We start from the raw sequence: 57671 nt of genomic DNA, 5'->3' as shown, positions 1-57671 counted from the left end.
GTGGGAAATCATCGACAACGCCGTCGACGAAGCCTTGGCGGGCTTCGGCCACGACATCAAGGTGATCCTGCACGCCGACAACTCGGTGGAAATCCATGACGACGGCCGTGGCATCCCCGTGGACGTTGAACCCAAGACCGGCCTGTCCGGCGTCGAGGTCGTCTTCACCAAGCTGCACGCGGGCGGCAAGTTCGGCGGCGGTTCCTATACGGCCTCCGGCGGTCTGCATGGTGTTGGCGCTTCTGTGGTCAATGCGCTGTCCAGCCGTCTGGACGTTCAGGTGGATCGCGGCAGCAAGACTTACCAAATGTCCTTCCGTCGGGGTGAGCCCGGCAGGTTCGTGGATTCGGGTTCCAAGCCTGGCCCCGACGCTCCGTTTGAGCCGTTCGTTGAGAACTCCGTTCTGGACGTAGTGGGCAAGGCGAAGCGCGGCGTGACGGGAACCCGGGTCCGCTACTGGGCGGACCGGCAAATTTTCACGCCTGATGCGAAGTTCTCCTACGATGACCTCGCTGCAAGGGCCCGCCAGACCTCGTTCCTTGTGCCCGGGCTGAAGATTACGGTCCGGGATGAACGCAAGCTCCCCGGAACTCCGGGCGAGAACGGTGCACATGAGGAAGTGTTCCATCATGACGGCGGCATCTCGGAATTCGTCGAGTTCCTGGCTGCAGATGCCGGGGTGACGGATGTTTGGCGACTCCACGGCTCCGGAAAGTTCAAGGAAACCGTCCCCGTGCTGGACGACAAGGGTCACAGCAAGATCGCCGAAGTCGAACGCGATTGTGAGGTCGATATTGCCCTGCGCTGGGGCATCGGCTACGAAACCACCATGCGCAGCTTCGTCAACATCATCGCCACTCCCAAGGGCGGCACCCACCAGTCGGGCTTCGAGGCGGCGCTGCTGAAGACCTTCCGCAAGGTAGTGGAAACGAATGCCCGCAAGCTCAAGGCCGGCAACGACAAAATCGAGAAGGATGACATTCTCGCCGGGCTTACCGCTGTGTTGACTGTCCGGCTGGCGGAGCCGCAGTTCGAGGGTCAGACCAAGGAGATCCTGGGCACGTCGGCTGTACGCGCCATTGTGGCCAAAGTGGTGGAAAAGGAGATCACTGGCCGGTTGAACTCGGCCAACCGCAACGACAAGGCTCAGTCGGCGCTGCTTCTGGAAAAGATGGTCAGCGAGATGAAGTCGCGCATCTCGGCGCGTGTTCATAAGGAAACGCAGCGTCGCAAGAATGCGTTGGAAACCTCCTCGATGCCCACCAAGCTGGCCGATTGCCGCACGGACGATGTTGCCCGTTCCGAGCTGTTCATCGTTGAAGGTGACTCTGCCCTGGGTACAGCCAAGCTCGCCAGGTCTTCCGATTTCCAGGCCCTGCTGCCCATCCGCGGAAAAATCCTGAACGTCCAAAAAGCTTCTGTGGGCGACATGCTCTCCAACGCCGAGTGCGCGGCGCTTATTCAGGTGGTAGGGGCCGGCTCGGGTCGCAGCTTCGATATTGAGGCAGCCCGTTACGGCAAGGTCATTCTCATGACGGACGCCGACGTGGACGGCGCGCATATCCGGACCTTGCTGCTGACCCTGTTCTTCCGCTACATGCGCCCCATGGTGGAAGCGGGCCGCGTGTTTGCGGCAGTTCCGCCACTTCACCGGGTGGAAGTGATCAACCCCGGCCAGAAGGCCAACGAGATGATCTACACCTACTCTGAGGCGGAGCTTCATGTCCTCCTGGCGAACCTCGCCAAGGAAGGCAAACGCTACAAAGAGCCCATCCAGCGATACAAGGGCCTGGGCGAAATGGACGCCCAGCAACTGGCAGAGACCACCATGGATCCACGGCACCGGACCTTGCGGAAGGTTGGCATCGACAGCGCCCAGCGCGCGGAAGAGGTCTTTGACCTTCTCATGGGCTCGGATGTAGCGCCCCGCAAGGAGTTCATCATCGCCGGCGCCGCCACACTGGACCGGGAACGCATCGACGCTTAGCCGCTGGTGGGCGGAGCCGATGTTTCCTTGGTTCCAGGCGCGGCGAATGCTGTCAGCCCCACCAGCAGTGCCAAGGCTCCCAAGCCCCAGGGAAGTCCGACCGCCACGGCGATGCCGCCCACCAGCAATGGACCCCCGGCATCTCCGAGTTCGCGTCCCAGCTCGGCTGATCCCATGGTTCTGCCCAGCCGTTCGGAGGGGGTCGAGTCTGCCAGGTGCGCAAAAGCCAAGGGGGTGGACATGCCTATCCCTGCGCCGATCAGGACGGCGGCGAAGTAGATCCAAGCCGCTCCGGGGAGAAGCCCTGCCATCAGTGTGCCCCCCGCGATGCAGAGCAAGCCTGCCACCATGCCTGGCTTGTCGGCGAGGAGGCCTTGGTCCCGCAGCCAGCCGATACGTGGTTGTATCAGCGACGACGCCAGGGCCAAGACTGTAACAACTGCCACGCTTCCTGCCGTTCCCAGGCCTTCGCGTGCCGCCATGGCAGGAAGGAAGCCGACGGCTGCGCCCAGGGCTCCGGTGGCCGCAGCAAGGACCAGTGTGGGTCCCAGGAATGATCTCTCGGTGCTCTGGCGCCATACATCCACAATGGTGTATAGGGGGCGGGGCAGGGGAGCCAACCGTGGCACCGCAACCGCAGCCCACGCGGCAACAATGAGGCCGAGGGCGGACAGTATCCCAAACAGGAGCGTAAACCCGCCACTGATGATGGCAACAGCCCCCAGGAGAGGTCCTATCGCGTAGCCGAGCCCCTTCCAGGAACCGTATCGTCCGAAGTACCGTCCGGTGTTACTTCCCGCGAGGCGGGCCACGCCGGCCGATGATGCCGGTGAGAAAGCCGAGGCCGCCATGCCTTGCCCCAGTCGTGCCGCGGCGAGCATGGCAGGCTGCTCGGCCCACAATCCGATCAGTGAGGCTGCGGAGAAGGCCAAGAGCCCGCCCACGATGACCGGTTTTGGCCCGATGCGGTCACTCAACGCGCCAAACACCGGCTTCAGGAACACTTCGGCGATGTCGTACAAGGCCAGCAGGATGCCCAGGGCCAACAGGCTTAATCCAATGTCCGCGCTTTCGGCCCCCAGTCCGGCAGCCACAGCGTGCGCGCCAAAGGCAGTGGTGAATCCCGCAGCGTAGAGCGGCCAACGCTGTGTAGTTTGGTGGGGGAAGGGGGCGGTGTCACTGGGATTCACGCTTCACAATGTAACAGCTGCTACATTCATCTTTGTGATTGAAGATCGATGGTTACTCATTTTGGTCCAGCTTCCTTCCCAGCCATCCCGTCACCGTGTGGCTGTCTGGCGGGAGCTGCGGCGCATGGGGGCCGTTCCCTTGTCGCCCGGGACCTGGGTGCTCCCCGCCCACCCGGCCTTTGACGAAGGTTTGAAGAAGACCGGGGCGCTGGTGGCCAAGGGAGGTGGGTCGTGGACCTTGGTGGACGCTGCGCCGCGCGAGGGCGGCGCAGCGACTTTCCGCAGCGCTTTCGAAGCTGCCCGGCTGGAGGGATGGGCGGAATTTACCGCTGATTGTGGCAAGTTTGAGCAGGAGATAGCCAAGGAAATTTCGCGGCGCAAATTCACGTTCGCCGAACTTGAGGAAGAGGAGCAAAGCCTAGAGCGCTTACGGCGCTGGTACCGGGAGTTGAAGTCGCGTGATGTCTTGCACCTGCCGCAGGCCGGGGAAGCTGCCGCCCGCCTGGCTCGCTGCGCGGAAGCGCTGGAAGGCTACGCATCCCTGGTGTACGAGGCCACGCTGCCGGAGTAGCCTCCGCGTTCGCCGCCTGGCCCGTTGTGCCGTTCAGCCCAAGAGTCCGGGCACAATCAACAGCGCGGTCGGCACTGCCAGCAGCAAGGCCGATACCACCAGGACAAGGATGCGCAGGCCCTTGGTGAGTGGAGGCTGGGGTGAGAGGAGGCGGCTGACGCGTGACGCCGTCGTGCGTGGTGAGTCCGCACCCCCGGTGGCGCTGACGGCATTGCCTTCCACCACGGCGCCGCCGGCGTTGAGTGCCCCGGTACCGATGGCGGGTTGGGAGGTTCCGCTGGCGACGATCGCGATGGCCTTGATCAGGGTGCCTTTGCTTTCGGTCCGCAAAGCGACGTCATCCGCCAGCATCTCGATCAGGGAGTTCACCGCCGTCTGGGCCAGTCGTGTAGTGGGGAACCACGGCAGGGCTTGGCGCCAGGCTGCGAAGGCCCACAGCAGGAGATCGTGGCGCTGGGACAGGTGGGCGTTCTCGTGAATGAGGACGGCCCTGAGTTCAGCCGGCTCCAGGGCTGCCATCAGGCCATCGGAGAGCACTGTGACGGAGCGGGCGCCGCCGGGGAGGCAGTACGCCACGGGGGAGTCGTGGTTGATGACTACGGTGCCGGGACCGTCGTCGGACGGTGAGGCGAGCAAAGCCAGCAGTTCGCGGTGCCGCCGCCGCTGGCGCTCAATTTTGTAATAGGTCAGCAGCAGGGTGAAAACCAGGTGCGCGGTCAACAGCGCCGCCGCGGACAGTGCGAAGAGGTGCCAAAAGCCCAACGCTGTGGTGGGCTCGTTGTTGAAGACCATGCCGGCCAGGCTCTTGAGACCGGCTATGAGGTTGTCTCCGATGGGCTCCAGCCCGTAGACCAGCATGGCGCCGATCATGGACAGTCCACCAGCAAGGGCGATCGCCTGCCACAGGACCATGGCCGTGAACGGCGAGCGTGCCGGCCACTGGGCGCGGGACAGCAGGACGGGCACCGGCCATGCCAAAATCAATGCCAGGACCGCAAGCAGGTATGAGGTCCAGAACATAGTGGCTAATTGTAGCCGAGCAGTTTGCGCAGGGTAGCGGCTTCACTTTCGGTGACGGAACCAATGAAGCGGGCCAGAACGGCCTCGCGGTCCGGAGCGGAGCCCAGGACTTCGTGCATCAGTTCGGCGGTGTGGTCAGCGCGGCTGGAAACAGCTTGGTAGCGGTGCGGACGGGTACCGCGCTCACGCTCCACCAGCCCCTTCTTTTCCAGGCGTGACAGCACGGTCAGCACCGTGGTTACAGCCAGATCCTTGCCTTGATGTCCCGCAGTGCCGTCTCCGGCCTCGGAGTCCTGCGCCAGGAGATCGCGCAGGGTATTGGCAGTTGCAGCCTCCTGGCCTGCCCAGAGCAGATCCATGACTGCCCGTTCCAGTTCCCCAAGACTTGCCATCTATACGTCCCTACCTTCCGCTTCCCGGTGCAGGGTGACTGCTGTCGGGAGCGATGATCCAACATTCCACCATAAATCTACCGCTTTTCAGCTCTTCATTCTACGTGAGGTAGAACTATCGGCGCGCCGCGGCCGCCGGGGAGCCCTTGCGCGTGGGTTACGCCACTTGAAGAATGGGTTTCGTCGCCCGCCATTTGTTCTACACTGTGTAGAAGAGAAGTTTTCTACGCTACGTAGAAGTAACGTCATCGTACTTCGGTCCGCCGTACAAAGGACAGCCATGGACGCCTTGGAAATCGCACGCTGGCAATTCGGTATCACTACCGTCTACCACTTCATGATGGTGCCCCTCACCATCGGTCTGGGGCTGGTGGTGGCCATCATGCAGACCATTTGGTACCGCACGGGCAAGCCCGAATACCTGCGGATGACCAAGTTCTGGGGAAAGCTCTTCCTCATCAACTTCATCATGGGCGTGGCCACGGGCATCGTGCAGGAATTCCAGTTCGGTATGGCATGGAGCGAGTACAGCCGGTTCGTCGGTGATGTGTTCGGCGCGCCGCTGGCACTCGAGGCCCTGCTGGCCTTCTTTGTTGAATCAACGTTCCTGGGGCTGTGGATCTTCGGATGGAAGCAACTCAAGCGCGGCGTGCACCTGGCCTGTCTGTGGATCGCCGTGATTGGTTCGGTCTTCTCCGCCTACTTCATCATCGTGGCGAACTCCTGGATGCAGCACCCTGTCGGGGTGGAGATGGTGGACGGGCGGCCCGTGATGACCGACGCCTGGGCAGTCTTCACCAACAACACGGCCCTGGTGGCTGTACCGCACACGCTGTTCGGTGCGTTGGCTGTTGCCGGCGCGTTCCTCCTGGGCATCGCCTGGTACCACTTGTGGCGTCGCCGGCATGACGGCATTGACGTGGTGGGCAAGGACGGCAAGCTGGTTCCCGGGGAAGCCGCGATCCCGGGCCGGGACACGTCCGACTACACCGTGTGGATGAAGAGCCTCCGGATCGGTGCCGTTGTTGCCATGATTTCCTTCGCCGGCACCGCCATCACGGGCGACCTGCAGGGCAAGCTGATGTTTGAACAACAGCCCATGAAAATGGCTGCCGCTGAAGCCGCCTGCCACGACGGCACGGGCTTCTCGGTCCTGAGCGTCGGTAACCTCGGCGCCACCAACTGCGATGACATCGTTGCCGTGATCGAAGTACCCGGCATCCTCTCCTTCCTGGCCAAGGGGGACTTCACTACCGAAGTGAAGGGTGTCAACAGCCTGCTGGGCGAGTACAAGGAAAAGTACGGAACCCACCTCCCGGACAACCCGCTCTACGGCGACCGTGCCGGGCAGGAAATCCAGTACGTGCCCGTGATGGAGGTGACCTACTGGGGCTTCCGCATGATGATCGGCTTCGGTGGGATCGCAGCTTTTGCCGCCCTGCTGGCTCTCTGGGTCACCCGCAAGGGCGTAGTCCCGCAATCGAAGTGGCTCATGCGCCTCGCCGTCTTCGGCATCCTCGCACCCTTCGGCGCCAACGCCGCGGGCTGGATCTTCACTGAAATGGGCCGGCAGCCGTTCGTGGTGGCGCCCAACCCGGATATGAACGGCATCGACCAAGTGTTTATGTTTACTGCTGCCGCCGTGTCGCCGGGGGTCAGTGCCGGTGAGCTTCTGACCTCGCTGGTGGTCCTCACCGCCATATACGCCATATTGCTGGTGGTCGAAGTGAAGCTCCTGGTCAAGTACATCCGCGGCGGCGTGGCCTCTGCAATGCCGGAGCTGGCCCACCCGGCCAAGGACACGGACGACGACGACAAGAACGGCGTCGGTCCGGACAAGTCCGGCGACGACGTCCTGGCATTCGCCTACTAGAAACAGGGGAAACTGACAATGGAACTGTTGCCAACCATCTGGTTTGTGGCCATCGCGGTGCTGTGGACGGGTTACCTCTTCCTGGAGGGCTTTGACCTGGGCGTCGGCATGCTCATGAAGCTGTTTGCCCGGAACAACACTGACCGCCGTGTGCTGCTCAACACCATCGGCCCCGTGTGGGACGGCAACGAGGTATGGCTGCTCACTGCGGCCGGAGCCACGTTCGCGGCCTTCCCGCTCTGGTACGCCTCGCTGTTCTCCGCCCTCTACCTCCCGCTCCTGGCAGTCCTGGCCGCGCTGATCTTCCGGGCCGTCGCCTTCGAATACCGCGGCAAAGTGGACTCAGAGCGCTGGCGGAACCGCTGGGACTGGGCGATCGCCGTCGGATCCTTCGTCGCAGCCTTCGGCATCGGTGCCGCCCTGGCGCTGACCACCACCGGCCTTCCGTTGAACGCCAACGGAGACCGCAGCGGCGGCCCGATGTCCTGGTTCAGTGGCTATGCGCTGCTGGGCGGTTTCGGTGTGGTGGCCTTCGCTCTGGTCCATGCCCTTGCCTTCCTGGCCCTGAAGACCGACGGCGATGTGCGGCACCGTGCCCGCCGCTGGTTTGTGCGGTTGGTGCCGTTCGCGGTGTCGCCGATGTTCGGCTGGATGGTGTCAGTACAATTCCTCAGCGGTAAGCCGTGGACCTGGGCCTTGGTTGCGGCCGGAGTCGTAGCTGTCGTCCTGGCCTGGACGTTGGCCCGGGCGGGGGCAGAGGGACGCGCCTTCGGCGCCCTGGGTGGGTTCATTGTGTGCGCCACCGCTTCAATCTTCGGGGCAGCCTTCCCCGTAGTGATTCCTTCCACCCTTGATCCAGCGTTCAACCTGACCATTTCCAATGCCTCATCCTCGGACTACACACTGGGGCTGATGAGCATTGTGGCAGCCGTAGGACTGCCTTTGGTGATCGCCTACCAGTCCTGGACCTACTGGGTGTTCCGCCGGCGCGTCAGCGCGGCGCACATCCCTGAAGCGCACGGTTTCCTTCCCGCGATTGCTGCCAAGGTCCTGATCTCCAAGGACAGCCAGTCAGCCGCCAGCACCAAGGAAGGCTAAACGCCCCATGAAGCCCGTCTTCCCCTCCGGCCCGGCCACCCGATCCGCGCTTTATCTCATTGGGCTGCTGTCCGCCCTCAAGGCGCTCTCCCTGGTGCTCATGGCCCAGGCCGTGGCAGGGATGCTGGCAGGGCTCGCCTCCGGGACTGGGGACTGGAACAGCGGACTTGTCTGGGGCGCTGTGGGAGCAGTCCTGCGGTCACTCACCGTCTGGGGCCAGGGCATCGCCTCCAGGCGGGCGGCCCTGGGCGTTAAGGAGGAGTTGCGGGCGCAGCTGCTGCGGCGCTCACTGGCCGGCCGTGTTTCATCCCCGGTAGAAGGAATGAACGACGGCGGCCTGGCGATCCTGGCGACGCGTGGCCTGGATGCGCTGGACGACTACTACACCCAGTACCTGCCCGCCTTGGTCAATTGCGCCACGGTACCGCTGTTGATCGGGGCCAGGATTCTCTTTGCCGACTGGGTCAGCGCGGTAGTGATCGTCCTGACCGTTCCATTGGTGCCGTTGTTCATGGTCCTGATAGGCAGGCACACCGAGGACAACGTCAGGGACGCCCAGACAACCCTCCGGAAGCTCTCCGGCCACATCCTGGAACTGGCCAAGGGACTTCCGGTGCTGGTGGGCCTGGGCCGTGCCACCGAACAACGCGCAGCCTTGGAAGACATTTCGGAGCAGTACCGGAGCCGGACCATGGGAACCCTCCGCACAGCCTTCCTGTCAGCGTTGGCGCTCGAACTCATTGCCACCATCTCCGTTGCCGTTGTTGCTGTGTTCATCGGCGTCAGGCTTGTGGGCGGCGACATGGCCCTGGAAGCCGGACTCCTGGCCCTCATCCTGGCGCCGGACTGCTACCTCCCCCTGCGGGAGCTGGGTACTGCCCACCACGCCAGCGACAACGGCAGGGCCGCCTTGGAAACCACCAATGCTGTACTGGATGCCCCCGCGCACCAAGCGCTGCCGGACCAAGAATGCTCCAACAGCACGCCGTCCGGCGTTGTGGTGGACGGGTTGTCGGTGACCTATCGCGGGAGGTCCACGGCCGCCGTCGGGCCCCTTGGCTTTACCGCCCCGCAGGGCAGCATTACAGCCCTCGACGGCGACAGTGGCGCCGGGAAGAGCACCGTCCTGGGTGTCCTTGCCGGACTGATCGGACCAGGGCCGGGAGCAGTCGTGACGGGAACCGTCATTGGAACCGGGAAGGGTGCCGTGGCATGGGTGCCGCAACACCCCGCCATGGCAACAGAGACCGTCCAGGAAGAGGTGTCCCTGTATCTTGACGGGTACAACGGAGATGCTGCCCAAGCCGTTACACGTGTTCTGTCGAAATCAAAGGCTGCGCACCTGGCTGCGAAGAACCCGGCTGAACTGAGCCCCGGCGAACTGCGCCGTGTTGCGCTCGCCCGCGGACTGGCACGGGTGGAAGCAGGGGCCACCGTCCTGCTGCTCGACGAGCCCACCGCACACTTGGACCCCTACTCAGCCGGCGTGGTCCGCGACGCCATCGAGTCACTGCGAGGCAACGTAACGGTCATCCTGGTGGCCCACGACGCCGCAACCCGTGCGCTCGCGGACCACGTGGTGCCCGTGGGATACAAACGCTTCCATAATGCGCCCATGGTTCCATCCGTGACCTCAGGTGACACTCCGGGAACTGCCGCCGGCGAACTTCGCCAAACATCCATGACCGATGATTGTGCCCAGCGCACCCCAAAGACCGGCAGCCTGAAGCGCCTGATGGGGATCCTCAAGCCCGTGCAGTGGAAGTTCGTCGCAGCCGGCACCGTGGCCGTCCTGGCTGCCCTGTTCGCGGTGGCACTGTCCGGTTTGTCCGGGTGGCTGATCATCAGGGCGAGCGAACAACCGCCCATCCTCTACTTGCTTGGTGCGATTGTGGGCGTCAGATTCTTCGGAATCGGCAGGGCAGTCCTGCGCTACTGTGAGCGGCTCCTGACCCACGACGCCGTCTTCGCCGCCATGACCCGCCTCCGCGGAGCACTGTGGGGGACACTGAGCCGCAGGGCACTGTCATTGAGGCGCCTTCTCCAGGGCGGCAACGTGTTGGGCGCAATCGTGGACGACGTCGACACCCTCCGGGACCTTCTGCCAAGGGTTGCGCTGCCACCCGTCACCGCAGTGGGCGTGGGCGCAGCGGCGATCGCAGCCACCGCCATCGTCCTGCCCGCCGCCTTGCCCGCTGTGGTGCTGGCATCCGTGGTGGGACTTGCCATTGCCCCTCTCCTTGCCGTGCTGGCCGACCGGAACGCTGCCAAGGCAGAACAGCACATGCGCTCCGTGGTACTCCACGGCGTGGCAGCAGCCCTGGACGCCCGGGCAGAACTGACGGCCAACGCAGTAGCCGAGCCGGTCCTCAAGGATCTGCGAACCAAAGACCGCGCCGCCACCGTCTCTGCCCAGCGCTCGGCTTGGGCTGAAGGCCTCGGCCAGGCCGTGATCGTCCTGGCCTGCTCGCTGGCATCCTTGTGGGCAGGCGTCCTCAGCGCTCCTTCGGTTGACAACGGTGCGGTTCCACCTGAACTCGTGGCTGTGATCGTCCTGATGCAGCTGGCTCTGGTGGATGCCTTCGGCGGCATCGTTTCCGCGGTGCGCCAGGCTCCGGCGCTCGCGGCCGTCCTGGGCCGGGTTGCTGCGTCCGGGGCCTTGGACGCTCCTGCCGCCGATCTTTCCGAGGCAACGCGTCTTTCCGAGGCAACGCGCACAGAGCTCGACGGCGGCCCACGGCCACTGCCGGACCGTGACGGTAAAGCGGGGCTTGAATTGAAGGGTGCGGCGGCTGCGTGGCCCGGGGGTCCCGATGCCTTCGCCGGGGTCACCGCAGAAGCCGGACCCGGCCGCTGGCTCGCGGTGACAGGACCCTCGGGCGCCGGAAAGACCACGCTGCTGTCCGTGCTGCTGGGCTTCCTGCCGCTTACCCGGGGAACAGCGAAACTGACGGGCACTGCGGCCTGGTGCCCCCAGGAAGCGCACCTGTTCGACTCCACCATCCGTGGGAACCTCATGCTCAGCCGCCCGGCCGCGGCGAAGCCCAGCGAGGCCGAGATGCACAAGGCACTGGCCGACGTCGGACTTGATGTAGTGGTGGACGCCTTGCCGGACGGTCTTGATGCCAGGATCGGGCCCGGCGGCTCGTTCCTCAGCGGAGGTGAACGGCAGCGGCTGGCCATGGCCAGGACCCTCTTGACCGGAGCGTCGGTACTGCTGCTCGACGAGCCCACTGCCCATCTGGATTCCGGTTCTGCACGGGAAATGATGGCCATTCTTCGCCAAGGCCTCAAGGACGTCACGGTTGTCCTGGTGACGCACAATCCTGACGACATTGATCCGGGAGATGCGCGGCTGGAACTGCCCGCGGCCCAGCCTGCGGCAATTCAACGCACGGGCGCGCCGGAACTGGTGGGAAAGCGTACCCCTCAGTAGCCTGTTGGCATGCCTTTCAACGCCGCAAGCCCTGCCGTGCCCGATGCCGCCATCACCGGCCTGCAGTGGCGGCCCGCCACCATGGAGGACCTCGACAACTGGGCGGCCCTGATAGCCCGGACTGCCGCCGTCGAACATCCCGTCTGGTTCGAGAAGCGCGGCGACCTGGTCCACCTTCTGGATTCCACTAAAAACCCGGCGGAAACGAGCACGCTGCTGGGCGTGGACTCCGACGGCGTGGCCCGTGCCTACGGTCGGATCGCCAAGAATCCCGAGGGCGACAAAGCCACCGGAATGGCGTGCGTTGATCCCGACTGGCAGCAACGCGGGATCGGCTCCGCAGTCCTGGTGTGGCAGGAAGAGCAGGTGCGCAGGCGGTTCGACGCGGATCAGGCTGCCGGGCACACCGACGCGCCGCCGCGGCTCCGCATCCAGACAGAAGAGCAGCACGAACACCAGGCGAGGCTCCTGATGGGGCATGGGTATGCTGCCGTGCGCTGGTTCAATGAGATGCACCGGCCCCTTTCCCAACGATTGCCGGAGGTTGTCCTGGATGCAGGACTTGAGCTCAGGAGCCTGGATCCATCGCTCTTTGAACCCGTACGGCAAGCGCACAACGATGCTTTCAGGGACCACTGGGGGAGCGAACCCAGGGACGAAGAGTCCTGGCGCTTCACCATCGAGGAACCCACGGCGCGGCATGATCTCAGCGCAGTGGTTCTCGACTCAGGGACAGGGGAGGTGGCCGGATACCAGCTGAGCAGCTTCGATCCCGACTCCGCAGCCGACCGCGGTTTCACGGAGGGCTATACGGAGCTGCTGGGCGTACGGCGCGGCTATAGGGGCCGTGGGATTGCACAACTGCTGCTGGCGGATGCCATGCGCCGGTACACCGATGCCGGGATGCAGGTGGCGTCACTGGATGTGGATTCAGCCAACCCCACCGGTGCGCTGGAGCTTTACCTTCGGATGGGCTATGCGCCGGTAAACCGCAGTATGACGTGGGAGAAGATGCTCTAGTTTCTAGCCGTCCACATCGTGAAGATGATGGACCACATCGTGGAGGAAATACTGGGAGAACGTCAGCACGGTAAAGGAGGAGCCATTGCTCCGCGTGCCGGTGCGTGGCCAATCATCCTCGGTGACCCGGGCGAAGGACCCGGCAATCCCGGTACCCTCTGACTCCAGTTCGTCGGCCACCGTCCGCGGGTCCGCGGAACCGTACTCGCCGTCGATCGCGGCCTGGTCCTGGTCCCAATTGTCGAACCGGGCGTCGTCCTCCGCCAGCATCAGGTTCAGACGCTGGTCGAAGAGGCTGAAAACGTCCCGGACGTGGCAGGCATACTCAAGGGTGGACCACGTGTGGTCGTTGGGACGTGTGGCCGCATCCTCCCGTCGAAGCACCGCCCGCCACCGGGGAAGCATGTTCAGTATGGTGCCGGGCACCGTGGAAGGAGTCACGGTCGCGGGGTCGAAACCGCACTCGGGGCAGGGCTTCGAGAGCACCCAGGTCCAGTCTTTTTCATCGGGGATGATCGGCATGCGGCCAGTCTAAGCTCAACCGGCCCATACCCTGGTGCGGCCCATGAAATATGGTGTCGTTTTCCAATTACTTACGGACCCTCCCAAGAGTAAAGTTCGTTCCGGGGGGAGAGCCGGAAAGAGAAAACAATGCTCAAGGATCAGCAGGTTGGTGCCGTCCTACCGGCACAGGACATAGCCCGGGCACGCGCGTACTACAGCGAAAAACTCGGACTGGAACCCGAAAATCCGGACGACGACGACAACCTCCAGTACAGGTGTGGCGACGGAACCGGATTCTTTGTCTATCAAACGTCCAATGCAGGAACTGCGAAGAACACCCAGATGGGCTGGACTGTCAGCGATGTCAGGGCCACGGTGCAGGAATTGCGCGGCAACGGAGTTGAGTTCGAAGACTACGACTTCCCCGGCCTGAAGACAGAAGACGGCATCGCCACGATGCCGGATGGAAGCGCCGCAGCATGGTTCCTCGACAGTGAGGGAAACATACTGAGCATCAACCAAACCGGCTAGCCCACGCGGTGGCTTCACGGCCACCGCAGCACAAAGGCCGGGGGTCTGGACCCCCGGCCTTTGCCATGCTGTTCAACGGTCTTGCTGCAGCGTCCCGCCAAGCTCAGTTATTCTGCGGCGTCAGGCCACGCCATGCTCGGGCCGATGGCTTCCACTGGCTGGGACAGCGGCACGCCGGATCCATCCCTGCGACCATGTTCGTGGGGGAGTGCCCGCGCAACGCCGGCTGCCGAAGACGCCTTGGCCGGGCCATGTCCCGCCCAAGCCAGCAACAGGGTGTCCTCGCCCTTGAGGAAGCGGTGGACCCGCACGCCGCCGGTTGCCCGGCCCTTCGCGGGATACTCCTCGAAAGCCGTCACCTTCGCCGTTCCGGGTGCCGTGCCCGGCAAGGCGCCGTTGGTACCGGCAATGGTAACGACGACGGCGGCGGGATCGTTGGCGCGTACGGTTCCGAAGTGGATCACTTCATCACCGGCGGCCAGCTTGATGCCGGCCATACCGCCCGCCGTGCGGCCCTGCGGCCGGACGATGGAGGCACTGAACCGCAGCAATTGTGCCTGTCGCGTCACGAAGACGAGATCGACGTCGTCCTCCTGTGCCGGTTCCACGGCGAGGACCGAATCCTTGTCCTTCAGCGCGATGATTTCCCAGTCCTCACGGTTCAACGGATAGTCGGGTTGAACCCGCTTGACGATGCCCTGGACGGTGCCGATGGCGAGGATGGCATCCAGGGGAACGAACGCCACCAGCGTCTCGCCCTTGACCAAGGTGATGAAGTCCTTCGCCGGGACGCCGCCGGCAAGGTTGGGAAGACCGGACATCGGGGGGAGGACGGGCATGTCCATGACCTGCAGGCGCAGCATGCGGCCTTGGGATGTCACCGCGCCGATCTCGCCCCGTGCAGTGGTCTTGACCACTGAGCGGAAGACATCGTGCTTGGCCCGCGGCCCAGCTTCGGCCAGCGGCTCCTGGTTGGACGTCCTGGCGATCTGTCCTGAGGTGCTGAGCAGGGCCCAGCAGGGGTCATCAGGAATCTCCAGGGGCAGCGCCGCGGCCTTGCCCTTGGGACCGGGAGTGGAGGCTGCGAGGGCTGCAGCCACGGTGGGGGAGACGGCTTCGGATTCCAGCAACACCGTGCGCCGGGGTGTTCCGTACTTCTCCGCGACTACGGCCAACTCGCCGGAGACCAGGTCGCGGAGCAACTCATCGGAGGCCAAGATGGCCTCAAGTGCCTCAATTTCCCGGCGGAGCTCGTCCTGTTCCTTTTCCAGTTCAAGCCGGGAATACTTGGTCAGCTGCCGCAGGCGCAGTTCCAGGATGTAGTTGGCCTGGATCTCGGTGAGGTCGTAGATGGACATCAACCGCTCGCGGGCGGCAGAGGCCTCGTCGGAGGAACGGATGATCTGGATGACTTCGTCGATGTCAACGATCGCGATCAGCAGGCCCTCCACCAAGTGGAGGCGGTCCTTCTTCTTGCCCAGGCGGAAGGACATACGGCGGCGCACCACCGTCAGCCGGTGCTCGACGTACACCTGCAACAACTGCAGGAGCCCCAGCGTCTGCGGCTGACCGTCCACCAACGTGACGTTGTTGATCCCGAAGGAATCTTCCATGGGTGAGTAGCGGTACAGCTGCTGGAGGACAGCGTTGGGATTAAACCCGTTCTTGAGCTCGATGACCAGGCGAAGGCCGTGGTTGCGGTCCGTCAGATCCACGACATCGCTGATGCCTGTCAGCTTCTTGGCGTTGACGGCATCCTTGATCTTCTCGATCACCTTTTCCGGGCCCACCATGTAGGGCAGTTCAGTGACCACCAGGCCCGTCCGGCGGGCGGACAACTGTTCCACCTCAACCTTGGCGCGGGTCTTGAAGGAACCGCGGCCCGTGGCGTAGGCGTCACGGATTCCGTCCAACCCAACAATCCGGCCTCCTGTGGGAAGGTCGGGACCCGGGATGAACCTCATGATGTCCTCCAGCGTGGCACCCGGGTTGGCGATCAGGTGGCGTGCAGCAGCGATGACCTCGACGAGGTTGTGCGGAGGCATGTTCGTTGCCATGCCCACCGCGATGCCCGTGGTGCCATTAACAAGCAGATTGGGGAAGGCTGCCGGGAGGACATCCGGCTGGGTCAGTTGGTTGTCGTAGTTGGGGACGAAGTCCACTACGTCTTCGTCCAAGTGGTCCGTCATGGTCAGCGCGGCGGCCGCCAAGCGGGCCTCCGTGTACCGCGGTGCTGCCGGTCCGTCGTCGAGCGATCCGAAGTTCCCGTGGCCATCGATCAGTGGCAGGCGGAGGGAAAAGTCCTGCGCCATGCGCACCATGGCGTCGTAGATCGCGGTGTCGCCGTGGGGGTGGAGCTTGCCCATGACTTCGCCCACCACCCGGGCACTCTTAACGTGCCCGCGATCCGGGCGGAGGCCCATGTCGGACATCATGTACAGGATGCGCCGCTGAACGGGCTTCAGTCCGTCGCGGGCGTCCGGGAGCGCTCGCGAATAAATCACTGAGTAGGCGTACTCCAGGAAGGAGCCTTCCATCTCCGAAGTGACGTCGATGTCCACGATGTTCTCGGTGAAATCGCCGAGGGGTTCGGCTGTCCGTGCTGATTTTTGGCTGCGGGCCATGGGGTCGGTGAATCCTTGAAGTTGTACTGCGGATGTTTTAGCTAGGCTAAGCCTATGGTGGATCAGCCCGGCGTCGGCATTTATCCGGAATATTGGGAGGCTGATGTCGTCCTGCGCGACGGCGGAACCGCCCATCTTCGCCCTATCCGGCCCGAGGACGCCGATGCCCTGCAAGCCTTCCATGCGGGCCAATCACAGGCGTCGATCTACATGCGGTTCTTTTCCTTCAAACCCCGGCTCTCCGGCAAGGAAGTGCGGCGGTTCACCGAAGTGGACCATATCAACCGGGTGGCCTTCGTCATTACCATTGGCGGCGAGATCATGGGCATCGGCCGCTACGACCGCCTGGATGACCCCGACGAAGCCGAAGTCGCCTTCAATATCTCCGATGCCCACCAGGGGCGCGGGATCGGCTCCATCCTCCTGGAGCACCTGGCGGTTGCCGCCCGCGAAAACGGCGTCCGGCGTTTCACTGCCGAGGTCCTTCCGGACAACCGGAAGATGCTGATGGTCTTTGCCGACGCCGGCTACGACCTCACCCGGCAATTCGACGACGGCGTCGTGAGCGTCGAGTTCAACATCGACCCCACGGAGAAGTCGCGGGCCGTCATGGAATCCCGTGAGCACCGCGCCGAGGCCCGCAGCGTGCGCGACTTGTTGTCGCCGTCGTCGGTGGCTGTTATTGGCGCCAGCCGCAAGTGGGGGACCATAGGCTACCAATTGCTCGAACACATCATAGAAGGAGGGTTCAAGGGCCCGGTCTACGCCGTGAACCCTGAAGCTTTTGAACTTGCCGGCATGGTCTCCTTCGGGAAGTTGTCCGAAATTCCCGGGCCGGTCCAGTTGGCCATCATCGCTGTTCCGTATGAAGAAGTGCCCAAGGTGGTGGACGACTGCGCCGCTGCGGGCGTCAAGGGGATCGTGGTGGCCACGGCCGGATTTGCCGACGACGGCGAGCGGGGCCTGGCACGCCAGCACGAACTGGTGCGTCGTGCAAGGGCCAACGGGATGCGGGTGATCGGCCCCGAGTCGCTCGGAATACTGAACACCCATCCGGCCGTATCCCTCAACGCGTCCATGGCGCCCACCATGCCGCCCAGGGGAAGTTTGGGCCTGTTCAGCCAATCTGCTGCTGTGGGTGTTGCCGTATACGCCGCTGCCAGCCGTCGCAGGCTCGGGTTGTCCTCCTTCCTCTCGGCGGGAAACCGTGCCGACGTGTCCGGCAACGATGCCATGCAGTACTGGGAGGACGACGCCGACACCTCCGCAGTGGGCCTGTACCTGGAGTCCATCGGCAATCCCCGTAAGTTCTCCCGCTTGGCCCGGCGGTTGTCGCGGAGCAAGCCCGTGATTGTCGCGAAGTCCGACGTGACGGGCCTGAGCCTGCCGCCCGGACACGAAGTGCGGACCACCCAGGCCCCTGCTGCCGCAGTGGACGCCATGATGCGCCAAGCCGGCGTCATCCGCGTGGAAACCATTGAGCAGCTCATGGACATCGCCCAGATCGTGTCATCCCAGGCGCTGCCCCAAGGCCCCGGCGTTGCCGTCTATTCCAATTCGGTGGCCCTGGGCAAAGTGGTTTCCGACAGCGCAGGTCCGCTCGGACTGGAGGTGGACCGGCTGGTCACGGACGTTGACCTCGACGCCGGTATGTCACTTGCGCTCCCGGCACTTAGGGCCAGCCTCATGGAAAGTTTGGCCGCCCCCTCCGTCCACGCCGTGATTGCCGCACTTCTTCCTGCGAGGGGGCTCACGGTGGAGGCGTTGGCCGGTGTTTTGGCAGAATGCGCTGCTGAGGCCGGCAAGCCCGTAGTTGCAGCGTTCACCGGAATCCTGGACCCCTCCGTCCATGTGGAGGGCATGGTGGGTTCCGCAGGGAAGCCCGCTCTTCCGTGCTATTCCAATGCAGGCGCTGCCGTGGCTGCCTTGGCCGCGATTGTTGGTTATGCGCAATGGCGCGACAGGGATCAGGGCTTGTTCGTTGAACCGGAGGGCTGCGACGTGGAGGGCACCCGGGAAACGCTGACGGCGATGCTGGCCGGTGTTACCGGCGAGAAAATCAGGAAGCTCGACGCCGGGGCTGCCGCGGCGCTTCTTGCCGGTTACGGAATCGAAGTGGTGCCCACACTTGGATTCGGTACACCGGACGAAGCCGTGCAGGCGGCTGACGCGCTGGGTTGGCCTGTAGTCCTGAAGACCACCGACCCGGCCCTCCGGCACCGGCTGGACCTGGGTGGCGTGCGGCTGGACATCCAGGACGCGGAATCGCTGCGCCTGAACGTTGCACAGATGCGCCGGGCTTTGGAACCGTATGGATCGCCGTCCCTTGAGGTCCAGGCCATGGCTCCGGTGGGACAGGCCTGCACTTTCCGGGCCATTGAGGATCCGTTGCTGGGGCCAGTGCTGTCCTTTGGGTTGGCGGGCGATGCCGTGAACCTGCTGGACGACTGGGCCCACCGGGTACCGCCGCTCTCGGCTGCGGACCTGCATGACGTCATCCGCTCACCGCGCGCCTCAAGGAAGCTCTTTGGTTATCAGGGACTGCCTGCGGTGGAGGTGGCTTCCCTGGAGGACATAGCGGCCAGGCTTGCCAGGCTGAAGGACGATCACCCGGGAATTGCGCTGGTGGAATTCAACCCCGTCCTGGCCGGCCCCTCGGGTGCCACGATCCTGGGTGCCGACGTCTGGATTGGCAACGCCGCACAGCGGACTGACAGCGCGCGGCGTGCGATGCGAAGTTAGCCACAGGGCGGACCGCGCGGTTAGGAAGTCACCCAGCGATCTGTGAAAATGGGGGAATGAGCACCCAGTCTCCGACGCCTCAATCACGCCCGTCCAACACCGGGCACCACACCGCGCACAACCACAGCTCGCAGGGGCAGAGCCTGGACCAGGCACTGCAGCAGGCGGGGTTTTATCCGCGGCTGGTGGCCGACGTCGTCGATGACGCCCTGGACGGCCGGGAGTGCCTTTCCCATTTGGTGCACTTGGAGACGCACTTTGACCGCGCCGAGGTCCGCAGGCACATCACTGTCCTGGTGCTCACCGAAGACATGCTGGTGATCACACACGTTGACGACCAGCAGCTTGACGAAGCCGGCGAGCAAATTGTTGCGCAGATCTCCACTGAATCCGTCCCAGTGGCCCAAATCCGCTCCGTGGTCCTGAGCTACATGTACTCCCAGCCCCAGGACTACAAGCCATCCGATCCTGTACGGGAGCTCACCGTCTCCATTGCCTGGTCCGGAGGCCAGCGTTTGGACATGGGGCCGGCGAGCTGCGGAGACCCCCAGTGCGAGGCAGATCACGGGTACAGCGGAACCATTGCCCAGGAAGATATTGTGCTGCGCATCAGCGCCGAAGCCGACGGCCTGCAGGCCGTCCAGGATGCCAAGCTCTTTGCCCGCGCACTGCGAGCCGTTAACACTGGAAATCCGGCTCCCGTCCAGCACACGGGCATCCCGGCTCCACGGCCGCGTTCGGGTGTCTTCAGCAACCGCTTGAGCCGCGGACACCAGCGTTGAGGGACGCTGCACAGACCTCGTCTCCGGTAACCCACGACGCATCCGATCTACCCTCCGCCCCGCTGTTCGGGAGCAAATCGATCGCGGAAGTCTTCACGAGTTCTGCAGCTGCACTCGGAGTGCCCGGGTTCACCAACCACTTGCAGGTACCTGCATCCCAGCGCGTCTGCGTTGTCCTTGCCGATGGCTTGGGTCGCAACCTGCTCAAACAGAAGGCCTCCCACACGCCCTTCCTCCGCTCAGTCCTGGCCGAAGGGCAGGGCAACGTCCCGCAGTGGATCGACTCAGCATTCCCCAGCACCACGGCAGCTTCCCTGGCGAGCCTGGGCACCGGCTTGCCCGCCGGACAACATGGCATGGTGGGATACGACGTCCTGGATCCAGCGCAGGACAAGGTAGTGAACCTCCTGGGCAACTGGGATTCAGAGGTGGATCCGGTGGAGTGGCAGCCCCACTCCACGGTCTTTGAACGACTGGCCGGGGAACTGGACGTAGTGACAGTCAGCCTGCCTCAATTCGGCAACTCGCCCATGACGCAGGCAGCACTGCGGGGAAGCCGGTTTGTTGGCGGCACTACGCTGCATGCGCGGACGGCCGCGGCAGCGGAAGCAATGTCCGGTGGCGGACGTTCCCTGATGTACTTCTACCTCAATGAGCTGGACAAAGCCGGCCACCGCTACGGATGCCAGTCCGACCGTTGGGAGCATCAACTCGAAGAACTGGATTCCGCGGTCAAGCGGCTCTCCTCAACGCTCCCGGCAGGTACCACCATCCTGTTGACCGGTGACCACGGCATGGTGGACGTTCCCGAATCCCAGAGACTCGACTACTCCGCAGACGAATCCTTGGTGGCAGGAGTCAGGCACACTGCAGGGGAGCCCCGCATGGTGCACCTGTACCTTGAACCGGACGCCACAGTGGAGCATCGCGATGCCCTGCTCGCAGCCTGGCGGCATCGCTTCGGTGAGCGGATCTGGGCCTTCACACGGAACCAGGCCATGGACGCCGGATTGTTCGGTGCTGTCCGCCCCGAGGTTGCGCCGCGCATCGGTGATGTCATGATCGCAGCCCGCGACACCCTGGCGCTGTATGACACCCGCCGTGCCCGCCCCGCTTCCTTGGAAGTAGTGGGCCAGCATGGTTCGCTGACCAAAGCCGAGCGCGAAGTTCCCTTGGTGTGCTTCGCTGCTGCCGGCAAGAAGGGCAAACGTGGCTGAACTGGTCTTCTTCTCCGGCACCATGGACTGCGGCAAGTCCACCCTTGCCCTCCAGATGGACCACAACCACCGCGCGAGGGGTCGCGGAGGTGTTCGCTTCAGCTGCAACGACCGCGCCGGATACTCCACCATCTCCAGCAGGCTGGGACTCCACATCGACGCCGTCGAGGTTGAAGGTGGCACCGATTTCTGGGACGAAGTGGTGGTCCGCCGCACCAGCGGACTTCGCGTGGACTACCTAATTTGCGATGAAGCGCAGTTCTATACGCCAGCCCAAGTGGAGCAGTTGGCGCGTGTGGTGGATGAGATGGAGGTGGACGTCTTCGCCTTTGGCATCACCTCGGACTTCCGCACCCGGCTGTTCCCTGGTTCACAGCGCCTCATTGAGTTGGCCGATAAGGTCCAAGTGCTGCAAGTGGAAGCATTGTGCTGGTGTGGGCGCCGGGCAACCCAGAATGCCCGGACGGTGAACGGCATCATGGTGGTCGAAGGCGAGCAGGTGATGGTGGGTGACGTGGCACCCTCCACCGGAGGCGACAACCCATCAGGCGGGAACGCCGAGGGCAATCCGGAACCCGGCGTCGTGGGCCGTGAGGCTGTGGTGGGTTACGAGACGTTATGCCGCCGCCACTACATGCGGCGCGTCACGGTGCACGGTGCCAACCTGATGGCAGGGGCGGACCAGCCGCTCCCTTTCGACATTGACGCCTGCCTCTGGCCGGGCGCCGGGGAGCTTCGCCGCAGCTAGCTTGTGGAACTAGTCTCCGCGGGCTCCGAAGACGATCTCGTCCCAGCTGGGAATGCTGGACCGCTTCGGCCGTGACGGCTGGCGTTCTGCCGGGGCATCGGCGTCCTTGCGGACCTCGGCGTTCTCCGGGTTCTTGGAATCATCGGCAGGGGTTTCGCTGTCCCGGTGATCTTCAGGAGATTCCTCGCGCGGAGAGTCCGTGGTGCGGACAGCGCTGTTGCCACCCAGGAGTTCGTCAAGCCCGGCGGGTTTGCGCCCCGGGAGGGAAGTGACGGGACGCAGCGGGCCGGCTACCACCGTGATCTCCCGCGTTTCCGTACTGACGCCCTGGTGGAGCTTCAGCGAATCGTCTTCATCGTCGTCGTGGGGTTCGAAGTGCCGCGGCGCCAGGCTCAGCCGCGAGAGCATGGAGGGGCGGCCGTCTTTGCGTGCAGGTTCCTCCGCGACAGCCGGAGCCGGTTCGGGCTCTGCAGCGTCTTTTTCTTCGAGGTCTTCGTGCTCGCTCCCGGGCCGCGGGTGGGCTGCGGGAACGTTGCTCAGCAGCACCGCCAAGGCGTCGTCTCCGTCTTCGTCCACGCCCAGGCGCTGGCCCCGCCGCGAACGGAGCATTTCCAGGAGGCTGTCCGATTCCTTGGCAGACGCACGGGCGGCTGTCTCGGCATCGGTTTCGAAATCGAAGGGCCGGTCCGAGACGGCAGCGAGCCTGCGGGCCGGGACGGGTCCATCCAGCGGCTCGAGCTCGCTGAGTTGTTGGGCCCAGCGGTTGGCGTTCTGGAGGGACTTGCGCTGCGGGCTGAAGGTCCACATGGCGGGCGGTTCCTCGCCGATGCTGCCGTGGGTGCCCGGTACCGTTTCGAAGCGTGCGACGACGGTCCAGGAGCCGTCCGTACGGCGCCACGAGTCCCATTCCACCGTGGCGGAATCGATGCCGTGGGCAGCGAGCCTGTGGTCCACCATCTCACCCAGCGTCGCCGGGTTGTCACCGAAGGCCGAACGGTAGATATCGTGGCCAGGAGCAGGTGCGGCAACCTCAATGTTGCGTGCTTGCCTGGCAACGTACTCACGCTCCGCGAGGACAGGTCCTTCGTAGCGTTGGACGTTGGCGAGGGGCAGTCCGGACAACTCGGCCACTTCGGCCGCTGTAGCTCCACTGCGGATCCTGGACTGGATGTCGCGCGGGGACATGGCAATGGCTGTGTTGGCGGCACGGGCCGCCACTTGGGCAGGGGTCCGGCTCGCCGCTGCCCTCAAGGCTTCGTCGATCGGAAGCTGGAACATCGCACCGCCGGGGCCGCTCAAAAGCAGATGCCCGCCGTCGTCGTGGACGCCTACCAGTCGTAGATCCTGCATAACACCCTCCACCACATGGCATAACTGACATTCGAAACTCTGCCACCCGCCGGGGTCTTTTCCTACTAGGAGCGAGGGCGTGCCGTGATATTCCGGTGAAACCGGCTTTGATGGGGGAGTTTATTCGGTGCTTCTTTGCTAACGATGGGGGGCTATGGACTTTTACGGGCCGGAGGAGGAAAATCTGGCCGATATCGGGCACAAATCCGAGGCGTGCGGCGTTGCACCCTTACACCGGCGGCGACTACCGCCGGACCGGCGGGAACCCATTGCAGGCAGGGAGGACCAGGAAGGACCATGGCCACCGATTACGATGCCCCTCGAAAGACCGAGGAAGACGCCAGCGAGGATTCCCTGGAAGAGCTCAAGACGCACCAGTCGGGGAAGCAATCTTCCGCCGTGGACGTCGATGAGTCGGACCTTGCCGACGGCTTCGAGCTGCCGGGCGCTGATTTATCCGGCGAAGAACTCCTGATTCAGGTCATGCCACCCCAACCGGACGAGTTCACCTGTTTCAATTGCTTCCTGGTGAAGCATAAGTCCCAAATCGCCACGGAGCGTGGCGGACATCTGTACTGCAAAGAGTGCGAAGGATAGGAACCCCGGAGTCTTGGGTTTTCCTGCAGGGACGTGTCAGTCCCGCGGGGTGGTCAGCGCCGACACCAGTTCGTCAGGCCTGCGGGAAGAGGCAAGCCAGTACGGAGTACGGTCGGCGGGGTCCGTGATCTCAATCTTGACCACGGGGTCGATCCAGCCACGGAAGCACATGTAGGCGAGTCCGTTGAGCCGGGGACCCCGCTCGGCGGTGGCTTCGCCTTTGGTGAAAGCCTCGACGGATCCCACGAATTTCCGGTCGATGCTCGCCCGGCCAACCCGGACCGTGGTGGGGGTGACCGTAATAGTGGGTGTTGAGAGCACCAACATGATGGTCATGATGGCCAGCAGGACCAAAGCCGCGATGATGCCAGTAGCTGCGCTGATGGGGCCGAACATCAGGACGCCGGCGCCGGACAGGCCCACCACCACAACCCAGATCCACACTGACGGCCACAGTTTCTCGGTGTAGAGGACCTCCGAAGACGTCGGAGTGTTCGGGGCAGGCGCGGGGGAGGACTGGTCAGGCGTAGGCATACCTTCAGCTTATCCGGCGATGCGCTGCCGCTGCGTCCACCATCAGGGGTCAGCAGCCGGCAGGCCGGGTGCGCAGGTTCCGGCTCCCAGTAGAATGGACCACTGTGAGCAATGAGACCGCAGTATTCAGCACAGACACCGCCCCCGGAACCGCCAACGGCAGTGAAACCCCCGCGACCTACGGGGCCCCTACCTTGGAAGTCCAGCTGAAAATGCTCGACGCCGGGTTGGAAGCGCCGTCCTACGCGCACCCGGGAGATGCCGGAGCCGACCTCCGGGCCCGCGAAGACGTACACCTCGCCCCCGGTGAGCGGAAACTTGTTCCCACGGGCGTTTCGATAGCGCTGCCGAATGGATTCGTGGCTCTTATCCACCCGCGGTCGGGACTTGCCACCAAGCATGGACTGACCGTCGTCAACGCTCCAGGCACTGTGGACGCAGGCTACCGGGGCGAGATCGCGGTGACGCTCCTGAACACCGACCAAAACCACGCCATCGTTCTCAAGCGCGGCGATAGAATTGCACAAATGGTGATTCAGCGCGTTGAGTACGCGCGGTTCGTGGCTGTTGACCAACTGTCCGATTCCGTTCGTGGAACCGGCGGCTTCGGTTCCACGGGCGGCTTCAACGCACCAAAGCCCTCAGCAAACCACTGACCTCCCTACGTCGGAGGCATCGCCTTGGCGTGGTTTTACATGGTTCAACGTGGGTGCGGTTTACTTGGGGATAGACCACTACTAAGGAGAAAACCCAATGCTTTTTGGGCGCGGCAAGAAGTCCAAGGACGAGCGGTCGGACACCGCCGGCACCGTCGAGGAATCCGGTGCTGAGGCACCACGTCCAGAATCAGGCCAGCCTGGCACCACCGGCGATTTCCGGCTTGCAAAAGGTCCCTTGGATATAGACGAGATCGAGGACCGTGACGGTTACGTCGACCTCGGTGCGCTACTGATCGCTCCTGCCGAAGGTCTCCAGTTGAGGCTTGAGGTTGAAGAAGCCACCCAGCGCGTGGTGGCCGTAACCATGGACCTGGACGGTTCCAGCCTGCAGCTTCAGGCGTTTGCGGCTCCGCGTTCAGAAGGTTTGTGGGACGAGATCCGGGAACAGATCACCCAGTCCGTGGCCAGCCAGGGCGGGGAGACCGAAGAGGTTTCCGGATCCTTTGGTACCGAGCTGGTAGCCAAGTTGCCCGCTGAAGCGGCCGATGGCAGCCGCGGTTTCCGTGCCGCGCGCTTCATGGGCGTCGATGGCCCGCGCTGGTTCCTCCGCGGAGTCCTTGGTGGGCAGGCTGCCTTGGAGCGTGACGCTGCAGCAGGGCTGGAAGAACTTTTCCGCCGGGTAGTTGTGGTGCGCGGCGACAACCCGATGCCTCCGCGCGAACTGTTGCAGTTGCGCCTGCCCAAGGACGCTGCCGTGCCGGGACAAGCCGGCGCTCCGCAGGCCGCTCCGGCCATGGAGCAGCCCGAACGAGGGCCGGAGATCACCCAGATTGGCTGACGCTTCGGGCAGGGGAGGGATGGCCGGCCAGCGTCCCCGGACGCAGGGAGTCAGTGATCTTCCTGCCCGGGGAAGGGCGGTGTGCACCGGCTTCATCGAGTCGGTGACGCATCAGCCGCCCAGCGACCAACCATTTTTTTCCGCTGTTGTCGTCGATGCCCTGGGTCCCGGACCCCATCAGCCCATCAGCGCAGGCGGCGTCCGGAAGCCCTACGACCGTCTTCGCGTCATTTGGCTCGGCAGGACACGCGTCCCCGGTATCGAGGCCGGTGTCCAGCTCCGCCTGAACGGCATGGTGACCCAGCTTGACGGTTTGCCGGCCATGTTCAATCCACGCTACGAAATACTTTCCCGTCAGGAGCATCTATGACCGTGTCCAACGGATCAGAACCCCGGGACACCGGGGGCGCTGTTCCCGATCAGCGGACTTCACCGCCGGAGGATTCCCTCAAGCCGTCGGCGGAAGCCCCCAGTGTGTCCGATCTCGCTGCCGGCTATGCCGAAAAAGCCGGCCTTCACCGGAACAGCGCCGGGCATGTGGACATGCTGAAGTCCGCCGGTGGGTGGCAGGGAATCGCTGAGAGCATTCTTCCGGGACTGGTTTTCCTGGTGGTTTTCACCGTGACCCGTGATCTGACCCCCGCATTGGTGGCGGCTTTGGCTGCCGCCGCGGTTTTCACCGTGGTCCGGTTGATTCAACGGCGTCCCCTGACCCAGGCATTGGCCGGAGTGGTGGGCGTCGGGATTTCCGCGTGGTTGGCCAATACCACCGGCAAGGCAGAGGACTTCTACGTCCTGGGCTTCTTCACCAACATCGCCTACATCGCCGCCATGGTGCTCTCCATTGTCCTCAAATGGCCGGTGGCGGGCCTTCTTTTTGGTTTCGTCCGCAATGAAGGACTTGAATGGCGTAAGGATCCTGAACGGCTCAGGGCGTACAAACTGGGAACGTGGATTGTGGTGGCGGTTCTGGCACTGCGCCTGGTGGTGCAGGTGCCGTTGTACTTCATGGGTGAGGCCGGCCTGACAGCGTTGGCGACCACCAGGCTCCTGATGGGCGCCCCGCTGTACATCCTGGGTCTCTGGGTTGCCTGGCTGCTCACCAAGCCGGCACCTCAACCGTCGAAGCCGTCGTCCTCAGAGGCCTGATCCGCAGCTGACGACGTTTCCCCGCGTGGTTCGCCTGCGTCGTCGGAACCTGGCGACAAAAGTGACCGGAGGCCGTCTTCGGCTGCGATGGTGGTGACGAAGAACAGTTCGTCGCCGCCATCCAGGACATCGTCCCGGGTAGGCGTTATCGGTGCCTGGTCGCGCAGGATGGCTACCAGTGTGGCGTCCTCCGGCCAGTCGATCCCGCCTACAGTGCTGCCGATGACATGGGAGTCATGCGGGACGGTGAATTCGACGATCGAGGCCACGCCGGTCTGAAGCGTCAGGAGGCGGACAATGTCGCCGATTTCCACGGCCTCTTCCACCAATGCCGTCATGAGCTGCGGAGTGTTGACCGCGACGTCGACGCCCCAGGAATCATTGAACATCCAGTCGTTCTTGGGGTTGTTCACACGGCCCACCGTGCGTCCCACGCCAAACTCGGTCTTGGCCAGCAGAGACACCACAAGGTTGACTTTGTCGTCCCCCGTGGCTGAAACCACGACGTCGGCATCCTCAAGTTTTGCGTCCTGCAGGGTGCTGAGTTCGCAGGCGTCTCCCACCAACCAGCGGGCGCCCCGCAGTCCGCTGCGGCCAATGACCTCGGGCTTGAGGTCGATCAGCAGTATCTGGTGCTTATGGGCCAGAAGTTCGCGCGCAATGGACGAGCCGACGCTTCCTGCGCCAACAATGACAACTTTCACTAAGACTCCTTGGCGGGTGCTTTGGCGAGGATCCGGCTGATCTCGGACGTTCTGTCCAGGCTCAGCATCGCGTGGACCGTGTCGCCTTCCTGGTAAGCCGTGCCGGCCTGGGGGAGCACGCCCTCACCAAACCGGGTAAGGAAGGCGATGCGGATTCCCGAGGCGGCCTCGATCGAAGCGAGGCTGTGGCCAATCCAATCCTCGTGCAGGTCCACTTCGGCCAGCACAAGCCGGCCCGAGGGCTCCCGGTAATCTCCGGCCAAATGCTGCTCCGGAAGAATGCGGCGCAGGACTTGGTCTGCGCTCCAGCGGACGGCTGCCACCGTGGGGATGCCCAGCCGTTGGTAGATTTCGGCGCGGCCGGGATCGTAGATCCGTGCCACGACGTGGGCAACGTGGAAGGTCTCGCGGGCCACACGGGTGGCCAGGATGTTCGAGTTGTCGCCGCTGGAGACGGCGGCGAAGGCGTAAGCCTCTTCCACGCCGGCCTGCTTGAGGGTGTCCCTGTCGAAACCCACCCCGGTGACCTTGCGGCCGGTAAAGGTGTTGCGCAGCCGGCGGAAGGCCCGCTCGTCCTGGTCGATGATGGCGACCGAATGGCCGGCATCCTCCAAAGTGTGTGCCAGGGTTGCGCCAACACGGCCGCAACCCATGATCACGAAGTGAGCCACCATGTCTCCTTTATCTGTGCTGTCCGTCCCGCTCGGTATGACTTTACCGGTGCGGCGTGGGTGCGCCTGCGAACAACCGTCATGACATCGATGGGGATTCAGAGTAGCTTTGCGGAGTGCTGACAATTTTGAATGCCGCGAAGCGGGTGTTGGTGGGCCGGCCGGTCAGGAATGACCGGCTGTCCCACACCTTGTTGCCCAAACGCATCGCTTTGCCGATCTTCGCCTCGGATGCGCTGTCTTCGGTAGCCTATGCCCCCGACGAAATCCTGCTGACACTCGCCCTGGCGGGAGTCAGTGCCGTGGCCTTCTCCCCGCTTGTCGGCCTCGCGGTCATGGTGGTTTTGCTCACAGTGGTGGCGTCCTACCGGCAAAACGTCCACGCCTACCCGTCCGGTGGCGGCGACTATGAAATCGCCAGCGTCAACCTCGGTAAATATGCCGGGCTCACCGTGGCATCGGCCCTGCTGGTGGACTACGTGCTGACCGTGGCGGTGTCCATGTCCTCGGCCGCCACCTACCTCACTACGGCCATTCCATCGCTGCACGGCCAACAGGCACTCATCGCCACCATCGGCGTGGTCATCCTCGCGCTGGTCAACCTCCGCGGGGTCAGGGAAGCCGGGACGCTCTTCGCCGTCCCCACGTACATCTTCATGGCGTCCATCCTTGGCATGACCGCTGCAGGCATCTTCCAAGCAGCTACCGGAACCCTGGGGGAGGCACCTTCCGCCAACTTCACCATCGTTCCGGAGCCAGGCTTCGACGAGGGACTGGTGGGCCTTGCCGGAGCCTTCCTACTGCTGCGGGCCTTCTCCTCGGGGGCCGCGGCGCTCACAGGTGTTGAGGCCATCAGCAACGGCGTACCCAATTTCAGGAAACCAAAGAGTAAGAACGCGGCCAGCACCCTGCTGCTGTTGGGCGTCATAGCGGCCTCCATGCTGGCAGGAATCCTTTACCTTGCCAACGCCACCAAGGTGCACATTGTCCTGGACCCCGCGCGGGAGTTCCTGGTGGACGGCAAACCCCTGCCGGAGGGCTACATCCAGACGCCTGCCATCAGTCAGATCGCGGACACCATCTTCGGCTCGGGTTCCATCCTTTTTTATGTCGTGGTGGCTGCCACGGGTGTGATCCTGGTGTTCGCCTCCAACACCGCCTTCAATGGCTTTCCCGTGCTTGGCTCCATCCTCGCCCAGGACGGTTACCTTCCCCGCCAGCTACGCACCAGGGGCGACCGCCTTGCCTTCAGCAACGGTGTCCTGGCCCTGGCGGCCGGCGCGTTGGTCCTGATCCTCGCGTTCAATGCCGATGTCACCAAGCTGATCCAGCTGTATATTGTGGGCGTCTTCATCTCGTTCACGGCCAGCCAGCTCGGCATGATCCGCCACTGGGGCCGCGAGCTGAAGCTTGCCCGGGACAAGGCTGTCCGCCGACGCATCTTCAAGTCGCGCACCATCAACATGCTGGGCTTCGGCATGACCGCATTGGTCTTGGTGATCGTCCTGATCACCAAGTTCGAGCAAGGCGCCTGGATCGCCCTGCTTGCCATGTTCATCCTGTTCCTGATCATGTGGAGCATTCGTGCCCACTATGACAACGTGGCAAGGGAACTGGCCGTTGACGAGGACTCGTCGCCGCGTGCATTGCCCACCCGGGTCCACGCGGTACTGCTTGTCTCGCACGTCCGTAAGCCCGTGCTGAGGGCGTTGGCCTACGCCAGGGCGTCCAGGCCCTCACGCCTTGACGCAATTACCGTGGACATCAACACCGAAGAGACCGAGCACACCGTCCGGGATTGGGAGAAACTGGAAATTCCGGTTCCCCTGACCGTCCTGGCCAGCCCATACCGCGAAACCGTGACACCCATCATGGACTACATCAAGAACATGCGCCGTGACTCGCCGCGGGATCTGATCGTGGTTTACATCCCTGAATATGTCGTGGGCAAATGGTGGGAACAACTGGTCCATAACCAGACAGCACTCAGAATCAAGACGAGGCTCCACTTTGAACCTGGAGTCATGGTTGCCAGTGTTCCGTGGCAGCTGAAATCCTCCGAAGAAGCAAAGGCACTGCAGGATACCTAAATGACCTCCCACAGCAATTCCCCCCACGCCGATCACCCCGTCAATGACCACCAAGGGGCGTCCGGCACTGAACTTGTCGTTGACATTGGCCCCATCGCCCACGGAGGACACTTCGTCGCGCGGCACGAAGGGCGCGTCATCTTCGTCCGGCACGCCATCCCGGGGGAGAAGGTCCGTATCCGGTTGACTGACTCCGGTGACTCGTCGCGCTTCTGGCGGGCCGACGTCGTCGAAGTCCTTGAAGCCTCGCCCCACCGGGTCCCGCACTTCTGGAAGGCAGCGGATTCGCAGGCCTCCTGGCGCCGTGGCGGGCCGCCGGTTGGCGGCGCCGAGCTCGGACATATTTCGCTGGAGCGCCAGCGCGCCCTGAAGGCCGAGGTGCTGGCTGAACAACTCAAACGGCTTGCCGGGCTGGACCTCGCCACCGAGGTGGAAGCCGTGGGGGACCACCACGACGACGGCCTCGGCTGGCGCACGCGCGCTGGCTTTGCGGTGACCTCCAAGGGGCGGTTGGGCATGCACGCCCACCGCTCGGACGTGGTGCTTCCCATCAAGGAGATGCCGTTGGCGCTTCCGGGACTGAACGACCTGAAGCTGTGGGACCTTGATCTCTCGGGCATCGCCCGGGTCGAGGTTGCCGTCCCGGCCAATGGTTCCAGGCCCTTGATTCTGCTGGCGCCGGAGGAGGGGACGAGCCCCAAGAGGGTGCACAGCATCTTGTCGCAGTTGCCGCCTGACGTGTCGGTCGCCAGCTTCGACCCCAGCAAGGGAGAAGTCCTGCAGCTGCGGGGGAGGACCTGGGTGCAGGAGACCGCGGCCGGCCATGACTACCGGGTCACAGGCGAAGGGTTCTGGCAGATCCACAAAGACGCACCGGAAACGCTGGTGGGCGCTGTGACGGACTATCTTTCGCGTGGCGGGTACTTGCAGCCCGGCGCCGCAGTTGCCGATCTCTACGCCGGTGCCGGGCTGTTCACGGCACCCCTGGCCGACGCGGTGGGTGTGACCGGCTCGGTGCTGTCGGTGGAGGGTGCTCCCGGTGCAAGCCGCGACGCGCGTAAGAACCTCCACGGCGAAGCGCAGGTGGAAATCGTCCAAGGGCGGGTGGAACGCGTGCTGCACCAGAGCGCCCGGAGCTTCGATTCCGTGGTGCTGGATCCGCCGCGGGCCGGAGCCGGAAAGGCTGTGGTCAAGCAATTGATGGCCACCGGTCCCCGCGCAATCGCCTATGTGTCCTGCGATCCTGCTTCCTTTGCGCGTGATCTGGGTTACTTCCATCAGGGAGGTTGGCGCCTGGAGTCACTGCGGGCCTTCGATCTTTACCCCCATACCCACCACCTCGAAACGGTGGGCCTGATCGTCCCTTCCGCATAGCCGGAGTGTCGCCCGCCCACCGGAGTGCGGCGGGCGGCGCCGGGTTTGGGCGGCGGCATGCCACTCTTGGGACGGATGCCACTACGATGGGCGTAGTAGCCCCGCTCCGCTGGAATCATCGCCGCGGACCGGGGTGACCACGAGAGATGCCGCCCGGCTAAGTAAGGTGCGCCTAACTGGCTAGCGGCCTACCACGCGACAAAGATGAAACTGTTGCGAGAGGAGTCCTGCCATGAGCACTGTGGACAGCTTCGGTTCCAAAGGCGTACTGAATGTAGCCGGCACCGATTATGAAATTTTCCGGTTGAACTCCGTAGAGGGCGCAGACAGCCTTCCGTTCAGCCTTAAGGTATTGCTTGAAAACCTCCTGCGGACTGAGGATGGCGCCAATATTACGGCGGACCATGTCCGCGCACTGGCCGGTTGGGATCCCAATGCGGAGCCCGACACGGAAATCCAGTTCACCCCCGCCCGCGTCATCATGCAGGACTTCACCGGCGTTCCCTGCGTTGTTGACCTCGCCACCATGCGCGAAGCAGTCAAGGAACTTGGCGGCGATCCCAAGCGCGTCAACCCCCTGGCGCCTGCAGAAATGGTCATCGACCACTCCGTCCAGATCGACGCCTTCGGTAACTCCGGCGCACTGGAGCGCAACATGGAGATCGAATACCAGCGCAATGGTGAGCGCTACCAGTTCCTTCGCTGGGGCCAGACCGCGTTCGATGACTTCAAGGTTGTCCCTCCGGGAACCGGCATCGTCCACCAGGTCAACATCGAATATCTGGCCCGCACCGTGATGACCCGCGAGGTTGACGGCGTTCTTCGTGCCTACCCCGACACCTGTGTGGGCACTGACTCACACACCACCATGGTCAACGGCCTGGGTATCCTGGGCTGGGGCGTCGGCGGCATCGAAGCCGAGGCAGCAATGCTCGGCCAGCCCGTCTCCATGCTGATTCCCCGCGTTGTGGGCTTCAAGCTCAAGGGCAGCATCCCGGCCGGTGCTACCGCCACCGACGTCGTCCTGACCATCACCGAAATGCTGCGCAAGCACGGTGTTGTAGGCAAGTTCGTTGAGTTCTACGGTGAAGGCGTGGCCGCTGTGCCGCTGGCCAACCGCGCCACCATCGGCAACATGAGCCCGGAATTCGGTTCCACGGCTGCCATGTTCCCCATCGATGACGTCACCTTGGACTACCTGCGCCTGACCGGTCGTTCCGAAGCGAACGTCGCCCTCGTGGAGGCGTACAGCAAGGAACAGGGCCTCTGGCACGATCCCTCCCGCGAACTGCGCTTCTCCGAGTTCCTCGAGCTGGACCTGTCCACGGTTGTTCCTTCCATCTCCGGCCCCAAGCGTCCCCAGGACCGCATTGAGCTCACCGATGCCAAGGAGCAGTTCCGCAAGGACATCCACAACTACGTCGCCATCGAAGACGGCAGCGTGGACGAGTCACTGGACGAATCGTTCCCGGCTTCGGATGCGCCGTCCTTCACTCATGCTGATTCGCACACCACGGAGACGGAGCGCGTTTACTCCGCCGCCAACGGTGCCCACGGCCGCCCGTCGTCGCCGGTCAAGGTCACAACAGCTGATGGCCGCGAGTTCGAGCTGGACCACGGTGCAGTGTCGATCGCTTCGATCACGTCCTGCACCAACACGTCCAACCCGTCCGTCATGCTGGCTGCTGCCCTCCTGGCACGCAACGCCGTGGACAAGGGCCTGACGTCCAAGCCGTGGGTCAAGACCTCTGTAGCCCCCGGCTCCAAGGTGGTCACCGACTACTACGAGAAGTCCGGCCTCACCCCGTACCTCGAGAAGCTTGGCTTCTACATTGTGGGTTACGGCTGCGCTACCTGCATCGGTAACTCCGGCCCGCTTGAGCCGGAAATCTCCGAGGCCATCCAGGCCAACGACCTCTCCGTCACCGCCGTCCTCTCCGGTAACCGCAACTTCGAAGGCCGCATCAACCCGGACGTGAAGATGAACTACCTGGCGTCGCCGCCGCTGGTCATCGCTTACGCCCTGGCAGGCACCATGGACTTCGACTTCGAGACCGATGCCCTGGGCACCGACTCCGAAGGCAACGAGGTCTTCCTCAAGGACATCTGGCCGAACCCCACCGAGGTGCAGGAAGTCATTGACTCCTCCATCGACGAGGCAATGTTCGCCAAGGGCTACGAGGGCGTCTTCGACGGCGACGACCGTTGGAAGGCCCTCGACACCCCGGCAGGCGACACCTTCGCCTGGGCCGAGGATTCCACCTACGTGCGGAAGCCCCCATACTTCGAGGGCATGAAGGCCCAGCCGGATCCCGTCAAGGACATCTCGGGCGCCCGCGTGCTCTTGAAGCTTGGCGATTCCGTCACCACGGACCACATCTCCCCGGCCGGATCTTTCAAGTCGGACACCCCCGCCGGCCAGTACCTTCTGGCCAACGGTGTGGAGCGTAAGGACTTCAACTCCTACGGCTCACGCCGTGGCAACCACGAAGTCATGATCCGCGGTACCTTCGCCAACATCCGCATCAAGAACCAGCTCCTGGACAACGTTGAGGGTGGCTTCACCCGCGACTTCAGCCAGGAAGGTGCACCGCAGGCCTACGTCTACGATGCCGCTCAGAACTACCAGGCTGCGGGAACGCCGTTGGTGGTCCTGGCAGGCAAGGAATACGGCTCCGGTTCATCACGTGACTGGGCAGCGAAGGGCACGGCGCTCCTTGGCGTCAAGGCAGTCGTCGCTGAAAGCTACGAGCGCATCCACCGCTCCAACCTGATCGGCATGGGCGTTCTTCCGCTGCAGTACCCGGCTGGAGAGTCCGCAGCAACGTTGGGCCTGACCGGTACGGAAACCTTCGCAGTGGAGGGTGTGACCGAACTGAACAACGGCACCACACCGAAGACCCTGAAGGTAACAGCCACGGCTGAGGATGGCACCAGCAAGTCCTTCGACGCCGTCCTGCGTATCGATACCCCGGGTGAAGCGGACTACTACCGCAACGGTGGCATCCTGCAGTACGTACTGCGCCAGATCTCCGCATAGTGGACCAGCTGGTTTCCAGCTGAATCCCACGCCAGACAGCCCCGGCCGGTCGCCTGACCAGCCGGGGCTGTTGCCGTCCCGGTCGCGATGCCACACAGGGCGCAAGCGTGGGGAAACACGCGGGCCCCGGGCACGCGCTAAAGTTAACAAGCACGTCATTCACCCTAAGGAGGGCCGTTGGGACTTTTGGAAACCGTCAAGGATCCACAGGACCTGGCCAAATTGTCCGGCACCGAGCTGGAACAACTGGCCGGCGAAATCAGGGAATTCCTGATCACCAACGTTGCCGCGACAGGTGGACATCTGGGCCCCAACCTGGGTGTCGTTGAACTCACCTTGGCCGTCCACCGGATTTTTGAGTCCCCGCGGGACAGTATTGTCTTCGATACCGGGCATCAGTCCTATGTGCACAAGCTGCTCACTGGCCGCCAGGACTTCAGCACCCTCCGCCAGCAGGGTGGGCTCTCCGGATATCCGGAGCGCGCGGAATCGGAGCATGACATTGTGGAGAGCTCCCACGCCTCATCCTCCCTGTCCTGGGCCGACGGCATTTCACGGGCCCGCCAGCTGACCGGCGAAGGTGACCGGTTCGTCGTCGCGGTGGTGGGCGATGGCGCACTCACCGGTGGCATGACGTGGGAAGCCATCAACAACATTGCCGCTGACAAGCGTCGCCGCGTGGTCATTGTGGTCAATGACAATGGCCGTTCCTACGCGCCCACGGTCGGCGGCTTCGCCGACTACCTTGCTTCGCTGCGCCCCACCATCGACTCCCTGCGCACCACCCCGGCGTATGAGCGGATGCTGGATTGGTGGAAGAAGAAGCTCCAGAACGGCGGACCCGCCGGGCAGTTCACTTATAAGAGCCTGCATGCCATGAAGAAGGGCATCAAGGACTGGTGGGCTCCCCAGGGCATGTTCGAGGACCTGGGTATGAAGTACATCGGTCCGGTGGACGGGCACAGCCTTCAGGCCATGGAGAATGCGCTGAACACCGCCAAGGCCTACGGAGGCCCGGTGATTGTGCACGCGATGACCGAGAAGGGCCACGGCTACGCCCCGGCCCTGGCCAACGAGGCAGACCAATTCCACGCCGTGGGAATCATCGACCCCGAAACGGGCGAGTCCACGGAGATGCCAGGCGCCAGGTCATGGACCTCGGTGTTCGCTGAGGAGATCGCGGACATCGCCGATGAGCGCGAGGACATCGTGGGCATTACAGGCGCCATGCTGATTCCCGTGGGCCTGCACAAGTTTGCCGAGCGCCACCCGGAACGCGTCATTGACGTCGGCATCGCAGAGCAGCACGCCCTCACGTCGGCTGCCGGCATGGCCTTTGGCGGCCTGCATCCCGTCGTGGCGGTGTATGCCACCTTCCTCAACCGGGCCTTTGACCAGCTCCTCATGGATGTGGCCCTGCATAAGGCCGGCGTCACGATTGTCCTGGACCGGGCCGGCGTCACCGGCCCGGACGGTCCCAGCCACCACGGCATGTGGGACATGGCCATGGTCCAGATCGTGCCGGGACTCCACCTGGCGGCCCCTCGTGATGCCACCAGGCTCCGCGAAGAACTGCGGGAGGCTGTCGCAATTTCCGACGCCCCCACGGTGGTGCGGTTCTCCAAGGGCAGCGTCGGCTCCGAGGTTGAAGCCATTGAGCGGCTTCACGACGGCGTTGACATCCTCGCCCGCCGACCCGACGGTTCCACCGAAAACGATGTCCTCATTGTCAGCGTCGGTGCCATGTCTGAGCTCGCGCTGGATGTAGCCGGCAGGCTGGGCGCCCAAGGCATCAGCTCCACCGTGGTGGACCCCCGCTGGGTCCTTCCTGTCCGCAAATCGATCATCGCCCTCGCTGCCCGCCATCGCCTGGTCATTTGCATTGAAGACGGCGTGCGTGCTGGTGGCGTTGGCTCCCGCATCCGGCAGGAAATGCGCGCTGCCGGGGTGGATACGGCACTCAATGAAGTCGGTTTGCCGGTTGAGTTCCTGGTCCACGGGTCCCGGAGCCAGGTCCTGGAGCGCGTTGGACTCACCGCCCAGAAGATAACGCACGACGTCGTAGCCCAGGTTTTGGGGACGAAGGTCCCCTTCGCGAGGCCCCTCCCGGGCCAGGAACACCCCACCACCGGCAGTCTGCCCACGTTGTGATGGACAACCGCGGGCCGGGTGCACTGCAGCCCGGCGACCTCGTTGTGTCGAGGAACAGGAAGTGGAACGGCAAGGCCCACTGGGTGGTGCCTGGCCGGTATCTTGGCGAAGATATTCACGGCTGGTGGATTTTCCAGGGCGCGGGGGAGTTCTGTTCCCGTCCCGGGGCAGCCTTCTACACAGCTTCGGACGCCGTTCTGTTGGTCCCGCGGACCGGCGGGTTCGTGGCGACCTTTTACGACGATACGTACCGGGCGACTTCCGGATCTACGTTGACCTTGCCACGTCCCACGACTGGAACACCATCAGGCCTGGTGTCACGGAGTTCCACATGATTGACATGGACCTGGACGTGATCCGCTCCACCCTGCATGGTGTGTTTGTTGACGATGAAGACGAGTTTGAGCAGCACCGGGTAGCCATGGGCTATCCGGACGAAACAGTGGCCGCTATGCGCGCGGAATGCGCAGCCCTCTTTGAGGCTGTAGCGGCCATGAAAGAACCTTTCGATGTCACTGGTGCCAGCACCAGCGCCGAATGGTTCAGGAAAGGACGGGCATGAGCGGCATTATTCGCACGTACAAGCGGGACGACGAAGGAGTACTTCACTTCCGGGAAGCCTGGTATGACGACGAGGACCAGCAGTTCGTGGTCAATCACGGTGTGGTGGGTCATCAGAGCGAAACCGACGAAACCGGCGTGGAGGACGAATCCTCGGTGGAGGGCCTGATGGGGGCATTCGCTGCGCAGTGCGAGGAAGACGGATACGCGGAGATTCCCGAATCGGAGCAGTTCTGGGTTGTTGCCCAGATTGCCCTCAAGACCAAGGATGGCACCGAGCGGGACCGCCATCTCGAACGGAAAGCCAAGGCAGCCCTGACAGGGGAACTGGCGTGGCGTGGATTGGGCATCGTGGACCGGTCCGAAATAGGCAATGGCCACCTGAACATCTTCTGCCTTTGCCCGGACGTTAATAAAGCCGTGAACGCCATCAAGATCTGTGTTCGTGGTGAGGACCTCGACTTCACCAAACTCACCATCGCCGCGGCGCCGCACAGCGAGCCCGATGCATTCCGGGTGAAGCACTCGCCCAAGCAGGGCGCGGGCTTTACTCTCTAAGTAGCACCCCAACGCACCAGGAGGGACTTCCATGGCGTCCAAGAGCAACTGGCCCGGACATACACCACTGCCCAAGGGGCTCGCTGCACCGGCGAGACGGGCTTTGGCGCACGAGGGAATTGAGACCCTGGAGCAGTTGGCGGAAGTCGGAGAGGCGAAAATCTCCAAGCTCCACGGCATGGGGCCGGTGGCCATCGCCCAGCTTGAGGACGCCATGGAGGAATCGGGAATCTCCTATAGCGGCGGCTAGGCTGATTTCATGACTGAATACCGACGCCTTGGCCATTCCGGATTGACCGTCTCAGCCGTTGGGCTGGGCTGCAACAATCTGGGGCGCGCCAATACACCTACCGAGTCCCAGGAGGGCACGGACGGCGTTGTCCATGCCGCGCTTGATGCCGGGGTGACCTTCTTTGACGTCGCCGATGTCTACGGTCGCGAGCCGGGCCTGAGCGAGGCCATGCTGGGCAAGGCGCTCAAGGGCCGGCGTGACGACGTTGTCATTGGCACCAAGTTCGGCATGGACATGAAGGGCGTCAACGGGAACGATTTCGGCGCCCGTGGTTCGCGCCGCTACATCGTGAAGGCCGTCGAAGCATCGCTCCGCCGACTGGATACCGAGTGGATCGATCTCTACCAGTTCCACACTCCTGATCCCCTGACACCCATCGAAGAGACGCTCGCAGCGTTGGATGATGTGGTGGCAAGTGGCAAGGTCCGCTACATCGGACATTCGAATTTCGCGGGCTGGCAGATCGCCGAAGCGGAGTATGTGGGGCGCCAGCTGGGGGGTGCACGCTTCATCTCGACGCAAAATCATTACAACCTGCTGGATCGCCGGGCTGAACTCGAAGTCCTTCCTGCCGCCGGGGCTTTCTCCCTGGGTGTGCTCCCGTATTTCCCGCTTGCCAACGGGCTGCTCACCGGAAAGTACTCTGCCGGAAAAGCGCCGGAGGGTACCCGCCTGAGCCACACGCGCACCAACCTGGTGCACGATGCCGACTGGGATCAGCTGGGTCGCTTTAGCCAGTTCGCCAAGGAACGGGACATCAGCGAATTGCAGCTGGCCTTCTCCTGGCTTGCCGCGCAGCCCGGCGTCGGCAGCGTCATCGCGGGCGCCACCCGTCCGGAGCAGATCCGCCAGAACGCCGAAGCCGTTTGCTGGGTTCCCACACCGGAAGACCGGGCCGAACTGGATGAGATCTTCCCGCGGGCTCCGAAAGTGGCACTTTTCTAGCCCTCTCTCACATAACAGCTCTTAAACCGGAGCGCTCTCTCACCTTGGTGAGAGAGCGCTCCGGTTTAGGCCGCGGGAGGTGAAAGAGGGACGGCCTTAGGCCGGTGCGGAGGCAATCCCCGGTGCCAGGAACCTCTTGCCGTTGACCCGCTCCGAAGCGCCCACGCGGTCCAGGTATGGAGTGATGCCTCCGAGGAACATCGGCCAGCCGGCGCCCATGATGACGCAAAGGTCGATGTCTTCCGGTCCGGCGACGACGCCCTCGGCGAGCATGAGCCCGATTTCCTCCGCCAGGGCATCCTGGGTGCGTCGAAGGACTTCGGCGCCAGTGGATGGGGTGTTGCCGAAGGACATGATGGCCAAGGTCTCAGCCGGGATGACAGGAGTTCCATCGGGGCCTGGCACCCACAGGGACTTTACTCCGTTGTCAATGAGCTTCTGCAGGTTCTGCGAGACAGGGAACCGGTCGCCGAACGCCGTGTGCAGGGACTCCTGCACATGCTGGGCGACCGGCAGGCCCACCATGGCCGCCAGGGTGAACGGTGACATCGGCAGCCCCATGGGACGCAGGGCACTGTCAGCGACGTCGGCCGGTGTTCCTTCGTCGAACGCTGCGATGACTTCACCCATGAGGCGGAGCAGGATGCGGTTGACCACAAAGGCTGCGGCATCCTTGACCAGCACGGCGGTCTTCTTGAGACCCTTGGCGAGTTCGAACGCGGTGGCCAGCACGGCGTCGTCCGTCCTGGGTGCCCGCACAATCTCCAGGAGCGGCATGACAGCCACCGGGTTGAAGAAGTGGAAGCCCACCAAGCGTTCCGGGTGCTTCAGGTCCTCGGCCATCGCAGTGACGGATAGTGAGGACGTGTTGGTGGCCAGGATACATTCGGGAGAAACAATCGCTTCAACCTCCGCGAAGACCTGCTTCTTGAGGTGCAGTTCTTCGAAAACGGCCTCGATGACGAAGTCGGCGTCGGCGAAGGCTTCTTTGGAGACGGAACCCGTAATGAGCGCTTTGGTCCTGTTGGCGGCGTCGGGCTTGATCCGCTTCTTCGCCAGCATCTTGTCCACTTCGGCATGGACGTAGGCGACGCCCTTGTCTACCCGTGCCTGATCGATGTCGGTCATGACGACGGGGACCTTCAGTTGCCGGGCGAACAGCAGGGCCAACTGGCTTGCCATGAGCCCTGCGCCTACAACGCCGATCTTGGTGACCGGGCGGGCAAGCTTGCGGTCAGGAGCGCCCGCAGGACGCTTTGAGCGCTTCTGGACGAGGTCCAGGAAAGCGTACACGGTGGAGCGGAACTCGTCGGTTTGCATGAGCCCTGCGAGGGTCTCGCACTCGAGCTCTGCCGATTCCGCCTGTGTCATGGTGCGGTTGGCTTCCATGACGTCCAGGACCTTTGCCGGGGCAGGGGAGGCATTGGAGGTCTTGGACTCTACAAAAGCCCGTCCAGCGGTGACTGCCGAAGCCCACCGCCCAGCGACAGCGTCGTCGGCGGCATCGACGGCGTTCTTCCGCTCAGGCGAGACGTCGCCGGAAATGACCCTTGCGGCCCATGCGAGCGACTGTTCCACGAAGTCGGCGGGTTCGAAGATGGCATCGGCCACTCCCAGGTCGAAGGCCTGCGGTCCAGTGAGTGTCCGGTTGTTGTTCAGGGGATTCTCGATCATCACCTTGACGGCGTTCTCGGGACCGATGAGGCGCGGCAGGATGTAGACGCCGCCCCAGCCCGGCACGAGGCCGATGAACGCTTCAGGGAGGGCCAAGGCGCCAGCACCGGTGGAGACGGTCCGGTACGTGGACTGCAGGGCGATTTCGAGTCCGCCGCCCAAGGCAAGGCCGTTGATGAAGGCGAAGCTTGGCACGCCAAGGTTTGCCAGGGTGCTGTAGACGGTGTGGCCAAGCTGTGCCATCCAGAGGCCGTGCTCGCGCTCCTTGAGCGTTTTGACGGCCGACAGGTCGGCACCGGCCACCAGGAAGTATGGCTTGCCTGTGACACCGACGCCTACGATTTCACCCCGTGAAGCACGTTCCTTGAGGTGGTCCAGGACGCCGCCCAGTTCAACCAGCGTGTTGGGGCCCAGCGTGGTGGGCTTGGAGTGGTCCAAGCCATTGTCCAAGGTGATCAGCGCGAAGGTTCCTGCGCCACCCGGCAGCTGAATGTCCTGCACGTAGGAGTGGGTGACCACTTCGTCAGGGAAAAGGGCGGCGAGCTTCTGGAATTCGGCGGCGCTCATGCGGCGGCTCCTTCGGTGGTGGCGGGGTCTGCAATGGAGGAAGCGTAGTCGGCGTGGTGCGGGTTCTCCCAGATCACTGTGGCGCCCATGCCCAGGCCGATGCACATAGTGGTGATGCCGTAGCGCACTGTGGGATCTTCCTCGAATTGCCGGGCGAGCTGGTTCATCAGGCGGACACCGGAGGAAGCAAGCGGATGTCCGACGGCGATCGCCCCGCCGTAGCGGTTGACGCGAGAGTCGTCGTCGGCGATGCCGAAGTGGTCCAGGAAGCTCAGTACCTGCACGGCAAAGGCCTCGTTGATCTCGAAGAGCCCGATGTCCTCGATTCCCAGTCCGGCGTTCTTGAGCGCCTTTTCCGTTGCCGGAACGGGGCCGATTCCCATTACCTCCGGTTCGACGCCGGCGAAGGCGTAGGAGACAAGGCGCATCTTGACTGAGAGTCCCAGCTCTTCAGCGGCTTCGGCCGAAGCGAGAACAGCGGCGGTGGCGCCGTCATTCAAGCCAGCTGCGTTTCCGGCAGTGACGCGGCCGTGGGCGCGGAAAGGGGTGCGCAGTTCGGCAAGGTCGTCCACCGTGGTTCCGGGGCGAGGGGGTTCGTCCGTGGTGTGGAGCGCCCAGCCCTGGCCGGGTTTCATGGTGGCCACGGGGACGAGGTCGTGCTGGATTTGCTCGTTGGAGTACGCTGCAGCGAGCTTGGCCTGTGAAGCGGCGGCATAGGCGTCCGTGCGGTCCTTGGTGATAGCCGGGAAACGGTCGTGCAGGTTTTCTGCCGTGTTGCCCATGTTCAGGGCAGCCGGGTCCACCAGCCGCTCGGACATGAACCGCGGATTGGGGTCGGCTCCAGCGCCCATGGGGTGGTTGCCCATGTGTTCCACTCCGCCTGCAATGACGACGTCGTAGGCACCAAAGCCGATGCCGCTCGCCGTCGTGGTTACGGCCGTCATGGCGCCTGCGCACATGCGGTCGATGGCGAACCCGGGAACGGTGCGTGGGAGGCCGGCCAACAATGCGGCGGTGCGCCCGATAGTGAGGCCTTGGTCGCCGGTCTGCGTGGTGGCGGCGATGGCTACCTCGTCCACGCGGTCCGCGGGCAGGGACGGGTTGCGCCGCATCAGTTCGCGGATGCACTTCACCACGAGGTCATCGGCCCTGGTACCCGCGTAGATTCCCTTGTCGCCGGCCTTGCCGAAGGGGGTGCGGACTCCGTCCACGAAAACGACGTCGCGGACAGTCCTCTGGGCACTGCGTGATGGACTCATGTATTAACTCCTCGTTGAGACATGGTGCCGGCCCGCGTCGCGGGTGCTCCGGTTGGCATTAACGCAATGTTACTCGCCGGTAACTTACGGTGCAAGGTGTGTCGGCCTCTTACCAACGGAACCGGGAGACGCGAAAGGCCCGCCGCCGCGAACCGTGGTTCGGGTGACGGGCCATTCAGCCTGGACAGGCTCAGTCGGAGTGCGTTGACTGTTGGTTTTCCTGTGGCTGTCGGCTGTCTTTCGCTTTGGATTCTTTGGCCGGAAGGGGTTTGGGGTTCAAGCAGGCCTCGGTGAGGATCGGTGCGGCGAAGGAGACCTGCCACTCGCGGGCCCCGAGCGCCCGCAGTTCAGCAGCTACCGTTTCCAGGGATACCTCAGCCGGCGGCCGCCAGGTAATGCGCCTCAGGAAGTCCGGTGTCAGCAGGTTCTCCACTGGCAGGTTGAGTTCGTCAGCCTTGGCCTGCAGTGCGGGCCGTGCGGTCGCCAAGCGGGCTGCAGCCTCCGGATCGCGGTCTACCCACACCCGCGGCGGCGGTGGAGCGTTGGTGGGCAGATGCAAGGGCGGAACGTCGGTCAGGGTGCGGGCGCTGGTGATGCATCGTAGCCAGCGCGGTGCCTCACGTTGGGCAGAGCGGCCGTGGAATCCCTTGGTGGCCAGCAGTTGGGGGACGGTGGTGGGCATGGCTTTCGCGGCGGCCACCAAGGCCGAATCAGGAATCAGGCGCCCAGGCGCCACATCGCGCTTACGTGCCAGCTGGTCGCGCTCCTGCCAGAGTTCGCGGACTGCTGCCAACTGGCGGCGGTCCCGGATTTGGTGCAGACCGGACGTCTTCCGCCAGGGATCCACGCGGGGCGGGGAAATGCCGGCGGCAAGGATGCCGGCGAATTCCTGTTCGGCGTACTCCAGCTTTCCGTCGGCCTCCAGCAGCTCGATGAGCTCTTCGCGCAATTCCGCAAGAACTTCGACGTCGAGCGCTGCGTACCGCAGCCATGGCTCGGGCAGTGGGCGGGTGGACCAGTCGGCTGCAGAGTGTTCCTTCGCCAGGCCGAATCCGAGGAGTTGCTCGATGACGGCTGCCAGGCCCACCCGGGGAAGTCCGGCAAGGCGGGCGGCAAGTTCGGTGTCGAACAGTTTGTCCGGCCACATGCCGAGCTCCGACAGGCATGGCAGGTCCTGCGTGGCCGCGTGCAGGATCCATTCGACGCCCCGGAGTGCCTCGTTGATGATGTCCAGGTTGTCGAAAGGCTCGGGGTCGATCAGCCAGGTTCCCGCTCCTTCGCGGCGGATCTGCACCAGGAAGGCGCGTTGGCCGTAACGGAAGCCGGAGGCGCGCTCTGCGTCCACCCCGGCCGGTCCTGTTCCGGCGGCGATGGCGGCGGCGCACCGTTCAAGTCCGGCGGGAGTATCGATGACCAGGGGGACGCCTTCGCGCGGCGTGTCGAGATCGATGACTTCGGGGACGTGGCTGTCAAAGCCGTCTACCTTGATGTGGGTGGTGGGATCAGCAACCGGATCGCCGGCTGTGGTTTTATCCAGATTTTCAGGGGTCATGGTGGCTTAAGCTTACCGATTCACGCCGGGGTCTCGCCGGGACGCAGTACTGACCGTGTAGCAGCCGCCTTGGGCGACGTGTCATCAGTGGTCAATTCAGCCTCCTGTTGGGAAGTCCTGTAACGCCCGGGGGAAGGGGAGGGAGCCCGGCGAAAGTACAGACCATGTCAGACCAGGCCTCCAAGTGCGCCTGGACGTCAGCGCCGGCGGGGGTCCATGAAGCGCGAAGCTCAATGTCTATGGTGTCCGGGCGTTCGGCAAGTGTGCCGAAGCTTTCGGAAAGGATCCTTGTTGCCGTTCCGCCAGCCGCACGATACGGGGCTGCATGGTTCTCCAAGGCGTCCACCAACCACGTCCAGGCGACGGAGCCCAACATGGAGTCGTTGCCCATCTCAGCGTCCATTTGGGCCCGGATGTAGGTGACAATCCGGAACTCACCTTCCCACACCGGTGAACCATCGGGATCGTAGAGGAGGATAAACCGGCCCGTGGCCAGTTCGTCGTCGTCCTCGCTGGCCGGCGTGTTCGCCTGGCTCGCTGCGAAGGCCTTGGCCGCCAGCCCGTGGACGGGTACGCGGCGCGTAGCCGCAGTGGGGCTGAAGACTTCCGCACCCAAAGCCACGGCATACGGTGCCAGCCGGGCGGGCGCGGGGATCTCGTCAAGCCGCAATTCACTGCGGCATTGGGCTTTTCGTAGTGTTCCCAAGGCGACGAGAAAGTCCGAGGGAACCTGTGCGAGGGCGTTCACCCTCGCAGGTTATGCTTCCGGGGCGGCGATTCCCGGCAGGCTCGCCGCCCCGGATGCGCGGGGTTACAGGGAGGCCAGCTCCCGCTTGATACCCGCAACGAAAGCGTCGATGTCTTCCTCCGTGGTGTCAAAGGAGCACATCCACCGGACCTCGCCCCTGGCGGCGTCCCAATCGTAGAAGGCGAAGCTCTTGCGCAGGCGGTCGGCAACGCCGGCCGGGAGGATGGCGAAGACGCCGTTGGACTGCGTCGCCTGGGTGGGCTCCACGCCGTCGATCGCTTCAACGGCCGTCCGCAGGCGGGCTGCCATGGCGTTGGCGTGGGCGGCGGACCGCAACCACAGGCCGTCCTCCAAAAGAGCGATGAACTGGGCTGAGATGAAGCGCATCTTCGAGGCGAGCTGCATGTTCATCTTGCGCAGGAATTTCAGTCCGTCAGCGGCCTCCGGGTTCAGTGCCACTACGACTTCACCGAAAAGAAGGCCGTTTTTGGTGCCGCCGAAGGACAGGATGTCCACGCCGGCGTCGCGGGTGAAAGCCCGGAGGGGGACATCCAGGTGCGCGGCAGCGTTCGCCAGCCTGGCGCCATCCATGTGAAGCTTCATGCCCTTGGAATGGGCGTGGTCAGCGATGGCCCGCACTTCTTCCGGGGTGTAGCAGGTACCGAGTTCAGTGGTCTGGGTAATGGAGACCACCAAGGGCTGGGCCCGGTGCTCGTCACCCCAGCCCCACGCTTCCCGATCAATCAGCTCAGGAGTGAGCTTGCCGTCCTCGGTAGGAACCTGGAGGAGCTTGATCCCGCCCACCCGTTCGGGTGCACCGTTCTCATCCATGTTGATGTGCGCGGTGGAGGCGCAGATCACCGCTCCCCACCGGGGAAGGAGAGATTGCAGGGCAAGGACGTTGGCTCCTGTGCCGTTGAAGACCGGGAAAGTCTCGATGCCCGGGCCGAACTGCGCCTCCAGCACCTCCTGCAGCCGTGCGGTGTACACATCCTCGCCGTAGGAGACCTGGTGCCCGCCATTGGCGGTTGCCAGTGCTGCAAGGATCTCCGGGTGCACGCCGGAGTAGTTGTCGGAGGCAAATCCACGAACCGATGGGTCATGGAGTTGGCTGTTCCCAGCCATCCCGTTGGCGTTGTTGACGCGGTGGATGGCCTCTGTTGTGCTCGTCACTTGTTCATTCACGCTTTCAAGTCTATTTGGCAAGCAGGATGCGCTGGCCGTTGAGGTTTGCAGCCGGTTCTTCGAACAACCCGACGACGGCGGCCGCCAGGTCCTCGACGTCCGTGTAGCCGGGAAACCGCCTGTCCGGATGTGCGGCACGCATGGCAGAGTCCACCAGGGCCTTGACCACGAAGATGACGGCTGCGCTGTGTTGGTCTTCTGACTGATTCTGTTGGTCCGGCCGACCGTCCGCCTGCGCACGGCGGAACCCATCGGCCACTGCAAGGGTCCAGGCTTCAGCGGCGGCCTTTGCCGCGGCGTAACTGGCGGCAGCAGCAGTGGGGGCTGACGCGGTGGTGGAGGAGATCATCGCGAGGCGGCCCTGCGGGGATGCCTCGAGCTGGCTGTAGAACACGCGGGAAACGTTGCGCAGGGTAGTGATCGCGCCCCGTTCCATGGCATCCCAATCCTCATCGGATTGGTCTTCGATGCCTTTCGCGCCGCGCCAACCGCCCACCAAGTGGATGACTCCGTCCACTGTTTCCACGCCGCGGCCGGAGAGCCCGTCCGCGAGGTCGCGAACAGCATCATACGAGGCGAGATCACACACAAGGGGGATCACTCCGTTGCCGGCTTCATTTGCCGCTGCCCGGATCCGGACGTCGTCCGAGCCCACAGTGAAAACCCGGTGACCGGCGGCCCCCAAAGCCCGCGCCGCAGCAATGCCGGACGCGCTGCTGCCGCCGGTCACAAGGATGGTCAGCGTTGGCATCAGGCCGCCGTCGCGCCGGTGATGCCTGTGGTGGATTCGATGACCGGGCGCATTTTCTTCTCCAGTGCTTCGTAGAACATGGACAGCGGGAATTCGTCGTCAAGGACCTGGTCGGTGAGCCCGCGGGGAGGGCCGTCCAGTGGCAGGGCATCCGGACCCTTGGCCCACACAGACGCCGGGTGGGCGGTCACCGTGCCGGAAATGAGCTCGTACGCGGCCAACCAGTGGGCGGCCTTCGGGCGGTCAATGGAGCGCCAGTAGAGTTCTTCGATCCGGGCACCGAGTTCAACCACCACTGCAGCGGCATCTTCCCAGTCAATGGAGAGCTTGCTGTCCGTCCAGTGAAGGACGTGGTGCTGGTGCATCCACGCGAACAACAGTTGGCCGCCAAGTCCGTCATAGTTGCGGACGCGGCTGCCGGTGATCGCGAACCGGAAGATCCGGTCAAAAATCACCGCATACTGAACGAGCTTTGCGTGCTTCCTGGCGTCAGGATCGGCGTTCTCGTCCTTTTCGATGAGGACGGACTCGCGGAAGGCGGTCAAATCGCAGCGCAACTCTTCCAGCGAGTAGAGGAAGAACGGCATGCGCTGTTTGATCATGAACGGATCAAAAGGCAGATCGCCACGCATGTGGGTGCGGTCATGGATGAGGTCCCACATGACGAACGTGCGCTGGGTGAGTTCCTGATCCTCGATCAACTGGGCTGCATCTGCGGGAAGTTCCAAGGACGTGGTCGCTGCTGCTGCTTTGAGGACGCGGCGGAAGCGTGCGGCTTCACGGTCGGCGAAGATGGCGCCCCAGGTGAAGGTGGGAGTCTCACGCACAGCAACGGTTTCGGGGAAGAGCACCGCGGAGTTGGTGTCGTACCCGGGAGTGAAATCGATGAAGCGGATGGGGACGAAGAGCTTGTTGGAGTATTCGCCTGCTTCGAGGCCGCCAATGAACTCCGGCCAGATGACCTCGATCAATACGGCTTCGACCAGCCTGTTGGTGCTGCCGTTCTGCGTGTACATGGGGAAGACCACCAGGTGTTGGAGGCCGTCAACGCGCAGTTCCTGGGGCTGGAACGCCTGCAGGGAATCCAGGAAATCCGGTACGCCAAAGCCGCCCTGTACCCAGCGGCCAAAGTCCTCCACCAGCAACTCCAGGTAGCGGGCGTCGTGGGGGAACAGGGGAGCCAAAGCTGTGATGGCCTCGCAGATCGTTGCTACGAGCGTTGTTGCCTCGCCGTGGACAGAGGGATCGGCGATGGAGCCGTCCTGTTCCTGGTGTGCTTGGAGTGCTGTGGCCGCGGCCTTCAGCGATGTCCACTCGGCGTTGTCAGCGGTGACACGCGGGAGGGTGGAGGTGGCGATGGTTGTCATGGAGCTCGGCCCTTTCCGAAGTAGTGATTGCTTCTGGGCCGAGCGTAGCAAGCGAAAAGCATTGCTAATTGAAAAAAGTCTCGAGCATAAGCAACTCTTGCTCTTCTGGTGTTCCTGCACAGTTCGAGATCCAGCGCCCCACACTTCTGCCGGAGAACAGCTCCGGACGGACCCGACCTATGGCCGGCCCGTCCGGACCCGTCAGCTCTCTTCCGGGTTGACCAGGCGGAGCGAGATGGAGTTGATGCAGAACCGCTGGTCCGTGGGCGTGCCGTAGCCCTCGCCCTCGAAAAGGTGCCCCAAATGCGAATCGCAAGTGGCGCAACGGACCTCCACCCGGTCCATTCCCATGGTGCGGTCATGAAGATAGCGGACCGTGCCTTCAGCCAAGGGAGCCCAGAACGATGGCCAGCCGCAATGGGAATCGAACTTTTCCTTGCTGGTAAACAGTTGGGTTCCACAAGCACGGCACTGGTAGACGCCCTCCGTGTGGGTATCCCAATACTCGCCGGTGTATGGCCGCTCAGTACCCGCCTGCCGCAGAACGCGGTATTCCTCGGGGGTCAACTCCTCACGCCACTGGGCATCGCTCTTCTCCACGGGAGCATCCACAGGCTCAGAAGTTGTCTTGCTGGTGTTCTCAGGGGTGTTCATGTCTTGTGCAACGCTCACGAGTCGCCGATAAATCCCGAACCTGCGTACAGGTGCAGTACCGGAAGCCCCAATTGATCCTGCGCTTTGTTGGCCCAGTCGGTGTGGAACGTATCGGCGATGGCATGGGGGCGCGTGACCACTACGGCCTGCGCAGCATCGAGTGCGCGCACCTTGGACACCAAGCCGGCCACGGCACCGCCGTCGACGACTTCACCCGTGACGCCGCCACCCAAGCCGGCCAAAGCCGCCAGGGAGGCAGACAAGGTCTCTGACGCTTCAGCACGCTCCGCCGCCGGATCCGGTGACTGAGCCGTCAGTTCGCGGAACGCCTTGGCAATATCCAGCAACGACAGATTCTCCAGAAAGTCCACCAGGAGATGTCGCTCGGTATTGGCGGGGACCAGGACAACAAGGGGCGCGTCGCCGCCGTCCACCAGTTTGGCGATGTTAACGCGGTCGTCGGGGCCAAGGGGCTCTTCAGTCAGGATAACTATGGGATCACTCATGGCTACAGCGTAGTCCCGCGCAACCCGGGTCCGCAGGCTTTTGGCAACGAATCAGGGCACAGGTGCGCCGCGCGGCCCGCACCTGCACCAGGCAATGCCGGGGAGCGGCAACAATGGAAGCATGGCATCGACACACCGGTCAGCGAGCGACGCTGCAGAGAACAAAATGTCCCTCCGCACCAAATGGGCCATCGGCGGCTTCCTGGCGGGCGGCACCCTCGCCGGCCTGCTGGGCGCCGGGTCCTCTGCGCTCGCCGTCTATTTTGCCCGGCGCGTCATCACCCCGGCCGCCCGTCACGAGGACCAGGAGGTCCTCGCCGTCATCAGGGACGACAAGGGACTCCAGGTCATCCTCGCAGCTACCCCGGACACCACCATCGATGGCGTGTTCAGCCTGTTCTTCGCCGGTGGCCAAGGACACGCGCGGATCGGCCGGATCGTGTCCTACTCCCCGGCTGAGCAGACCGTCCTCCGAGAGGTTGAAGAGGTCTACAGCGGCAATCTGGCAGAGGCCCGCCGCGGCTGGTGGAGCGGCGCTACGTACCCGGACCCGTCATCGATCGGCCTTGCGGCCGAGGATGTGGAGATAGAGGTCGACGGCGGGCCGGCGCCGGCGTGGTTGGTCCGCGCCGACGCTTCTGCTCCGGCTCCGGTCTGGGCAATCATGGTGCACGGGCGTGGCGCCACACGTCTTGAGGGCCTCCGGGCTGTGCGTACGGCGCGGAGCCTGGGACTGGACAGCCTGCTCATTTCCTACCGCAACGACGGCTTGGCCCCTTCAGCCCTCGATGGGCGCTACGGTCTGGGATCCACCGAATGGCGGGACGTGGAGGCTGCCATTGATTACGCCTTGGAGCATGGGGCGGAGGAGATCGTGCTGTTCGGGTGGTCCATGGGTGGAGCGATCAGCCTGCAGACAGCCGATCTTTCCAGGCACCGCCACCTCATCCGGGCCTTGGTGCTGGATGCCCCCGTCATCAACTGGGTCAATGTCATGGCACACCATGCCCAAATGAACAGGATTCCCTACACTGTGGGGCGTTATGGGCAGTTGATGCTGGGGCATCCGCTGGGGCGCAGGCTGACCGGCCTCGCGGCTCCCGTTGACCTCAAGACCATGGATTGGGAAGCCCGCGCCATTGAGCTGCGGACTCCCACGCTGTTGATCCACAGCGTCGACGACGACTACGTTCCGTTCGGGCCGTCCGCCAGCCTCGCCGAGAAAAACCCGGAAATGGTGACCTTTGAGCCCTTTAACGGGGCACGGCACACCAAGGAATGGAACGTGGACCCTGAACGGTGGGAACGCGTGGTGTACGCATGGCTGCAGCGACAGTTGGCTCCCCGGAACAACCCGGGACAGGCGGCGGCTGCCGGGCCAGTGGATGGTGCAGAATCAGCGGGCGGTGCGTCTGGCCGGACTGGCTAGGACAGCGCCTGGTGTCAGGCCCTGGCCGCCGGGGAGGTCCCGATGGCCGCAACGGCGGCTTTGGTCAGCCGGATGAGGTCAGCGGGAGCAAGCTCGATGTCCAATCCGCGGCGGCCCCCGGAAACGAGGATGGCGTCAAAGCCCAGCGCTGATTCGTCCAGGACCGTGGGGGAGGGCTGTCGCTGCCCAAGGGGGGATATACCGCCCAGCACATAACCAGTGCGGCGCTCAGCGGCCTGGGGATCGGCCATGGCCGCTTTCTTGGCTCCCAATGCTGCAGCAATGGATTTAAGGTCCAGATTGCCGGACACAGGGACAACGGCCACGGCCAGGCGGCCTTCGACCTCCACCACGAGTGTCTTGAAGACCCTCTCCGGCTCGATGCCCAGGACCTCTGCGGCCTCCATCCCATAACTGGCTGCCGCCGGATCATGGGCGTAGGGATGAAGCACAAAAGGAACGCCGGCCGCAGCAAGAGCTGCAGTTGCCGGCGTTCCTTGTGAAGCCATCTTCTTCGCCATACCGTGTGGTGACGCCTTTCAGTGCCCTGCGGACTCAGTGATCCAGCCGGCTGGCGGCTGCAACTTTGCGCTTGATGCGGCCGAGCATGGCAGTCATTCCCCGCATTCGCAGGGGAGTGATGGCCCGTGTCAGGCCCAACAATTCGGGCATGTCGTCCGGAACAGCAAGGATCTCTTCGGCGGTAAGGCCGTCGAGGCCTTCATGCAGGACGCCGGCGAAACCGCGCGTGGTCGGAGCCTCCTGGGGAGCCTTGAAGAAGAGCCGGTACTTACGGGCACCGTCAGGTTCCTTCTCCGACTCGATCGTGAGGAACAGCGGGGACTGGCATTCCACAACCTGCTCCAGCAACTCAGGGTGGTCCTTCAAGCGCTCCGGAAGCTCCGGAAGGCCCCTGGAGAACTCAAGCAGGAGTTGCAGGCGGTCAGGCTCCGTCAGTGCCTGGAAGTCATCGACGATTTCCGCCAGCGCGGTGGGCAAAGTGTACGTACTCATCTCTTCCAGCTTACGCACAACCGCGGCGATTGCGCTGTGTATGCCGCAACACTACGGCGCCCTCCGGACGGTGGCGGATTCACGCAAAGACTAGTTGCGTGCGAAGGCGGCCGGTACGGAACCGCGCTCTGCACCCTTGACGATGGGAACGCGTACGGCATTGCCCCACTCTGTCCAGGAGCCGTCGTAGTTGCGCACGGTATCGAAGCCCAGCAGGTACTTGAGCGCAAACCAGGTGTGGCTTGAGCGTTCGCCGATCCGGCAGTAGGCCACGACGTCGTCGCCGGCTGCGAGCCCGGCCTCACCCAGATACAGGGCTTCGAGTTCTTCGCGGCTGCGGTAGGTACCGTCTTCTGCAGCGGCCCGGGCCCACGGAATGGATGCGGCCGTGGGGATGTGGCCGCCACGGAGTGCGCCCTCTTCGGGGTAGGCGGGCATGTGGGTGCGCTGTCCCGTGTATTCCTCGGGGGAGCGGACGTCGATCAGGGGGTTTCCCAGGTGCGCCAGGACATCTTCCTTGAACGCGCGGATGGGAGCGTCGTTGCGCTCTACTTCCGGGTATTCGCCGACGACGGGCTGTGACGTTTCGGTGGTCAGCTCGCGGCCTTCGGCAATCCACTTGTCGCGGCCGCCATCCAGGAGGCGGACGTCTTCATGGCCGAAGAGAGTGAAAACCCAGAGGGCGTAGGCAGCCCACCAGTTGGACTTGTCGCCGTAGATGACAACGGTGCTGTCCCGGGAGATTCCCTTTGATGACGCGAGGGCAGCGAAGGCAGCGCCGTCGACGTAGTCGCGGGTGACCTCATCGTTCAAGTCGGTGTGCCAGTCGATCTTCACGGCTCCCGGGATGTGGCCGGTTTCGTACAGGAGGACGTCCTCATCGGACTCAACCACTACCAGTTTGCCGTCGGCGATAGCGCCGTCGGCAAGCGCGGATGCAAGCCATTCGGTGGAGACAAGGCGTTCGGGGTTCGCGTATGACGCAAACTTTTCGTTCTGTTCAACGGGGTAGGACATGGTGATGGCCTTTCACTGACAACGGACGGGAGCCAGGCCGTGGGAGGTGGTGCAGATGCCAGCCCGGCTGCTCCCAACACTAACCACGGGGCGCCGTGAATGCTTCCCTGCGGTCACACGGTGAAACATGGGCTTGGTCACGTGTCCCGCCGGGGCCGCCCGATGCCGGTATTCTTGCTGGGGACCTAATACCGAAGGAACGGACCACCGTGGTACAGATCGAACAACTGGCTGCCCGCACGCCGGCAGTCTCCGTGGAGGAACTCCTCAAGGGTTTCTACCCCTCTCCGCGATTCGGAGAGGTATCGTTCGACAGCTACCGTCCCGACCCTTCGCAGCCGAGCCAGGCCAATGCCGTGAAGCTCCTCTCGGCCTTCGCGGACGGGGTGGGATCCGAAGACAACGGGGGCTTGTTCAAGAAGCTCTTTGCCAAGAAGGCGCCGGCCACCAGGGCCGGAATATACCTTGACGGCGGCTTTGGCGTCGGTAAGACCCACCTCCTGGCCTCGTTGTGGCACAGATCGCCGGGACCCAAGGCCTTCGGTACGTTCGTGGAATACACCAACCTGGTGGGTGCGCTCTCATTCCGGAAGACCGTAGAGGCTCTGAGCAGCTACAAGCTGGTCTGCATCGACGAATTTGAACTCGATGATCCCGGCGATACCGTGTTGATGTCCCGCCTGATGCGTGAACTGGCCGACGCCGGCGTCAAGCTGGCTGCCACGTCCAACACCCTTCCCGGCTCGCTGGGCGAGGGCCGCTTTGCTGCCGTCGATTTCCAACGCGAGATTCAGGTTCTCGCGGACCAGTTCGACGTTGTCAGGATCGACGGCGAGGACTTCCGGCACCGTGGATTGCCCGCTGCCCCGGCGCCGCTGAAGACCGAAGAGCTCAAGCACCGTATGAAGGCCGAATTCCCGGGCAAGACCGTGGCGGTGGATGACTTCCGCACGCTGGTCAATCACCTGGCCGCGGTTCACCCCAGCCGTTACCGTCAACTCATCTCCGGCGTCGAAGCTGTGGTGTGGAGCGACGTCGAAACCATCACGGAGCAGGCAGTAGCCCTCCGCTTCGTAGTGCTGGCGGACAGGCTTTATGACAAGGATGTGCCCATCCTGGCCAGTGGCGTCCCCTTCGACAAACTCTTTACCGAAGAAATGATGACCGGCGGTTACACCAAGAAGTACTTCCGTGCGGTCTCCAGGCTGACTGCCCTTGCCCGTGAGGCCCAAAACCACGAGCCCGCCTGATTCACGCTTTCTGAACAGGCTCGCGGCTCTTGAGCATCCAGCGCACCAGGATGCCTCCGGCCAGCGCCCAGAACGCAGCGCCAACCCCGGCAAAGCTGAGGCCTGATGCTGCCAGCAGGAAAGTGATGCAGGCCGGAATGCGTTCCTCCGCCACAGCCAGCGCTGAGGAGATGGAGGCAGCCAGAGTCCCGAGTAATGCGAGGCCGGCGACGGCTTCCAGGAGACCTGAAGGGGCTGCGGCCACCAACGTCACCAGTGCCGCGGAAGCCGCGGCCAGGACAAGGTAGGCCAGGCCGGAAACGAACGCCGCGATCCAACGCCTGCCGTGGTCCTTGCCTGCTTCCTCTCCCGCGGCCAGTGCTGCACTGAGCGCGGCGAGGTTGATCGCGTGGCCGCCGAACGGTGCACCGGCGATAGTGCCCGCGCCGGTGACCAGCATCGAGGGGCGCCACGGTGTGGTGTACCCGAACGATTTCAAGACCGCGACACCGGGAATGTTCTGCGACGCCATGGTGACGATGAACAAAGGCAATGCCAGCCCTACGGCAGCTTCCAGGGTAAAAGCCGGAGTTGTCCACTCCAGCCTTGGCACGAGGCTGTGAAGGGGCACCTGGACGCCGTTGGAGGCTATGTGGATCCCGATGACGGCGAGGGCAACCAGCAGCGATGCCGGGACCGACCAACGTGGTGCGAACTTCATCAGCAGCACCCAACACAGGATCACCGGAGCAATGAGCAGCGGGGCCGAACCCAGTGACTTGAAGGGCGCCAGGCACAGGGGGAGCAGGACGCCGGCAAGCATGGCTTGCGCCAGCGCCGTAGGGATCCTGGCCATAAGGCGCCCCAACACCGGCAACAATCCCGTCAGGACGATCAGTACCCCAACCATCAGGAATGCGCCAACGGCAGCCGGCCATCCGCCGTCGACCATTCCAGCGGAGGCAAGCAGCGCGGCCCCGGGCGTGGACCACGCGAGCGTGACCGGCATCCTGGACCGCCAGGACAGCCACAGGATCCCGAGGCCGAAGGTCAGGGTGAGCGCCAGGAGCCCGCTGGATGCCTGGGCCTGGTTGGCCCCCACTGCTTGAAGGCCCGCCAGGACTACGGCGAACGATGAAGTGAAACCAACCAACGCTGTCACAATGCCTGCGGTGATCGGTGGGCCCAGTGTCTCCCGGCTGGAACGGTGGTGAGTGGTGGGCGGGGAGACGGAACGCATGAAGTCCAACGTACCCGACCAGCAGGGGGTGGCCGTCACCTGATGTGCTGCTCATCAGCCCGCAGAGGCTCTAGCCGTTAAACGCCAAGGGCACCGGTGGCGCCTCTCGGCGGGACCGGTGCCCCCTTGACGTATCTGGTACGGCGGCTCAGGCAGCTATGGCTGCTTCGGCTCATCCGTGACGGGAGCCTGTCCAGGCTGACCGTCGTTCTTGGCCACGAAGTCGGAAGCGGCATTCTGGACTTTGTCGACGTGACCGGCATACTTGCCGCCCGTCTTGTTGTCCACAAAATCCCCGGCCTTTTCGATGCCATTCTTGATGGCTTCTTCGTTGCCTTGAATGAGACCCTGAGCCTTGCCCTTCAGGTCGTCAATTAAACCCACGGGCACCTCCCTTCCATCGCGGAGCCAGTTCGCTCCTCCGCGTCCGACCCTAACACCACTTGCCAGAGGTGCCAAGGGTTGCGGACGGGGCTGTGGACAAACTACGCCAAAGGCTTACTTTCCACCTTGTGGCGGGGGCTGTCCGGGTTCATGAGTGAGTGCTTGCGACCGTACGCGAAGTAGATCACCAGGCCGATGACCAGCCACACTCCAAACCGGGCCCAGGTTTCCCAATGCAGTTGGAACATCAGGAACGCGGAGGCCAGGACACCGAAGGCAGGGACGATCGGCATGAGCGGCAACCGGAACGTCCTCGGAGCGTTGGGCTTGGTGTAGCGGAAGACAATCACCGAAACGCAGACCACGACGAAGGCGGCCAGGATACCGATGTTGGTGAGGTCGGCTACTTCCTTGATGGGGAAAACGCCGGCGAGGAAGGCCGAAGCAACACCGGCGATCCACGTCACGCGCTGTGGCGTGCCGTGCCGGTCCGTCTTGGCGAACCAACCGGGCAGCAGGCCGTCGCGGCTCATGGAGAACCACACGCGGGTGACGCCCAACAGGAAGGTCAGCATGACGGTCAGGATGGAAAGTACCGCGAATACCGAGATGATGGTGGCAATGACCGGCAGTCCAACCCCCTGGAACGCCGAGGCGAAGCCGGCCGTGGGGTTGATGTCTTTGTAGTTCTGCATACCGGTCAGGACCAGCGTGGCCGCTACGTAGAGGAGCATGGCGATGATCAAGGACAAGATGATGGCCTTGGGCATGTGCTTCTTGCCGTCCTTAGCCTCTTCGGCCGCTGTGCTCATGGCGTCATAGCCGAAGACTGCGAAGAAGACGGTTGCGGCGCCGGCGATGACCGGACCGAAGCCGCTGGGCATGAACGGGTTGTAGTTCTCGGCGTTGACGTAGAAAATGCCGAGTCCGATGATGAACAGGATCAGGATGACCTTGATGGCCACCGCTACAAGCTCGAACCGGCCAAAGGCCTTGGTTCCACGGCTCAGGATCCACGTGACCAAAAGGCAGACCAGGATCGCCGGGAGGTTGATGATGCCGCCCTTGCCCTCGTCGGCAGTGGACGTCATCCAGGTTGGCATGTGGATTCCGATGCCGGAGAGGAACGCATCGAAGTAGCCCGAAATGCCGATGGCCACCACGGCCACGATCGCGATGTATTCCAGCAGCAGATCCCAGCCGATGAACCAGCCAATGATCTCTCCGAGGGCCACGTAGCCATAGGTGTAAGCCGAGCCGGCGCGGGGGATCATTCCAGCGAATTCGGCGTAGGAAAGCGCGGCGGCGCCGGACGCCAGGCCGGCGATCAGGAAGGAAATCAGTACTGCAGGCCCTACGCCCGGAGTTCCCTCGCTCCCGTGGGCTACAAGGCCGGCGAGGGAGAAGATCCCGACGCCGATAATTCCGCCGACGCCGATGGCCGTCAGCTGCCAGAGGCCGAGACTTTTGAAGAGTCCGCTGTGCTTGTTTTCTTCCTCAATGTCGTCGATCGGCTTGCGCCTCAGGACGGACTTGGAAGCCGTCTGTTGATTCATGGGGGTACTCCTGCCAGTTGGCGTGGAACGGTGATGAGCTCGCAGTACATTATGCGAGCCGAATCACATTAGATAAAGCGACTTCTTCTGAGGGGTATCAGTTACTTCGAGTAATGAATCGAATATTTGCTGAAATTGGGCACAAAAAAAGCAGCTCCGGGGAGCTGCTTTTCCTTTTGGAGCGGACGACGAGATTCGAACTCGCGACATCCACCTTGGCAAGGTGGTGCTCTACCAGCTGAGCTACGTCCGCACATGTTGTCTGCCGGGCTGCTGCCTGGCCGTCAACAA

The 57671-nt window shown here is 63.7% G+C and carries 49 protein-coding genes, 1 tRNA gene and 1 pseudogene (1 of these 51 only partly in view); 26 read left to right on the top strand and 25 right to left on the bottom strand.

The genetic code is table 11. From position 1 onward, the window contains the following. On the top strand, positions 1-1987 hold the 3' portion of the coding sequence (locus ACIQLI_RS07100; RefSeq protein WP_400386543.1) for a type IIA DNA topoisomerase subunit B. The gene continues 122 nt to the left of window position 1, outside the view; the window shows 1987 of its 2109 coding nt (coding positions 123-2109); the start codon falls outside the window, past its left edge; its stop codon occupies positions 1985-1987. Here the strand turns inward: ACIQLI_RS07100 and ACIQLI_RS07095 are convergent. Next, positions 1984-3177, bottom strand: coding sequence for an MFS transporter (locus ACIQLI_RS07095; protein WP_400386540.1), 1194 nt, complete (start codon positions 3175-3177; stop codon positions 1984-1986). The genes ACIQLI_RS07100 and ACIQLI_RS07095 overlap by 4 nt on opposite strands. On the opposite strand from ACIQLI_RS07095, the gene ACIQLI_RS07090 reads away from it, so the two are divergent. Beyond that, the gene (locus tag ACIQLI_RS07090; RefSeq protein ID WP_400386537.1) at positions 3161-3748 is read left to right on the top strand and encodes a Chromate resistance protein ChrB; all 588 of its coding nucleotides are present in this window, start codon (positions 3161-3163) and stop codon (positions 3746-3748) included. The two genes, ACIQLI_RS07095 and ACIQLI_RS07090, sit on opposite strands and share 17 nt — an antisense overlap. 33 nt (positions 3749-3781) lie before the next feature. Here ACIQLI_RS07090 and ACIQLI_RS07085 read toward each other — a convergent pair whose 3' ends face one another. Together ACIQLI_RS07085 and ACIQLI_RS07080 are read right to left on the bottom strand one after the other, a co-directional pair. Next, the gene (locus ACIQLI_RS07085) at positions 3782-4768 is read right to left on the bottom strand and encodes a M56 family metallopeptidase (protein WP_354225549.1); all 987 of its coding nucleotides are present in this window, start codon (positions 4766-4768) and stop codon (positions 3782-3784) included. A gap of 5 nt (positions 4769-4773) precedes the next feature. Then, positions 4774-5160, bottom strand: coding sequence for a BlaI/MecI/CopY family transcriptional regulator (locus ACIQLI_RS07080; RefSeq protein ID WP_011774471.1), 387 nt, complete (start codon positions 5158-5160; stop codon positions 4774-4776). 280 nt (positions 5161-5440) lie between these two features. Here ACIQLI_RS07080 and ACIQLI_RS07075 point away from each other — a divergent pair, with 280 nt between their 5' ends. The 4 genes from ACIQLI_RS07075 to ACIQLI_RS07060 are packed head-to-tail and all read left to right on the top strand — an operon-like array spanning position 5441 to position 12587. Beyond that, positions 5441-7033 (top strand): cytochrome ubiquinol oxidase subunit I, encoded by a 1593-nt coding sequence (locus ACIQLI_RS07075; RefSeq protein ID WP_400386533.1) that lies wholly within the window; start codon positions 5441-5443, stop codon positions 7031-7033. 18 nt (positions 7034-7051) lie between these two features. Further along, positions 7052-8131 (top strand): cytochrome d ubiquinol oxidase subunit II, encoded by a 1080-nt coding sequence (cydB, locus tag ACIQLI_RS07070; RefSeq protein WP_400386531.1) that lies wholly within the window; start codon positions 7052-7054, stop codon positions 8129-8131. Positions 8132-8138: 7 nt separating this feature from the next. Further along, positions 8139-11567, top strand: coding sequence for a thiol reductant ABC exporter subunit CydD (cydD, locus tag ACIQLI_RS07065; RefSeq protein ID WP_400386528.1), 3429 nt, complete (start codon positions 8139-8141; stop codon positions 11565-11567). 9 nt (positions 11568-11576) lie between these two features. Further along, entirely contained in the window at positions 11577-12587 is a 1011-nt protein-coding gene (locus ACIQLI_RS07060; protein WP_400386526.1) for a GNAT family N-acetyltransferase, read from the top strand. A 3-nt stretch (positions 12588-12590) separates the two neighbouring features. Here the strand turns inward: ACIQLI_RS07060 and ACIQLI_RS07055 are convergent, their stop codons facing one another. Further along, positions 12591-13109 (bottom strand): DinB family protein, encoded by a 519-nt coding sequence (locus ACIQLI_RS07055; RefSeq protein WP_354225561.1) that lies wholly within the window; start codon positions 13107-13109, stop codon positions 12591-12593. A 129-nt stretch (positions 13110-13238) separates the two neighbouring features. Between ACIQLI_RS07055 and ACIQLI_RS07050 the strand changes: the two genes are divergently transcribed. Further along, on the top strand, positions 13239-13622 hold the full coding sequence (locus ACIQLI_RS07050; RefSeq protein ID WP_354225563.1) for a VOC family protein: 384 nt from the start codon (positions 13239-13241) through the stop codon (positions 13620-13622). A gap of 107 nt (positions 13623-13729) precedes the next feature. Here ACIQLI_RS07050 and ACIQLI_RS07045 read toward each other — a convergent pair whose 3' ends face one another. Then, a complete protein-coding gene (locus ACIQLI_RS07045; protein ID WP_400386522.1) occupies positions 13730-16246 on the bottom strand; it encodes a DNA topoisomerase (ATP-hydrolyzing) subunit A in 2517 nt (838 codons plus the stop codon). Positions 16247-16300: 54 nt separating this feature from the next. On the opposite strand from ACIQLI_RS07045, the gene ACIQLI_RS07040 reads away from it, so the two are divergent. Genes ACIQLI_RS07040 through ACIQLI_RS07025 form a run of 4 tightly spaced genes read left to right on the top strand, consistent with a single transcriptional unit; the run spans position 16301 to position 21735 of the window. Next, positions 16301-18988 carry a GNAT family N-acetyltransferase gene (locus tag ACIQLI_RS07040; protein ID WP_400386519.1) on the top strand — a complete coding sequence of 896 codons (2688 nt, stop codon included), beginning with the start codon at positions 16301-16303 and terminating at the stop codon, positions 18986-18988. Between the two features lie 56 nt (positions 18989-19044). Next, on the top strand, positions 19045-19770 hold the full coding sequence (locus ACIQLI_RS07035) for a DUF5998 family protein (protein ID WP_354225569.1): 726 nt from the start codon (positions 19045-19047) through the stop codon (positions 19768-19770). Beyond that, positions 19767-20987 (top strand): alkaline phosphatase family protein, encoded by a 1221-nt coding sequence (locus tag ACIQLI_RS07030; protein ID WP_400386515.1) that lies wholly within the window; start codon positions 19767-19769, stop codon positions 20985-20987. Before ACIQLI_RS07035 ends, ACIQLI_RS07030 begins: the two co-directional genes overlap by 4 nt. Next, on the top strand, positions 20980-21735 hold the full coding sequence (locus ACIQLI_RS07025; protein WP_354225573.1) for a thymidine kinase: 756 nt from the start codon (positions 20980-20982) through the stop codon (positions 21733-21735). The genes ACIQLI_RS07030 and ACIQLI_RS07025 overlap by 8 nt, the downstream gene beginning before the upstream one ends. 9 nt (positions 21736-21744) lie before the next feature. Here ACIQLI_RS07025 and sepH read toward each other — a convergent pair whose 3' ends face one another. Then, positions 21745-23085 carry a septation protein SepH gene (gene sepH, locus ACIQLI_RS07020; protein WP_354225575.1) on the bottom strand — a complete coding sequence of 447 codons (1341 nt, stop codon included), beginning with the start codon at positions 23083-23085 and terminating at the stop codon, positions 21745-21747. 297 nt (positions 23086-23382) lie between these two features. Here sepH and ACIQLI_RS07015 point away from each other — a divergent pair, with 297 nt between their 5' ends. Next, the gene (locus ACIQLI_RS07015; RefSeq protein WP_354225577.1) at positions 23383-23682 is read left to right on the top strand and encodes a DUF4193 domain-containing protein; all 300 of its coding nucleotides are present in this window, start codon (positions 23383-23385) and stop codon (positions 23680-23682) included. 36 nt (positions 23683-23718) lie between these two features. Here the strand turns inward: ACIQLI_RS07015 and ACIQLI_RS07010 are convergent, their stop codons facing one another. Then, entirely contained in the window at positions 23719-24216 is a 498-nt protein-coding gene (locus tag ACIQLI_RS07010; RefSeq protein WP_400386511.1) for a DUF3093 domain-containing protein, read from the bottom strand. 104 nt (positions 24217-24320) lie between these two features. On the opposite strand from ACIQLI_RS07010, the gene dut reads away from it, so the two are divergent. From dut to ACIQLI_RS06990, 4 genes are all read left to right on the top strand, one after another. After that, positions 24321-24872: a dUTP diphosphatase gene (gene dut, locus ACIQLI_RS07005; protein WP_400386508.1), complete on the top strand. Its 552-nt coding sequence runs from the start codon at positions 24321-24323 to the stop codon at positions 24870-24872. Between the two features lie 97 nt (positions 24873-24969). Then, positions 24970-25713 carry a DUF3710 domain-containing protein gene (locus tag ACIQLI_RS07000; protein ID WP_400386505.1) on the top strand — a complete coding sequence of 248 codons (744 nt, stop codon included), beginning with the start codon at positions 24970-24972 and terminating at the stop codon, positions 25711-25713. Positions 25714-25732: 19 nt separating this feature from the next. Next, positions 25733-26083, top strand: coding sequence for a hypothetical protein (locus ACIQLI_RS06995; RefSeq protein ID WP_354225585.1), 351 nt, complete (start codon positions 25733-25735; stop codon positions 26081-26083). Further along, positions 26080-26862, top strand: a complete 783-nt coding sequence (locus ACIQLI_RS06990; RefSeq protein ID WP_354225587.1) for a DUF3159 domain-containing protein — start codon at positions 26080-26082, stop codon at positions 26860-26862. Before ACIQLI_RS06995 ends, ACIQLI_RS06990 begins: the two co-directional genes overlap by 4 nt. On the opposite strand, the gene ACIQLI_RS06985 is transcribed toward ACIQLI_RS06990, so the two are convergent. Both ACIQLI_RS06985 and ACIQLI_RS06980 read right to left on the bottom strand, forming a co-directional pair. After that, complete coding sequence (locus ACIQLI_RS06985) at positions 26829-27566, bottom strand: NAD-binding protein (protein WP_354225589.1); 738 nt, start codon at positions 27564-27566, stop codon at positions 26829-26831. The genes ACIQLI_RS06990 and ACIQLI_RS06985 overlap by 34 nt on opposite strands. Beyond that, positions 27566-28237 carry an NAD-binding protein gene (locus tag ACIQLI_RS06980; protein ID WP_172321966.1) on the bottom strand — a complete coding sequence of 224 codons (672 nt, stop codon included), beginning with the start codon at positions 28235-28237 and terminating at the stop codon, positions 27566-27568. The genes ACIQLI_RS06985 and ACIQLI_RS06980 overlap by 1 nt, the downstream gene beginning before the upstream one ends. A 116-nt stretch (positions 28238-28353) precedes the next feature. Between ACIQLI_RS06980 and ACIQLI_RS06975 the strand changes: the two genes are divergently transcribed. The 8 genes and pseudogenes from ACIQLI_RS06975 (at position 28354) to ACIQLI_RS06940 (ending at position 39248) form a co-directional block, all read left to right on the top strand. Continuing rightward, positions 28354-30327, top strand: a complete 1974-nt coding sequence (locus tag ACIQLI_RS06975; RefSeq protein ID WP_354225591.1) for an APC family permease — start codon at positions 28354-28356, stop codon at positions 30325-30327. Then, complete coding sequence (locus tag ACIQLI_RS06970; RefSeq protein ID WP_400386499.1) at positions 30328-31701, top strand: class I SAM-dependent RNA methyltransferase; 1374 nt, start codon at positions 30328-30330, stop codon at positions 31699-31701. 232 nt (positions 31702-31933) lie between these two features. Next, positions 31934-34741 carry an aconitate hydratase AcnA gene (acnA, locus tag ACIQLI_RS06965; protein WP_354225595.1) on the top strand — a complete coding sequence of 936 codons (2808 nt, stop codon included), beginning with the start codon at positions 31934-31936 and terminating at the stop codon, positions 34739-34741. A 177-nt stretch (positions 34742-34918) separates the two neighbouring features. After that, positions 34919-36892, top strand: coding sequence for a 1-deoxy-D-xylulose-5-phosphate synthase (gene dxs, locus ACIQLI_RS06960; RefSeq protein WP_400386496.1), 1974 nt, complete (start codon positions 34919-34921; stop codon positions 36890-36892). Continuing rightward, positions 36889-37454 (top strand): annotated as a pseudogene (locus tag ACIQLI_RS06955) (DUF402 domain-containing protein). The gene dxs and the pseudogene ACIQLI_RS06955 overlap by 4 nt, the downstream one beginning before the upstream one ends. Then, the gene (locus tag ACIQLI_RS06950) at positions 37451-38011 is read left to right on the top strand and encodes a hypothetical protein (RefSeq protein WP_400386494.1); all 561 of its coding nucleotides are present in this window, start codon (positions 37451-37453) and stop codon (positions 38009-38011) included. Before ACIQLI_RS06955 ends, ACIQLI_RS06950 begins: the two are co-directional and overlap by 4 nt. 31 nt (positions 38012-38042) lie before the next feature. Next, complete coding sequence (locus tag ACIQLI_RS06945; RefSeq protein WP_354225601.1) at positions 38043-38261, top strand: hypothetical protein; 219 nt, start codon at positions 38043-38045, stop codon at positions 38259-38261. 9 nt (positions 38262-38270) lie between these two features. Next, positions 38271-39248 carry an aldo/keto reductase gene (locus ACIQLI_RS06940; protein WP_400386491.1) on the top strand — a complete coding sequence of 326 codons (978 nt, stop codon included), beginning with the start codon at positions 38271-38273 and terminating at the stop codon, positions 39246-39248. A 96-nt stretch (positions 39249-39344) separates the two neighbouring features. Here ACIQLI_RS06940 and ACIQLI_RS06935 read toward each other — a convergent pair whose 3' ends face one another. The 9 genes from ACIQLI_RS06935 to ACIQLI_RS06895 all read right to left on the bottom strand — a co-directional run bounded on the left by ACIQLI_RS06935 (position 39345) and on the right by ACIQLI_RS06895 (position 49511). After that, on the bottom strand, positions 39345-41489 hold the full coding sequence (locus tag ACIQLI_RS06935) for a 3-hydroxyacyl-CoA dehydrogenase NAD-binding domain-containing protein (protein ID WP_400386488.1): 2145 nt from the start codon (positions 41487-41489) through the stop codon (positions 39345-39347). After that, positions 41486-42748: a thiolase family protein gene (locus tag ACIQLI_RS06930; RefSeq protein ID WP_400386486.1), complete on the bottom strand. Its 1263-nt coding sequence runs from the start codon at positions 42746-42748 to the stop codon at positions 41486-41488. Before ACIQLI_RS06930 ends, ACIQLI_RS06935 begins: the two co-directional genes overlap by 4 nt. Positions 42749-42938: 190 nt before the next feature. Next, positions 42939-44300 (bottom strand): HRDC domain-containing protein, encoded by a 1362-nt coding sequence (locus tag ACIQLI_RS06925; protein ID WP_400386483.1) that lies wholly within the window; start codon positions 44298-44300, stop codon positions 42939-42941. Between the two features lie 91 nt (positions 44301-44391). Next, complete coding sequence (locus tag ACIQLI_RS06920) at positions 44392-45048, bottom strand: DUF3000 domain-containing protein (RefSeq protein ID WP_400386480.1); 657 nt, start codon at positions 45046-45048, stop codon at positions 44392-44394. Between the two features lie 63 nt (positions 45049-45111). Further along, a complete protein-coding gene (locus tag ACIQLI_RS06915; RefSeq protein WP_354227211.1) occupies positions 45112-46173 on the bottom strand; it encodes a low specificity L-threonine aldolase in 1062 nt (353 codons plus the stop codon). 70 nt (positions 46174-46243) lie between these two features. Continuing rightward, complete coding sequence (locus ACIQLI_RS06910; RefSeq protein WP_354225611.1) at positions 46244-46984, bottom strand: SDR family NAD(P)-dependent oxidoreductase; 741 nt, start codon at positions 46982-46984, stop codon at positions 46244-46246. Further along, positions 46984-48351, bottom strand: a complete 1368-nt coding sequence (locus ACIQLI_RS06905) for a DUF6421 family protein (protein WP_354225613.1) — start codon at positions 48349-48351, stop codon at positions 46984-46986. Before ACIQLI_RS06905 ends, ACIQLI_RS06910 begins: the two co-directional genes overlap by 1 nt. Positions 48352-48552: 201 nt before the next feature. After that, the gene (gene msrB / locus ACIQLI_RS06900) at positions 48553-49005 is read right to left on the bottom strand and encodes a peptide-methionine (R)-S-oxide reductase MsrB (RefSeq protein WP_400386769.1); all 453 of its coding nucleotides are present in this window, start codon (positions 49003-49005) and stop codon (positions 48553-48555) included. Positions 49006-49019: 14 nt separating this feature from the next. Next, positions 49020-49511 (bottom strand): hypothetical protein, encoded by a 492-nt coding sequence (locus ACIQLI_RS06895; RefSeq protein WP_089597334.1) that lies wholly within the window; start codon positions 49509-49511, stop codon positions 49020-49022. Between the two features lie 121 nt (positions 49512-49632). Here ACIQLI_RS06895 and ACIQLI_RS06890 point away from each other — a divergent pair, with 121 nt between their 5' ends. After that, positions 49633-50940, top strand: coding sequence for an alpha/beta hydrolase family protein (locus tag ACIQLI_RS06890; protein ID WP_400386476.1), 1308 nt, complete (start codon positions 49633-49635; stop codon positions 50938-50940). Between the two features lie 14 nt (positions 50941-50954). On the opposite strand, the gene ybaK is transcribed toward ACIQLI_RS06890, so the two are convergent. The 3 genes from ybaK to ACIQLI_RS06875 form a co-directional block, all read right to left on the bottom strand. Continuing rightward, positions 50955-51461 carry a Cys-tRNA(Pro) deacylase gene (gene ybaK, locus ACIQLI_RS06885; protein WP_400386473.1) on the bottom strand — a complete coding sequence of 169 codons (507 nt, stop codon included), beginning with the start codon at positions 51459-51461 and terminating at the stop codon, positions 50955-50957. 34 nt (positions 51462-51495) lie between these two features. Continuing rightward, complete coding sequence (locus ACIQLI_RS06880) at positions 51496-51954, bottom strand: SufE family protein (RefSeq protein ID WP_400386470.1); 459 nt, start codon at positions 51952-51954, stop codon at positions 51496-51498. 90 nt (positions 51955-52044) lie between these two features. Beyond that, positions 52045-52971: a sulfurtransferase gene (locus tag ACIQLI_RS06875; protein ID WP_354225622.1), complete on the bottom strand. Its 927-nt coding sequence runs from the start codon at positions 52969-52971 to the stop codon at positions 52045-52047. A 209-nt stretch (positions 52972-53180) separates the two neighbouring features. On the opposite strand from ACIQLI_RS06875, the gene zapE reads away from it, so the two are divergent. Then, a complete protein-coding gene (zapE, locus tag ACIQLI_RS06870) occupies positions 53181-54221 on the top strand; it encodes a cell division protein ZapE (protein ID WP_400386467.1) in 1041 nt (346 codons plus the stop codon). Position 54222: 1 nt separating this feature from the next. Here the strand turns inward: zapE and ACIQLI_RS06865 are convergent, their stop codons facing one another. The 4 genes from ACIQLI_RS06865 to ACIQLI_RS06850 form a co-directional block, all read right to left on the bottom strand. After that, positions 54223-55440: a benzoate/H(+) symporter BenE family transporter gene (locus tag ACIQLI_RS06865; RefSeq protein ID WP_400386464.1), complete on the bottom strand. Its 1218-nt coding sequence runs from the start codon at positions 55438-55440 to the stop codon at positions 54223-54225. Between the two features lie 156 nt (positions 55441-55596). Then, positions 55597-55830: an antitoxin gene (locus tag ACIQLI_RS06860; protein ID WP_089594572.1), complete on the bottom strand. Its 234-nt coding sequence runs from the start codon at positions 55828-55830 to the stop codon at positions 55597-55599. Positions 55831-55925: 95 nt separating this feature from the next. Continuing rightward, positions 55926-57380 (bottom strand): amino acid permease, encoded by a 1455-nt coding sequence (locus ACIQLI_RS06855; RefSeq protein WP_400386460.1) that lies wholly within the window; start codon positions 57378-57380, stop codon positions 55926-55928. A gap of 177 nt (positions 57381-57557) precedes the next feature. Continuing rightward, positions 57558-57633 (bottom strand) — tRNA-Gly (locus ACIQLI_RS06850). Positions 57634-57671: the final 38 nt, after the last annotated feature.

It is taken from the genome of Paenarthrobacter sp. NPDC091669 (assembly GCF_044756725.1).
GTDB lineage: Bacteria > Actinomycetota > Actinomycetes > Actinomycetales > Micrococcaceae > Arthrobacter > Arthrobacter bambusae_C.
This window is presented reverse-complemented; position numbering and strand designations above follow the sequence as displayed.

Excerpts from the sequence above, each read along its gene's own strand:
- ACIQLI_RS07085 (WP_354225549.1), bottom strand. The coding sequence starts at position 4,768 with ATGTTCTGGACCTCATACCTGCTTGCGGTCCTGGCATTGATTTTGGCA.
- ACIQLI_RS07080 (WP_011774471.1), bottom strand. The coding sequence starts at position 5,160 with ATGGCAAGTCTTGGGGAACTGGAACGGGCAGTCATGGATCTGCTCTGG.
- ACIQLI_RS07075 (WP_400386533.1), top strand. The coding sequence starts at position 5,441 with ATGGACGCCTTGGAAATCGCACGCTGGCAATTCGGTATCACTACCGTC.
- cydB (WP_400386531.1), top strand. The coding sequence starts at position 7,052 with ATGGAACTGTTGCCAACCATCTGGTTTGTGGCCATCGCGGTGCTGTGG.
- cydD (WP_400386528.1), top strand. The coding sequence starts at position 8,139 with ATGAAGCCCGTCTTCCCCTCCGGCCCGGCCACCCGATCCGCGCTTTAT.
- ACIQLI_RS07060 (WP_400386526.1), top strand. The coding sequence starts at position 11,577 with ATGCCTTTCAACGCCGCAAGCCCTGCCGTGCCCGATGCCGCCATCACC.
- ACIQLI_RS07055 (WP_354225561.1), bottom strand. The coding sequence starts at position 13,109 with ATGCCGATCATCCCCGATGAAAAAGACTGGACCTGGGTGCTCTCGAAG.
- ACIQLI_RS07050 (WP_354225563.1), top strand. The coding sequence starts at position 13,239 with ATGCTCAAGGATCAGCAGGTTGGTGCCGTCCTACCGGCACAGGACATA.
- ACIQLI_RS07045 (WP_400386522.1), bottom strand. The coding sequence starts at position 16,246 with ATGGCCCGCAGCCAAAAATCAGCACGGACAGCCGAACCCCTCGGCGAT.
- ACIQLI_RS07040 (WP_400386519.1), top strand. The coding sequence starts at position 16,301 with ATGGTGGATCAGCCCGGCGTCGGCATTTATCCGGAATATTGGGAGGCT.
- ACIQLI_RS07035 (WP_354225569.1), top strand. The coding sequence starts at position 19,045 with ATGAGCACCCAGTCTCCGACGCCTCAATCACGCCCGTCCAACACCGGG.
- sepH (WP_354225575.1), bottom strand. The coding sequence starts at position 23,085 with ATGCAGGATCTACGACTGGTAGGCGTCCACGACGACGGCGGGCATCTG.
- ACIQLI_RS07015 (WP_354225577.1), top strand. The coding sequence starts at position 23,383 with ATGGCCACCGATTACGATGCCCCTCGAAAGACCGAGGAAGACGCCAGC.
- ACIQLI_RS07010 (WP_400386511.1), bottom strand. The coding sequence starts at position 24,216 with ATGCCTACGCCTGACCAGTCCTCCCCCGCGCCTGCCCCGAACACTCCG.
- ACIQLI_RS07000 (WP_400386505.1), top strand. The coding sequence starts at position 24,970 with ATGCTTTTTGGGCGCGGCAAGAAGTCCAAGGACGAGCGGTCGGACACC.
- ACIQLI_RS06995 (WP_354225585.1), top strand. The coding sequence starts at position 25,733 with ATGGCCGGCCAGCGTCCCCGGACGCAGGGAGTCAGTGATCTTCCTGCC.
- ACIQLI_RS06990 (WP_354225587.1), top strand. The coding sequence starts at position 26,080 with ATGACCGTGTCCAACGGATCAGAACCCCGGGACACCGGGGGCGCTGTT.
- ACIQLI_RS06970 (WP_400386499.1), top strand. The coding sequence starts at position 30,328 with ATGACCTCCCACAGCAATTCCCCCCACGCCGATCACCCCGTCAATGAC.
- acnA (WP_354225595.1), top strand. The coding sequence starts at position 31,934 with ATGAGCACTGTGGACAGCTTCGGTTCCAAAGGCGTACTGAATGTAGCC.
- ACIQLI_RS06950 (WP_400386494.1), top strand. The coding sequence starts at position 37,451 with ATGAGCGGCATTATTCGCACGTACAAGCGGGACGACGAAGGAGTACTT.
- ACIQLI_RS06945 (WP_354225601.1), top strand. The coding sequence starts at position 38,043 with ATGGCGTCCAAGAGCAACTGGCCCGGACATACACCACTGCCCAAGGGG.
- ACIQLI_RS06940 (WP_400386491.1), top strand. The coding sequence starts at position 38,271 with ATGACTGAATACCGACGCCTTGGCCATTCCGGATTGACCGTCTCAGCC.
- ACIQLI_RS06935 (WP_400386488.1), bottom strand. The coding sequence starts at position 41,489 with ATGAGCGCCGCCGAATTCCAGAAGCTCGCCGCCCTTTTCCCTGACGAA.
- ACIQLI_RS06930 (WP_400386486.1), bottom strand. The coding sequence starts at position 42,748 with ATGAGTCCATCACGCAGTGCCCAGAGGACTGTCCGCGACGTCGTTTTC.
- ACIQLI_RS06925 (WP_400386483.1), bottom strand. The coding sequence starts at position 44,300 with ATGACCCCTGAAAATCTGGATAAAACCACAGCCGGCGATCCGGTTGCT.
- ACIQLI_RS06915 (WP_354227211.1), bottom strand. The coding sequence starts at position 46,173 with ATGGCTGGGAACAGCCAACTCCATGACCCATCGGTTCGTGGATTTGCC.
- ACIQLI_RS06910 (WP_354225611.1), bottom strand. The coding sequence starts at position 46,984 with ATGCCAACGCTGACCATCCTTGTGACCGGCGGCAGCAGCGCGTCCGGC.
- ACIQLI_RS06905 (WP_354225613.1), bottom strand. The coding sequence starts at position 48,351 with ATGACAACCATCGCCACCTCCACCCTCCCGCGTGTCACCGCTGACAAC.
- msrB (WP_400386769.1), bottom strand. The coding sequence starts at position 49,005 with ATGAACACCCCTGAGAACACCAGCAAGACAACTTCTGAGCCTGTGGAT.
- ACIQLI_RS06895 (WP_089597334.1), bottom strand. The coding sequence starts at position 49,511 with ATGAGTGATCCCATAGTTATCCTGACTGAAGAGCCCCTTGGCCCCGAC.
- ACIQLI_RS06890 (WP_400386476.1), top strand. The coding sequence starts at position 49,633 with ATGGCATCGACACACCGGTCAGCGAGCGACGCTGCAGAGAACAAAATG.
- ybaK (WP_400386473.1), bottom strand. The coding sequence starts at position 51,461 with ATGGCGAAGAAGATGGCTTCACAAGGAACGCCGGCAACTGCAGCTCTT.
- ACIQLI_RS06880 (WP_400386470.1), bottom strand. The coding sequence starts at position 51,954 with ATGAGTACGTACACTTTGCCCACCGCGCTGGCGGAAATCGTCGATGAC.
- ACIQLI_RS06875 (WP_354225622.1), bottom strand. The coding sequence starts at position 52,971 with ATGTCCTACCCCGTTGAACAGAACGAAAAGTTTGCGTCATACGCGAAC.
- ACIQLI_RS06865 (WP_400386464.1), bottom strand. The coding sequence starts at position 55,440 with ATGCGTTCCGTCTCCCCGCCCACCACTCACCACCGTTCCAGCCGGGAG.
- ACIQLI_RS06855 (WP_400386460.1), bottom strand. The coding sequence starts at position 57,380 with ATGAATCAACAGACGGCTTCCAAGTCCGTCCTGAGGCGCAAGCCGATC.